Source organism: Streptomyces sp. NPDC031379 (assembly GCF_055569615.1).
Map to the genome: position 1 here is coordinate 1 of NZ_JBVIIT010000034.1, position 57,523 is coordinate 57,523.

Sequence of the window (57,523 nt, forward strand, 5' to 3'; positions counted from 1 at the left end):
CCCCCCCCCCCCCCCCCCACCCCCCCCCCCCCCCCCCCCCCCCCCCCCCCCCCCCCCCCCCCCCCCCCCCCCCCCCCCCCCCCCCCCCCCCCCCCGGGCCCGGTACCCGGGCCCGGAGCGGCCACGAGAACCAGTCCAGCGCGGCACCGAGAACCACGAGGGCGTCGCACACCGGCGACCGCATCACCTCGTCGCGGGTCAGTGCTCGCGCGGAGCGGGAACCACGCGCTCCACCTCGGGGTGGACGGTGAGCAGCTGACGCATGGCCGTCTCCGCCGCCGCGCCGTCCCCGGTACCGAGGGCGTCGACGATCCGCGCGTGCTGCGCAAGGGACGCCTCGTTCGGCCGGTCACATCCGGTGACCGGACCGCCCGACACCTGGAGGGCCGCCGAGACGATCCCGGAGAGGTGCTCCAGCATGCGGTTGCCGGCGATCTGGATGAGCAGGGCGTGGAACTCGTTGTCGGCCCGCGAATAGGTCAGGGCGTCGCCCTGCGCCATGGCGTGGCTCATGATCTCGACCATGTCGCACAGGCGCTGCTGCACCTCCTCGCGCCCGTGCCCGGCGGCGAGGCGGGCGGCGAGCGGCTCGATCGTCCAGCGCAGCTCGCTCAGCTCACGGCGCTGGTCGTCGCGCTGGGGCCCGAAGGCCCGCCACTCGATGATGTCCGGGTCGAGGAGGTTCCAGTCGCTGACGGGACGTACGCGCGTGCCGACGTTCGGGCGGGCGCTGACCAGGCCCTTGGCCTCGAGGACGCGGAGCGACTCGCGGACGACGGTGCGGGAGACCTCGAAGCGCTGGCCGATCTCCTCGGGCACCAGCGGGCGGTCCGCGCCCAGGTCGCCGGAGACGATCATCTGTCCCAGCTGTTGAACGAGTTGGCCGTGCAGCCCGCGTCCGCGGCTGCCGGCGGCACGTCGGCCGACACGGCCCAGCTCCGGGTCCGCGCCCTCCCAGGAGGGCGCTCCGACGCGGTCGGCCACGGGGGCCTCGGCGTAGGGATAGCGGTCGAGATCGCCCGGGCCGGTCAGACCAGAGTCTGAGTTGCGGGCGGCGGTCATCATGGTGTGCGCAAGGGTACTCACGGATCCTTTGTCGGCGTCGTCTCCAACTCCCTTGAGGGCTTTGGTGAAAAGCACACGAAAGGGTGATCGCTCACCCCGTCGCAATTGACGCCTTATCGGAAAGAAATGGCCTTTCTGCGGGGAGTTGTGCGCACAGCGGGACCGGAAGTGCTCGGACAGGTGTCATCGGGCCCTGGCGCGCAGAGTCGTGAACAGATACGCGCAGAGCAGTCCCGCCAGGGACAACACCATTGCCCCGCCTACGGGTTGACCGAGAACCCGCACCGTCGCGAGCAGATATCGCTCCCCTCCGAAGGGCCATTGCAGCAGGAACACCTCCCGCAACCGCACCGGCAAGTCGGCCGCCATCCGCATACCGGAATCCTGCAGCGCCTCCTGCACGAGCGGTACGACGACGACGGGTACGGCGAGGACGGCGGCCAGGCCGGCCGTGGTGGACCGGAACACCCCGGCCGCCAGCACACCGGCCCAGGCGCAGCCGACGACGAGCCCGAACCAACTCGCGGTCAGTGGGAGCCAGTCCGCGGGAACTTGTGTCAGCTCCCGTCCGTAGACGAGGTAGAGCACTTCGGCGTCGCAGCCCATGGTGAGGAAGGCCAGCATCAGCGCGGTGGCTCCGGAGACGATCAATTTCGCGGTCAGCAGCCCCAGCCGGCGGGGCACGGTGCCGCGGTCCGCCGCCAGGGCGGGGTGGCGGAACTCGTCCCCGAAGGCCAGCGCTCCGAGCAGCCCCGCCGCGAACGCCGCGGGCGGCAGCGGCAGCTCCCTCGGCCACGCCGCGAACAGCCGCGCCTGCGGGGTATGGCCGATCCGGGCCAGCACCACGGTCGTGAGCGCGGACACGACCAGCACGGCTCCGCAGGTCAGAAATCCGGTGCCGACTCCGGTGGCGCGCCGGATCTCGTAACGGAGTGGGCGGAGGGGGGTGGGGGCGGGGCGGACGGAGATGGGGGGTGGGAGGGGGGAGAGGGCATCGACCGTGCGTACCCCGTCGGGACGTACGGCTCGGCTGGGCTGCGGCTTGCCGGCGCCGGGGTTCCGGGCGCCGGGCAGGAGGGTGCGGGTGGTGGTGATGCCCGCCGAGGCGCTGCTCGTGCCGCCGGCCTGAGAAGCCGAGGGCGCCGAGATCCGGGCCTGGCCGGTTTTCGACGCCGCCGTCTCGGCGGACCGGCTGCCGTCGGCTGCTGCCACCTTGGCCGAAGCTCCCCCACCACGGACTCCAACGGCATCGTGAGCTGCTTTTTCTCCGGTTCCGGACAGCGCCGCGGCCGAAGAGACACCGTGCGCCGGGGCGGCGGTCTCCGTGTGCTCCGGCGCGGACGCGTGGCCGGGGTCTTCCCCGAGCGATGACCGCTCGCCGTGGCCGGTCCGCGTGCGTTCCGTCGCCGAGGACCCGGATACGGTCCGCCCTTCGTGGGCCGAGGTGGTCCACGCTTCGGCGCAGAGGCCGGACACGACGCGCTCCGGCGCCGCGAGGCCCTCTGCGCCGCGCCCAGGCTGCTTCGACGTCGAGACGCCCGGCACCGCGGTGTCCTGCTCCCTCGGCGCGCCGCCCGGCGACGGCGTCCCCGGCTCCGGCTCCGGCCGTGACTCGTCGATCGCCGAGGGGGCCGGCTCCGTCGCCGCTGAGCCACCCTCGGTGCTGCCCGGCTCCGTCACCGACGAGCCGTAGTCCGCGTTGCGGGGTTCCGTCTCCGACAGGCCTAGCCGTGCGCCCTCCTGGTCCGCCGTGGGCAAGGCGGACTGCGCGCGTTCCCGCTCCGCCGACGGCGCGTCCGCGGCTACGCGACTCTGCTTCGCGGGCGAGAGGCCCGGCGCGGCACGGGCCGACTCCGACGCCGAAGAGCCGGACGCGGCTTGCCCGTGGCCCACCGGCGACTCGTCCGCCGCGACCTGTTCCCGCTCCTCCTCAGAGAGTGCGGGGGCCGCGGTGTCCCGCTCCATCGGGCAGGCGTCCGAGGCGGTGCGCTCCCGGGGGGCCGCAGGTGCGTCCGGTACGGCCGACTGGCGCTGAGCGGGCCGGGTGCCCTCGGCTTCCGTCTCGCCGCCGGGCCCGGCACCGGGCCCCATGTCCCCCATCTCGTCGGCAAGTTGATGGACGAGGATGCCGTGGCGAAACGCTGTCTCCCCGACGTCGGCGGTCGTGCTGCCGTACACCGAGAGGCGGTTACCGCCCTCCCGTACGACCTCGACGGACCGGCGGGCGGTGCGGGCCTCCTTGGTGAGCAGGGTCGCGAGGCGTGCCGCGTGGGGGCTGCGGACGGCCACGCGCGGGCGCAGCCGGGTACGGGCGAACTCCTTGGCCTCCTGGTCGGCGACGAGCCTGCCGCCCTCGAGGGTGATGACCCGGTCGGTCGTGCGCGCGGCTTCCTTCGTGTCGGCCGTGCTGAAGAGCACGGTGCCGCCGTGGTGGGCGTGGGCGCGCAGCATGCTGTGCAGCCACTGCGCCTCCCGGGTGGAGAGGCCGTCGGTGGGTTCGTCCAGGACGAGCGTGTGCGGGTCGGGCAGGAGAGCACAGGCCAGGCCCAGTCTGCGGTCCATGCCGCGCGAGAGCGTGCCGAGGCGCTCCTCGCGGAGGCTGACGAGGCCGACCACTTCGAGGACCTCGTCGGCGCGCCGGGCGGGGACTCCCGACGACGCGCACAGCATCCGCAGATGGCCGCGGACCGAGCGCGCCGGATGCCCCGGCACATCACCGAGGAGCACGCCGACTTCCCGCGCGGGATGCGGGATCTGGTGGAGGGGCCGCCCTCGGAAGTATGTGATGCCGCGGCCCGGCTGCAGCTCGAGCATCAGTCTGATCGCCGTCGTCTTGCCCGCCCCGGCGCCGCCTAGGAGCGCGGTGACCTGCCCGGCGCGCGCCTCGAAGGAGACGTCGTCGACGGCGGGCAGGTGCGCCTTGCGGGGGTTGCTGGTCAATCCGACGGCCTGGATCACCTGCAGCAAGATAGCGCGCTATGTCCGAATTTTTGGTGTATAGCGCGTCCTGTCGGCGAGTGCCACACGGACCACCCCCTCCGTGTCCGCCGTTCGACGGAGCGGGAACTCGTTCACATCGTCGGCTCGTGTGCCGTCCCGGCGGCCGTCCGTGCCGCGCCTCAGACCTCGGGGCGGAGCATCGGAGGGTTGAGCAGGGTGGCGCCGCCCGCCCGGAAGAGCTGGGCCGGCCGGCCGCCCTGGCGGGTGGTCGTGCCTCCGGTGGGGACGAGGAATCCGGGGGTTCCGGTGACCTTGCGGTGGAAGTTGCGCGGGTCGAGGGCCACACCCCACACCGCCTCGTACACCCGGCGCAGCTCTCCCACCGTGAACTCGGGCGGACAGAACGCCGTGGCAAGCGACGAGTACTCGATCTTGGACCGAGCCCTCTCCACTCCGTCGGCGAGGATCTGGGCATGATCGAACGCGAGAGGCGCGAGGGGCTCGCCGTCGCGTCCGTAGCCGCCCTGCTGGAGGAGTTCCTCCACCGGTGCCCAGCGCGCATTGCTGGCGTCGCCTCCCGCCCGTGGTGCGGGCAGGTCGGGGGCGAGCGCCAAGTGCGCGACGCTGACCACCCGCATGCGCGGATCCCGCTTGGGGTCGCCGTAGGTGGCCAGCTGCTCGAGGTGGGCACCGTTGTCCTGGGCCGGGGCCGAGGGGTCGTGTGCGCGCAGCCCGGTCTCCTCGGCCAGCTCACGCGCCGCCGCCTGAGTCAGGTCCTCGTCTTCCCGTACGAAGCCGCCTGGCAATGCCCAGCGCCCCTGGAAAGGGGGCTCGCCGCGGCGGACCGCCAGCGCGCACAGGGCATGGCGGCGCACGGTCAGCACGACCAGGTCCACAGTGACGGCGAAAGGCGGAAAGGCTGACGGGTCGTAGGGCATGCGGCGATCATAGTCGTCTGCCTGACGATAAACACTCCCTTCGTCGGCCGCACAGATTCGTGGTTCCGCTTCGTTCCGGTATGAGGCACGGGGCCGTCTCCTGTGCGTCGTGACGGCCGCGTCGTACGAGGTCACACTCCCTGTTGCCGGGGGTCACACGCCCAGTTGCAGACCGTCCGCGGCCTCCTCGACCATGGCGAGTCCCAGTCGGCTGATGCGTACGGCGAAGGGTGCACCGGCGACGCGCAGCCCTGTCAGGCCGAGTTCGCCGAGCGGGGCGCTGCGCACCGGACGCAGGGTGACCGTGCCTGCGGGGGCGTCGGGGCGGATGCCGGCGAGAGCGGTGAGCATCAGGATCACGGAGGCCGCGGCGGTCGCCGCAGGGCGGCAGGCCGCCGGGTGCGGGAGAGGTGCGCTGCCGACGGAGCGCTGTTCGCCGGCGAACATCTCGGGCAGCCGGTGACCGAAGTGCCCCGCTGCTTCCAGCAGCCCTCTCAGCAAACCCTCGGCCTCCTTCTCGCAGCCGGCGGCGGCCAGTCCGGCGACGGCGAGCGCGCTCTCGTGGACCCGCACCGCTCCGGTCCGGTGCCCGAAGGGGTTGTGTCCCGCCTCCGTGGTGCCAAGGCCGCGCAGCCCCCAGCCCGCGTCCAGGGCGGGGCCGCCGAGCAGCCTTGCGAGGTACTCGGTCCGCCTCTGGTCCAGCAGGCCCGGAGCGAGCCGGCCGGAGCCGAGCAGCCCGGTGTCCAGCAGGTGGACCGCGGTGGAGCCCAGATGCGGCACGGGGCGGCCGTCCGGCGCCAGGGCCGCTGCGGGACGGCCGCCGCCGCGGTCCTCGATCCAGAAGTCGGTCCGGAAGGCGGACCGCAGGGTCTCCGCCCACTGCCGTAACTCCGTGGCGCCCGGTCTTGCGCAGGCGTCGAGGAGGTCGGCACCGAGCAGCGCCGCGCGATGCGCGTGGGCCTGCGTCTCGCAGCGGGCGGGCCCTGCGGGCTGCGGGTCGGAGAGGTAGGTTCCGTCGCTGACGGTGGCACGCAGCCAGGTCAGGCAGCGTTCGGCCGCGGGCAGCAGTTCCTGCGTCTCCTGCTCGGGAAGTCCCCAACGGCGGGCCTCGGCGAGCAGGACGGGGAAGAGCAGTGTGGCCTCGGTTCCCGTGCAGCCCGGTGGGAGGAGCGGACCGGCGTCGCGTCGCGGCCCCGGGATCATGCCGGCCTTGGGGCCTGGGCCCGGGAGCTGGGTCCGGGCCAGGGTGCGCAAGGTGCCGGCGGCGAGGCGGGTGCCCAGGGGCAGGGTCATGCGGGCGGCGGCGAGGGCCTCGCCGGGTGCCATTCCGCAGCGCCACGGCGCCCCGGCCGCGAGGTAGGTGTCGCAGGGGTGCGCGGGGTCGCGCAGGAGCAACGCCTGGAGGTCGGCGACGGCCGCGTGCAGCAGGGGAGCCACCCGGGGATCGTCGCCGGCCGCGCGGGCACGCGCGAATGGGCTGGTCGCGGCATGTCCCGCGGTCCGCAGCGGACCCGCTCCGTCGGGTCGCACCCTCAGTTCCAGCACCGCCGTCCCGCTCGGTGGCAGGTCCAGTTCCCAGCGCAGCAGTCCGGCGGACGCCAGGGCGTCCGAGGGTGGCGGGTCGGCGGTGACGCAGGCGGCGGCGCCGTCCGTGGCCCAGCGCAGGCCCGAGTCGTGGACGGTGGCCCGGAGTTCGGGGCCCGCCCTGCCGGAGGCGATGGTGCCGAGTTCCGCGAGGTCGGTGCCGAGGGCGACCTCGACGGGCAGGCGCAGGTGCCGTAGGCCGGCGTTGCGCAGGGTGATCCGTTCGGTTCCGTCGGCGTGGCGCGTCCGCTCGACGACCACCTCCGGATCAGGTCCCGGCGCCTGGGAATCGCGCAGCGTCCCCACGAAGCGGGCGCTGTCGGCTCCGGTCATCCTGGCCTGCACCGCCAGCGGTTCGCGGCCGGCCACGCGGACCTGGCACCGCGAGAGCAGGCGCCTGCCGCCTCGATAGAAGCCGTCCAGTCCGCGGCCGGACAACTGTCCCACTTCGCCGGAGATGGCGAGGCCGGGCAGGGCGACACAGATCAGGGCGGTGTGCGTGGGCGGCAGCTCGGACGCCGTGCGGGCGCTTGGAACGGTGCGTGCCGGAGGGGTCGCTGCTGGTCGACGCGATCCGCCGGGGGCCCGGAGCGGGGGATTGCCCTGGGTGGCCGGGGGCTTGGAGTGTCGGCCCGGAGGAGGCGAGGGAGGAACGCCGGTGGTCTTAGGTGCGGAAGGGCCGGCAGCGTTGGTCGGAAGCGGCTCGCGCCGGTCCCAGGGCGGACGTCGGTCGTCGGCGGCGTGCGGAGTCGGCTGCTGGTGCATGGGGTCGCTTCTTCTGCGCTCGGTGCGCCTCGGACGTGCTGGGCGGCCGTGGGAGCACCCCGGCGGACAAGGGTCGTGCGGCGGCAGGGCCCGTCCAGGCGTTCCGCCACTCAGGTGAACGGAAGGGGACTCGTCTGGGTCACGGCTCGCTTCCGGGAAGCCGACCGAATGGCCGCGTGGCGGTTCGGCGGCGATCTCCCCCCACACGCTCCCGAGCCGCTGACACCGACGGACCTGGGACGGCCCCACCTGTGCTTCCGGCCCGCTCCCCCTCGCCCGGCGACGAGTCCCTGCCGGCTCACCGCCTCTCCTCCCGGCGGGAACATGCCCGTCCAGGTGGCGGCTCGTGCTCGCCCCTGCGGTGGTCATCCGTCCCCCTCTTGCTCCCGGTGACCGTTGCCCATCGGGGCCCCGCTGGTCGTGTCGTCGGGCTCGTCCGCCGCACGTGTGCGTGTGCCGCTCGAGTCCCGGGCGCCGGGCCGCGAGGCTTCGGCGGCCGACGGCCGGAGACGGGAGCGGGTGGGCCGCCGCCGGCCGTCGGCCGGCCGAGTGGCGCGAAGAGCGTCACCGCCGTCCGCGGACCGTGCTCGGCGCCGCCGACGGGGACGTGTCCTCGAGCTTGGTCCGGCACCCAGGTCGTCCGTCGTCGACGCATCGGGTCCGGGCGTCACGCACGACGCTCCGGCCGTGTCGGGCAGAGCCGGCTCCGTCGCCGGACCCGCGTCCTCCGTGGCCGCCGCCGGCGCCCGCCCGGAGCGTTCGGTACGCAGGCAACGGCGGATCGACTCCGGGTCGAGGCCCTCGTTGCAGGCCTGATGCAGCAGGCGAGCGAAGAGGTAGTCAGGGTCCGCGCCGAGCGCCATGGCCAGTGCCTCACGGGCCTCCAGTTCGTCGCCCGTCGACCAGGCCACCCAGCCGGCCAGGGTCAGCGGGGCGGCGGCGTGCTCACCGTAGGGGCCGACGCAGCGGCGGGCCAGGGCGCGCCAGAGCCGTAGGGCCGGGCCCGCCTCCTCTCCCTCCATCCATGCGGCCGCACGGTCCCGGGTCGTGCGGTCCTGCAGTCCGAGAACGAGTGTCGCCGCCTCGTCGTGGCCGAGCAGGTCGTCGTCGCGCAGGTCGGCCGGATGCGTGCCGGACACCGGCGCCGCGGCGGCGAAACGACGGATGACCCGCTCGGCGAGGGCGAGAGTCTCTTCTGCGACGTCCGCGCGAGTCGCCTCGTCCAGGATCCGGGGCACCAGAGCCATACCGGCCGTGTCCAGGGCGATCTCCTGCTCCAGAGCCGCGGTCGTCTCCCAGGGTTGCAGCCTGGCCCGCAGCTCCCTGAGCGTGCCGCGGACCTGGATGCCGGCGTAGGTGGCCGCCGCGGCCAGCACGGAGGTGCCGGGAAGGCCCATCGGCGAGCCGTCCTCGGGGCAGCAGCTCTCGGTCGGGCAGCAGTAGCTCCAATAACGTCCGTCCGAGATGCACAGGGCCTCGATGACCGGCACGTCGAGGTTGCCGCACGCGACGCGCAGCACATGGGCGAGCTTCTCGAGTCGGCGCTTGACGTCGCGGCCCGACTCGCCGCGGGACGGTTCCTGGCAGACGTAGGCCACCATCTGTTCCGGCCGGGCGCCGCGCCGTTCGCTGCCGGTCACCAGTCCGTGGGCCAGCTGTCGTGCTGCCGCCTCCCAGTCCTCCTCGGTCGCGGGAATGCCGAGCCTGGCCCGGCCTCCGAACCTGCCCTTGCCTTCGCGGTCGTGGAGGGCGACCAGCACCATGCTGTCCTCCGGTCGGTAGCCGAGCAGGTAGGGCAGGGCGTCGGCCAGCTCGGCGGGGGTGCGCAGGGTGACCTGGGTGTCGTGTGCGGTCGGTGTCGTCGACGGCTCCCGTCCCGAGATGTCACTGTTTTCGGAGGGTCCGGTCGTTTCGCTGTGATTCGCCATGCGCAGACGATCTCGCGGATCTCAGGACTCCGCTTGAGCCTGTGGATAAGTCGAATCAGGGACACGACAAGGCCGGTGCGGTTGTCCACAGCCGTGGCCCGCGGACACCCGCTTGTCGGTCCCGTCCTGTTGTATGGACCGCATGGAGCACACGAGCAACGCGGACCTCCGGGCACAGGCGGACGCCGTCCTCGCCCGGCTCGTCGGGGATGCCACGGGCGCGGCACGGCTGCGCGAGGACCAGTGGCGGGCGATCGAGGCGCTGGTCGCCGACCGGCGCCGGGCCCTGGTCGTGCAGCGCACGGGATGGGGCAAGTCCGCGGTGTACTTCGTGGCGACGTCGCTGCTGCGGGCCAGAGGCAGCGGGCCCACGGTGATCGTCTCGCCGCTGCTCGCGCTCATGCGCAACCAGGTGGAGGCCGCGGCCCGGGCCGGTATCCACGCCCGGACCATCAACTCCGCGAACACCGAGGAGTGGGAAGCCGTCCAGGGCGAGATCGCGGCCGGCGAGGTGGACGTCCTGCTGGTCAGCCCGGAGCGCCTGAACAACCCCGACTTCCGCGATCAGGTCCTGCCCAAGCTGTCCGCGGCGACCGGTCTGCTGGTCGTGGACGAGGCCCACTGCATCTCCGACTGGGGACACGACTTCCGTCCGGACTACCGCCGGCTGCGCACCATGCTCGGCGACCTCCCGCCGGACGTCCCCGTGCTGGCCACCACCGCCACGGCCAACGCGCGGGTCACCGCCGACGTCGCCGAGCAACTGGGCACCGGCGGCACGTCGGACGCCCTGGTGCTGCGCGGACCGCTGGACCGGGAGAGCCTGAGCCTCGGCGTGCTGCGTCTGCCGGACGCCGCGCACCGGATGGCCTGGCTCGCCGACCATCTGGACGACCTGCCGGGATCCGGCATCATCTACACGCTCACCGTCGCCGCCGCCGAGGAGGTCACCGCCTTCCTGCGGCAGCGCGGGCACGTCGTCGCCTCCTACACGGGCAAGACGGAGAACGCCGAACGGCAACAGGCCGAGGAGGATCTGCTCGCCAACCGGGTGAAGGCCCTGGTCGCCACCTCCGCGCTCGGTATGGGTTTCGACAAGCCCGATCTGGGTTTCGTCGTGCACCTCGGCTCTCCCTCCTCCCCCATCGCCTACTACCAGCAGGTGGGCCGGGCCGGGCGTGGCGTCGAACACGCCGAGGTACTGCTGCTGCCGGGCAAGGAGGACGAGGCGATCTGGGAGTACTTCGCCTCGCTGGCCTTCCCCTCCGAGGAACTGGTCCGGCGCACCCTGGACGTCCTGGCCCGGGCGGACAGGTCCATGTCGCTGCCCGCGCTGGAGCCCCTTGTCGAGCTGCGTCGCTCGCGGCTGGAAACCATGCTGAAGGTTCTCGACGTGGACGGAGCGGTACGGCGGGTCAAAGGCGGCTGGATCGCGACCGGGCAGCCGTGGTCGTACGACGCCGAGCGCTACGACTGGGTCGCCCGGCAGCGCGCGGCCGAGCAGCAGGCAATGCGCGCGTATGCGTCCACCACCGAGTGCCGCATGGAATTCCTGCAGCGCCAGCTGGACGACGAGGGCGCCAAACCGTGTGGCCGTTGCGACAACTGTGCGGGACCCCGCTTCACCGCGGACATGTCCACGGCGGCACTGGACGCCGCACGGAGCGACCTGGGCCGTGCGGGAGTCGAGGTGGAGCCCCGCCGCATGTGGCCGACCGGCCTGCCGGCCGTCGGCATCGATCTCAAGGGCCGCATCCCAGCCGGTGAACAGGCGTCGCAGGGACGGGCTCTGGGGCGACTGTCGGACATCGGCTGGGGCAATCGGCTGCGCCCCCTGTTCGCACCCCGGACACCGGACGCTCCCGTCCCGGACGATGTGGCGCGAGCCGCCGTCGGCGTGCTGGCCGACTGGGCCAGGGGCCCCGGCGGCTGGGCCTCCGGAGCGTCCGACGCCCAGGCCCGGCCGGTGGGTGTGGTCACCATCGCCTCGCGCACCCGGCCCCGGTTGATCGAGTCCCTGGGCGCCCGGATCGCCGAGATCGGCCGGCTGCCCCTGCTCGGCTCCGTGGAGTACGCCGAGGAGGTGCCCCGGATGTCGCGCAGTAACAGTGCGCAGCGACTGAAGGCCCTCGACGGTGCGTTGACGGTGCCGCCCGCCCTCGCGTCGGCGCTCGCGGAGGCCCCCGGGCCCGTCCTGCTGGTCGACGACTTCACGGAGACGGGCTGGACCCTCGCGGTCGCGGCACGCCTGCTCATGAGGTCAGGCGCGCGGGGGGTGTTGCCGCTGGTCCTCGCCGTCCAGGGATGACTCCCGGGACCGCCGACGGTAACCGAACGTGACCTGACCCGGTGCCCCAGGCGTCATCGGGCCGCCCGGTGGGTAGGGATATAAACCCCGCACCAGCAGATAACCGGCGGTGGCGCCAATTGCTCGTTGCCGCAACCTAGTTCGGCAGGAAGAATTGAGATCCGCTCCCCGCACGGCTCGCCCCTGAACCGGTTGGGCTTCGCTGTGGTGCGCGCTCCCCCGAATTCCGACCTCGCCCGCAGTATGGGCGCGTAGCCGAAGGGAGGAACGTGACCTTCGGATTCGCCTCGTCCTCGGCGGCCTCGTTGTCGACGTCCGCGTCCGCCGCCTCCGCCAGTCGCCTGCTCGAGCCGGCGGAGTGGGCTGCCGCCGGAATCCCCCTGCTGGGCAACCCCCGTGAGGTCGTCAGCGGGCTGCACGCCCGCCACCACCCGCGGCCGTCCATGGCGATCGTGGCCGTCCTCGATCCGGACGAGCGGCTGCGTGCCAGTGCCTCGTTCATCCGCCGTCCCGCCCCTGCCGACGGCTGGATGTTCCGCAATGCGCTGCTGGACCAGCTACGCCGGGTCATTCCGCACGATTTGCGGCGCCGAACCCCGGTGCGCACGGCCGTACTGCTCTACTGCCGTGAGGGCGATGGTCGATGGACGGAGGAGGACGGGGCGTGGATGTGGGGGCTGCGCGACGCCTGCACGCTGCACGGCCTGCGGTGCGGCGCGTACATCACGCTGACGAACGAGGGCTGGCAGGTGCTCGGCGAGGGACGCGGCGGACGACGGCCCGACGCTCACTCCGCGCCGGAGTCCTTCGCCATGTCGCAGGTCCCGCCACTCACCCCCCGCACCGGCGGCCCGGTCTCCGAGGTTCTGCGCCGCGCGGCGGCTCGCTGAAGAACGCCGTACCCGCACAGGACAGCCGCACGGCCTTCAGAGCCGCCCACCGCCCCGCACCGAAGGGGGAGTCGTCGCCGGCCGCCACACCACGAGGCATGCCTGATCAGGGCACCGAGCAGCACAGGACCGGCTCCTCGAGTACCCCGCGGTCGTACGAGACCCACCCTCGGGTGCCCTGCGTACAGCCGGCCGGGGGCGGCTCGGGGCCGGCCCCGGCGGGCGCTGATGCGACGACCTGGCGCCGGTTCTGCGGCCCCTACGACCTGGGCCGGCTCTCGGAGACCACCGCGCCCCGCCGGGCGACCGGACCGCCCGAGAGTTGCCCGACGAGCCGGGCAGCCGTCGGCCGCCCGAGCACACCAAGACGTCCGGGCACGCCGAAAGCCGCACCTTGCGGATCCCGTCGGCGCGGCTCCTACGTCACCCCGGTACCCCGAGGTGCCGTACGCGGCTCAGACGCCGGTGCCCAGCACCGAGTTGATCTGCTGCGGGTCGCCGCAGACGATCAGCAGCGCACCGGCCCGGGAATGGGCCAGCGGGAGGGCGTCGGCAGCGGCGGAGGCGGGGCCTCCGTTGACGGCCACGACGACCACGGGGCGGGACGCGGCACGCGCGGCGACGGTGGCGTCCGCGTAGAAGACGTCGTCACCGGCGTCGTGCTGCGCCCAGTAGGAGTCTTCTCCGAAGGACAGCTCATGCTCGGCCCACGGGTGCTGGGCACCAGTGGTGAACACGAGCACCTCGCCGGGGGCGCGGCCCGAGTCCAGGAGCAGGTCCAACGCCTCTTCCGCGGCGTCGAGCGCACCCTCGGCCGAGGCCGGGATCAGTTGGATCTGGGGACCCGCCGTCGGTGCGGCGGGAGCGGCCGGGCCGGACGGGCCTGGCTTGGCCGGAGTCACGTCACGCGGCGCGCGCTGCACCGGCGGCGTCGGCCGCGGGGGGCCGGGACGACCGGGGCGGGACGGAGCCGCGGGGCGGGGGCCGGGTACGGGGCGGGGGGTCGGCGCGGTGCGGCCGCTGGCCGGAGTGGCGCGGGGACCCTGGGCACTCTCGTGAATCTGAGGCTCCTCGGGAATGAGAGGCATGAGCTGATATTTATCAAACGTTGGTGCGGCGCGGATGACCGGGGGGCACATCAGTGCGAGCGGAACCGTCAGAAATCGAAGCCGAGCTGACCCTCGATTTCCGGAACGTTTCCCTCCACCCAGCTGCGGACCTTCTTGAGGTGCCGCCACTGAGGCAACGCATCAAGATACGCCCACGACAACCGGTGATGCGGGGTGGGCCCCCGCACCTCCAGTGCGGCCTTGTGCACGGGGGACGGATACCCGGCGTTGTCCGCAAATCCGAAGTCTGCATGGTCGATACCCAGTTCGGCCATCATTTTGTCGCGCTGAACCTTGGCGATCACCGACGCCGCCGCGACGGCCACGCACGAGCGGTCACCCTTGATCACCGTGCGCACCTGCCAGGGGGCACCGAGATAGTTGTGCTTCCCGTCGAGGATGACGGCCTCGGGGCGGACCGGCAGAGCGTCCAGGGCGCGAACTGCGGCGAGCCGCAACGCGGCCGTCATCCCCAGGTCGTCGATCTCCTCGGGGGAAGCATGCCCCAGTGCGTAGGCCGTCACCCATGTCCGCAGGATCTCGGCCAGTTCCGTACGGCGCCTGACCGTCAGCAGCTTGGAGTCGGTGAGGCCCTCGGGCGGTCGGCGCAGACCGGTGATCGCCGCGCAGACGGTGACGGGCCCGGCCCAGGCGCCGCGTCCCACCTCGTCGACCCCGGCAATGACCTTCGCTCCGGTCGTGGCGCGCAGGGAGCGCTCGACGGTGTGAGTAGGCGGTTCGTACGGCATGGCGCACTTAGGGTACGCCGCCGGGATCGTCACGCGACACCCCGGCCTCCCTGCCATCGCCGACGGTGTCGGCCCGGGCGGTCAGCCCCCGCCGGGACGCAGCAGCGGGAGCATCAGCTGGTCGATCATCCCCTCGAGTTCCCCATCGCTCCATTCGCTGGCGCACACCTTTGAGCGGTACATCATCATGGCCGGGATGGCATCGAAAACATAGCCGTTCGCCGCGTCCGGCCGAACCTCGCCTCGCTCTATCCCCCGGGTGATGACGTCGCGAAGCAACCTGACAGTCGGCTCCACCACCCCTCCGACGATCACACCCTGGAAGCGTTCAGCTTGCAGGTGATCGCATTCGTGAATGACTGCGCGCAACGCGACACCGGGGGCCGAGTACAAGATCTGCCGCACCTGCCGGCACAGGGTGAGGAGGTCCTCTCGTACGCTTCCGAGGTCGGGGGCCGTCTCGACCCGAGGAAGTCCGGCCTCCAGCGCGTCCACCACGAGATCCTCCTTGGAGGGCCATCGGCGGTAGACGGCGGCCTTTCCCGTCTGGGCGCCGGCCGCGACACCCTCCATGGTCAGACCCTTCCAGCCGACCTCACCGAGTTGTTCCAGAGCGGCGTTCAGGATCGCGCGTTCCAGCACCGCACCGCGCCGGCGAGGGGGGGCCGTCCGGACGGGGGCGGCCGTCCAGTGCGAGGTAGCCATCTGTGTTTCTCCAGCATGCATGGGAAGCGGGGGTTCCGGGGCAACAGCGCGCCGCGCAGCAGCAACAGGGGGACGCAATGCGGGGCGCGCGATTAAGTGAACGCTTGCGTTCACTGTTAGGGACTCACTACCGTGAACGCGACAGTGAACGCGAGCGTTCACTAACGCTCTTATGGGGGACCCATAGTGACGACCTCTCAGCTGCTCAAAGACCAGAAACCGGGCGTGGCCCGCCGGGACGGGCAGCCCGGCATCGCACTCACCGTCATCGCGGCTTGCCAACTCATGGTGGTACTCGACGCGACGATTGTGAACATCGCGCTCCCGCACATTCAAGACGCTCTCAAGTTCAGCACCACCGACCTCACGTGGGTGGTCAGCGCCTACACGCTCACCTTCGGCGGACTGCTGCTGCTCGGTGCGCGAGCCGGTGACATCCTCGGCCGCCGCCGGGTGTTCATGACCGGAATCCTGCTGTTCACCTTCGCCTCGCTGCTCGGCGGCCTCGCACAGGAACCCTGGCAACTGCTGGCGGCACGCGCCCTGCAGGGCATCGGAGGCGCGATCGCGTCGCCGACCTCGCTCGCACTGATCACCACGACCTTCCCCGAAGGCCCCGAACGCAACCGGGCCTTCGGCGTGTTCGCTGCCGTCTCCGCAGGCGGTGGGGCCATCGGACTGCTCGCGGGCGGCATGCTCACCGACTGGCTCGACTGGCGGTGGGTGCTGTTCGTCAACGTGCCCATCGGCATACTGATCGCGGCGCTCACGCCGCTGTACATCAATGAGTCCCAGCGGCATCCCGGACGCTTCGACATCACGGGTGCGGTGACCTCGACGGCAGGTATGGCCCTGCTGGTCTACGGATTCATCCGTGCCGCGGAGGAGGGCTGGCGGAACGACCTCACCGTCGGCTCGTTCGGAGCGGCCGTGGTGCTGCTGCTGGCCTTCGTCTTCACCGAGCAGCGGGCGAAGGAGCCGATCACCCCGCTCAGGATGTTCACCGACCGCAATCGGTGGGGCACCTACGTGATCATGCTGTGCCTGTCCGCGGCGATGTTCGGCATGTTCTTCTACATAGTGCTGTTCGTGCAGAACGTCCTCGGCTACAGCGCCATCAAGGCCGGCTTGGCCTTCCTCCCGGTGACGGTCGCGATCGCGGTCGGCGCGGGCGTGTCCCAGCGCCTCCTGCCCACGTTCGGCCCCAAGCCGTTCATGGTGGTCGGCTCGGCGCTGGTGGTGATCGGGCTGGTGTGGCAGACCTTCATCCAGCCCGACAGCTCCTACCTCGGCGGAGTCCTCGGACCGATGCTGACGTTCGGTCTCGGCATGGGCCTGAACTTCGTGACGGCCACCGTCACCGCTGTCACCGGTGTCGCGCAGCACGAGGCGGGCGCGGCCTCCGGCTTGCTCAACGCCACGCAGCAGGTGGGCGGTTCGCTCGGGTTGTCCATCCTCACGACCGTCTTCGGCTCGGCGGGGAAGGACGAGGCGGAGAAGCAGTTGCCCAAGTTCCTCGCCGAGGGTTCGCCCGAGCAGAAGGCGCAGTTCGCCAAGACGCACCAGCTGCCCGCGCCCTGGGGGAACGAGGTCCTCGCGCACGGCATCTCCGTCGCCTTCGTGACCGCCGCCGCGATGGCCGCTCTGGCGTTCCTCACCGCCTGGCTGGTGATCAGGGTCCGCAAGAGCGATCTCGACTCCCTCGCCGGCGTAGCGGGCCCGGGCATCGGCTGATCCACCCCGAGCCGCGCGGAGCCGCGGCCGGCCGGACCGCTGCCCGGTTACAGAGGGCACCTGCGGCGCTCCGGCCGGCCGCACCACGACCGCCCGCGACCACAACGAGACCAGAGCTGGGACCAGCATCAGGCCCCACCACCCCAAAGCCATCTCGCACCCCCTCAGACCCGCAGCGCCCGCCTCTGCGCCGGCCCTGGCACCAAAGACCTGCAGCGGATACACGAAGAACGGGCATCGGTCACAGAGAGTTCCCGTCGAGCACGGAGAGTCCACGCACCGGTCGATCGCGGCCGGACAGCCGAAGGTCGAGGAGTCGGACCAGGACAGGCCGAGGAGTCAGGAGACCGGCTCGCGTACGGAACCGCCCTCCGGACACGGAACAGTCCGACCGCGTACGGAACCGTCCTCGCCGTACGAAACAGCCGTCCGGTTACCGATGCGCCCCTCGGCGTACCGCGCCGTCAGAGGCCCGTGGGCACCCATTCCGGCAGGGCCTCGGTCCGCTCGACCCATCCCGTGGGTGGCGTCCCCACCTTCCCGGAGGCGAGCACGCCGCCCACGATGGCGCAGGTCGTGTCGACGTCCCCACCCACCTGGGCGGTCGTCCAGAAGGCCGTCTCGAAGTCGCCGAGGCTCCGCGCGGCGGACCACAGGGCGAAGGGGACGGTGTCGTGGGCCGTCGTACGCCGCCCGCACCCCAGAACGGCCGCGACGGTGGCCGCATCGCCGTAGTCGAGCATGTCACGGGCGCGGCGCAGGCCCTGGCCGACCGCGCTCTTCGGCACCAGGGCGATGACGCCGTCCAATAGCGCTTCGGGGGTGGGCGGCCCGCCCGGCGAACCGGCCAGCGCGGCGGCCGCGGCGACGGCCATGGCACCCACCACGGCCTCCCGGTGCTGATGCGTGGGATAGGCCGAGATCTCGGCCTGATGGGTGGCCTGCTCCGGATCGTCCGCGTACCAGGCGCCCAGAGGAGCGATCCGCATCGCCGCACCGTTGCCCCAGGACCCCTGCCCGCCGAAGAGCCCGGCGGCCAGCTCCCGCCAGTCCTCGCCCTCCCGGACAAGGCGCAGCAGCCGGTTGACCGCGGGGCCGTAACCCCGGTCGAAGTCGTGGTGCTCGGCGAAGGAGCGGGCCAGCGCGTCCTGGTCGACGCGCTGGTGGGCGGCGAGGACGGCGACCACGGAGGAAGCCATCTCGGTGTCGTCCGTCCACTGCCAGGGACCTGCGGGCAGCTCGCGTCGCTTCAGCAGGGGGTAGTTCGCCGGCACGAAGTACTGGGAGCCCAGGGCGTCCCCCACGGCCAGTCCGCGCAGGCTCGACAGGGCGCGCTCCAGGCGCCCGGGAGAAGAGGAGTCAGCGGTCATCGCTCTGCCACTCTATCCGTTGACCCAGTACGGCACAGGCTTACGCCAGCGATCGAAGGGCCGGTCGAGCGTGTACTTGCCGTCCTCCCCCAGGACGAGCATCCGCATCTCGGCGTTCCCGGGATTCGACAGCGACTCGAATTCCGCGACCGTCCAGTGGAACCAGCGCATGCAGAACAGCCGCATCGCAAGACCATGCGTCACCAGCAGGACGTTCGGCGGATGGTCCGGGGCCTCGAAGCTGCGGAAGAGGCTCTCCAGGAAGCCGCCCACCCGGTCGTACACGTCGGCACCGGACTCTCCCTGCGGGAACCGGAAGAAGAAGTGACCGTAGGCGTCGCGGTAGGTCTTCTGCAGGCGCACGTCGTCGCGGTCCTGCCAGTTGCCCCAGTCCTGCTCCCGCAGCCTGGGCTCCTCGCGGACGCGTATGAGGTCGGGGTCGAGATGGAAGGCGTGGAGCGTCTCGAGCGTACGACGGTACGGGGACACGTACACGCTGACGCGCTCCTGGCCGAAGAGTCTCCGGACTCTCTCGCCGGTCTCCTCGGCCTGCCGCCGACCGCGCTCGGTCAGCGCGAGAGCGTGGTCGGGCTCGCGTTCGTACACGGAGTCGTCAATGTTCCCGGTTGACTCGCCGTGCCGGACAAGGACGATGCGCCGTGGTCGTGCCATGCCGAAACCCTAGATCGAACGAGGGGGAGTCGAGCACTCGTACGGGCCTCATACGGCATAGGTCACACGAATCCAGCGTCCCGGGGCCTTGGCGAGCCACCCGTGAGGCGCACAGCAGTGGTGCATTTGGTTTTCAAACCGTGCCTGTGCCGGGCTCAGACCGTCCAGACCGGCTCCAGCTCCACGATGTCTCCCGAGAGCGCAGCGACGTCCGCCTCCGTCTGGGCGCGCAGCGCAAGGCGTTCCACCCGCTCAGTGCGGTATTTGCCGTGTTCGGCGGCCGACCGCCACATCGAGAGGACCAGGAACTCCTGCTCGGGCGCCTCGGCGAACATGCCGCGGATCATGCCCGGCGAACCGGCCATCGCGGGGTTCCAGACCTTCTCCTGCATGAGCGTGAAGTGCTCCACGCGTTCTTCATGCACCTGGCAGAGGGCTACCCGGATCAGGTCGGCGTCGGTGAACCGCGGCTCGAAGCCCGTCTTCACATCGAAGCGGTACTCGAAGAGTTTGATCTGGGTGTCCTTGAACGTGCCGGCCTGGGCGGCCGCCAGGCGGTCGTGGGAGCGGGCCATGAAGGAGTCGTAGAAGGCACGGCTCTCCCAGAAGGCGAAGATGTGCGCCACTCCCTGCCGCTGCCGGCTCCAGCCTCCGCCCTGTCCCCGAAAACCCGGCTCCCCCAGAAGCCCCGCCCATTTCCGCTGCCCCCGCTCGAACCCGCGGCTGTCCACCACGGTGCAGCGAATCCACTTGACCAGCACCGCGCCATCGTAGGCCAGCGGGCGTGGCGTCGGTCACGCTCCGGCGGAGATCGCCCGCGCGTGCGCCCCCACACGCATGGCACGATGGGCAAAAAGGCCCGGCTCCGCGGGAGTTGGGGATGACGGATCTTCAGGGGGGAAGGGAAAACCTGGTGACCGGCTTCAGCAAGGGAATCCGCAAGGTCGAGGTCTCGCTCAAGTGGGATCCCAGTCCGGCGGGTCAGCCGCCCACCGATCTCGACGTCGTCGCAGCGACCTTCTTGTCCACAGACCCGTACGGGGCTCCGGCCTACGTGGTGCATTTCGACAGCCGCTCGCCGGATGGCACGATCTTCCTGAACCGGGACAGCACGGACGGCAAGGGCTTCGGCTGGGACGAGGTCATGATGATCGAGCTGGACCGTCTCGACGGCCGCTACACGCGCGTGGTGGCAGGTGTCGTCATCCAACAGCGACTCGGCTACAGGACGTTCGCCCACGTGCTCAATCCGGCCATGCGCATCCGGGAGGGCTACACCGTGCTCGCCGAGGACGACTTCGGTTCGGTCCTCGGGGCGACGGCCGCGACGATCGCCGAGTTCGTGCGCGACGACTCCGGCGACTGGACCCTCCGTCCCGGTGTGCGCGGGTTCGACGAGGACCCCGCGACGTTCACCCGGATCATGGGCAGGGAGCACCGTTCCTGAACGCCCCGGCCTGCTACGGGTAAGGGGCGCCGGCCATGGCCGGCGCCCCTTACCTCAGGAACCGCGTGTCATCAGCTGCAGCCGCTGGTCGAGCCGCAGCCCTCGCAGATGTAGCAGGAACCGGCTCGCTGCATCTTCGTACCGCAGGAGAAGCACAGCGGGGCGTCGGCCTGGATGCCCAGCTGCATCTCCACCAGCTCGGCACTGGTGTGGGCCTGCTTCGGGGCGGGCTTGGCCACCTCGGCCTCGACCTTCGGCGCGGCGACGGCCTTCAGCTCCTGGGCGCGCGGCGCCGACTGGGCCAGGCCCTCGACGTCGACCTCGTCCTCGGCCGGCTCGTAGGAACCGGTCTCCAGGTGGCGCTGGCGCTCCTCGGCGGAGTGGATGCCGAGCGCGGAGCGCGTCTCGAAGGGCAGGAAGTCCAGCGCCAGGCGACGGAAGATGTAGTCGACGATCGACTGCGCCATCCGCACGTCCGGGTCGTCCGTCATGCCGGCCGGCTCGAAGCGCATGTTGGTGAACTTCGAGACGTACGTCTCCAGCGGAACGCCGTACTGCAGACCCACGGACACGGCGATGGAGAAGGCGTCCATCATGCCCGCGAGGGTCGAGCCCTGCTTCGACATCTTCAGGAAGACCTCGCCGAGACCGTCGTCCGGGTAGGAGTTGGCCGTCATGTAGCCCTCGGCGCCGCCGACCGTGAAGGACGTGGTGATGCCGGGACGACCCTTCGGGAGGCGCTTGCGGACCGGGCGGTACTCGACCACCTTCTCGACCGCGGTACGGATCGTCTCCTCGGCCTTCTCGGTGATCTCAGCCTTCTCGTCCTCCTTCTTCTTGGCGGAGAGAGGCTGGCCGACCTTGCAGTTGTCGCGGTAGATCGCGAGCGCCTTGACGCCGAGCTTCCAGGCCTCGTAGTAGATCTCCTCGACCTCCTCGACGGTCGCCGTCTCCGGCATGTTGACCGTCTTGGAGATGGCACCCGAGATCCAGGGCTGGATCGCGGCCATCATGCGGACGTGGCCCATCGGGGAGATGGCGCGCTCGCCCATGGCGCAGTCGAAGACCTCGTAGTGCTCGTGCTTGAGACCGGGGGCGTCGATCACATTGCCGTGCTCGGCGATGTGGGCGACGATCGCCTCGATCTGCTCCTCCTGGTAGCCCAGGCGGCGCAGGGCCTGCGGGACGGTGCCGTTGACGATCTGCATCGAGCCGCCGCCGACGAGCTTCTTGAACTTCACCAGCGCCAGGTCCGGCTCGACACCGGTGGTGTCGCAGGACATGGCGAGACCGATGGTGCCGGTCGGGGCGAGCACGGACGCCTGGGAGTTACGGAAACCGTTCTTCTCGCCGAGACGCACCACGTCCTGCCAGGCCTCCGTGGCGGCGGCCCACACCGGGCTGTCCAGGTCGTCCATGCGGACGGCCGTGCCGTTGGCGTCGGCGTGCTGCTTCATGACGCGGTTGTGGGCGTCGGCGTTGCGGGCGTAGCCGTCGTAGGTGCCGACGACAGCGGCCAGCTCGGCGGAGCGGCGGTAGGCCGTGCCCGTCATCAGGGAGGTGATGGCGCCGGCCAGGGCGCGGCCGCCGTCGGAGTCGTAGGCGTGGCCGGTGGCCATCAGCAGGGCGCCGAGGTTGGCGTAGCCGATGCCGAGCTGGCGGAACGCGCGCGTGTTCTCACCGATCTTCTGCGTCGGGAAGTCCGCGAAGCAGATCGAGATGTCCATCGCGGTGATGACCAGCTCGACGACCTTCTGGAAGCGCTCGGTCTCGAAGGACTGGTTGCCCTTGCCGTCGTCCTTCAGGAACTTCATCAGGTTCAGCGAGGCGAGGTTGCAGGACGTGTTGTCCAGGTGCATGTACTCGCTGCACGGGTTCGACGCGGTGATCCGGCCGGACTCGGGGCAGGTGTGCCAGTTGTTGATGGTGTCGTCGTACTGGATGCCCGGGTCGGCACAGGCCCACGCGGCCTCGGCGATCTTACGGAAGAGCGCCTTGGCGTCGACCTCCTCGATGACCTCACCGGTCATGCGGGCGCGCAGGCCGAACTTGCCGCCGTCCTGGACCGCCGTCATGAACTCGTCGTTCACGCGGACGGAGTTGTTGGCGTTCTGGTACTGGACGGACGTGATGTCGTCGCCGCCCAGGTCCATGTCGAAGCCCGCGTCGCGCAGGACGCGGATCTTCTCCTCCTCGCTGACCTTCGTCTGGATGAAGTCCTCGATGTCGGGGTGGTCGACGTCGAGCACGACCATCTTGGCGGCACGGCGAGTGGCGCCACCGGACTTGATGGTGCCGGCGGAGGCGTCGGCGCCACGCATGAAGGAGACGGGGCCGGAGGCGTTGCCGCCCGAGGAGAGCAGCTCCTTGGAGGAGCGGATGCGGGAGAGGTTCAGGCCGGCGCCGGAGCCGCCCTTGAAGATCATGCCCTCTTCCTTGTACCAGTCGAGGATCGACTCCATGGAGTCGTCGACGGACAGGATGAAGCAGGCGGAGACCTGCTGGGGCTGCGGGGTGCCGACGTTGAACCAGACCGGGCTGTTGAAGCTGAAGATCTGGTGCAGGAGGGCGTAGGCCAGCTCGTGCTCGAAGATCTCGGCGTCCGCGGGCGAGGCGAAGTACTTGTAGTCCTCGCCGGCCTTGCGATACGTCTTGACGATGCGGTCGATCAGCTGCTTGAGGCTGACCTCCCGCTGCGGGGTGCCGACAGCACCCCTGAAGTACTTGCTGGTGACGATGTTGACCGCGTTCACCGACCAGAAGTCGGGGAACTCGACGCCACGCTGCTCGAAGTTGACCGAGCCGTCGCGCCAGTTGGTCATGACGACGTCACGGCGCTCCCACGACACCTCGTCGTACGGGTGTACGCCGGGGGTGGTGTGGATGCGCTCGATACGCAGTCCCTTGGTGGCCTTGGTGCCCTTGGCTCGGGAACCTCGTGCCGGACCGCTCGCCGTCTCTGTCATGCCGCCTCCCTGTACGGGCGAAAACGCCCTGAAGTGCCCCGCTTGTTCCCGTGGCACGTGTTCTGTCTTGTATTGCGGGCACCCTCAGCTGCCGCCCGCAACAGGTCTTGGTTCGCCGCCTCACGGCCGGAACCCGGGTCTCCTCCAGGCTTCCGGCCCGCCGGTCAGTCGGCGGCGTGGACGGGCACGGGAACCTGGTCGGTCCCGCCGGGCCCGCGTTCGTCTTCCTGGCTCCCCGCTCCCGCGTCTTCCTCGTCCGCGGCGGGGCCTCGCGTCGCCTCCCGCAGTTCCGCGATGGCCGCCTCGAAGTCGTCGAGCGAATCGAACGCCCGGTAGACGGAGGCGAATCGCAGATACGCGACGAGGTCGAGTTCCTGCAACGGGCCGAGTATGGCCAGACCCACGTCATGGGTGGTCAGCTCGGCGCTTCCGGTGGCCCGCACCGCCTCCTCGACCCGCTGGCCGAGCTGGGCGAGTGCGTCCTCGGTGACAGGCCGCCCCTGGCATGCCTTGCGCACGCCGTTGATGACCTTGGTACGGCTGAATGGCTCGGTGACTCCGGACCGCTTGACCACCATGAGCGAGCACGTCTCCACGGTCGTGAAACGACGGGAGCAGTCAGGGCACTGGCGGCGCCTGCGGATCGACGTGCCGTCGTCGGTCGTACGACTGTCGACCACGCGGCTGTCGGGGTGCCTGCAGAAGGGGCAGTGCATGATCTCCAACCCTCCTCACAGCAGACTCAACAGCCTCGCCTGACCCCATGGGCCCCGCGAAGCAGCCCTAAGCATAGGCGATCGCGGAGGCATCTCAGACCCGGGGGACCACAACTTGTGGGCTGCTGTAGCCATCCAACCACTAGATGTGGGGATTGGCTCATACACAGAGGCGGACACGCGTGTCGCGACAGAACCGCCCGCCCCGGCCGCCAGGGGGCGAATCACCCGAACACGCGGACGCACAGTCGTACCGCTGTGAGGCATACGGAGATACCGTGGGCGCCGCACGGAGGACGCGTGGGACTCCGGCACAGAAGGGGCCCGGTTCCCGGCAGACCGGGTTCCGGATGGCAGACTGGGACACGGCCCACGAGGCCGGCAGCCCCGGCGGTGAAGAGTACAACAATGGGCACTTTTGTCCGTCAGGTGCCACGTTAGCCATACACCCAGACACATGATCGCGTCAGGTGAATCGCACTTTTTCACTCGAACGTGTGTTTGGCGCAACCTTTCGAAAGCAACTACCGTTGTCCAGCAGGGAGACCATCGAGAGGGGCCGACGTGACCACCACCGCAGACAGTGCCACCATCACTGCCCAGGACCGCTCCCAGGGCCGAGTCGAGCCGGTACACGCGATGAACGAAGCCACGAATCCCGAGGGACACAAGCGCTCTCTGCCTGGCCGACCTCCAGGCATCCGGGCGGACAGTTCCGGGCTCACCGACCGGCAGCGACGGGTGATCGAGGTCATCAGGGACTCCGTACAGCGGCGGGGTTACCCGCCGTCGATGCGCGAGATCGGCCAGGCCGTCGGCCTCTCCAGCACGTCTTCGGTCGCGCACCAGCTGATGGCGCTGGAGCGCAAGGGCTTCCTGCGCCGCGACCCGCACCGCCCGCGCGCGTACGAGGTGCGCGGCTCCGACCAGGCCGTGACCGTGCAGCCCACGGACACCGCGGGCAAGCCCGCCGCGTCGTACGTCCCGCTCGTCGGCCGTATCGCCGCCGGTGGCCCGATCCTCGCGGAGGAGTCCGTCGAGGACGTCTTCCCCCTCCCCCGCCAGCTCGTCGGTGACGGCGAACTGTTCGTCCTCAAGGTCGTCGGCGACTCCATGATCGAAGCCGCGATCTGCGACGGTGACTGGGTCACCGTCCGCCGCCAGCCGGTCGCCGAGAACGGCGACATCGTCGCCGCCATGCTCGACGGCGAAGCCACCGTCAAGCGCTTCAAGCGCGAGGACGGCCATGTCTGGCTCCTCCCGCACAACTCGGCCTACGAGCCGATCCCCGGCGACGACGCGACCATCCTCGGCAAGGTCGTCGCCGTGCTGCGACGCGTGTGACGCGCTGCGGCAGGCGGGTCGGCCGACCCGCTCCCTGACCGGGCCCCGGGACCCCTGCGCCGGTTCCGGGGCCCTGCGTACGTCCTCCGGGCGTACGCACCTGTGGAAGATCCGGGCCCCTCCCGGACGATTGCGCATCGGGGGGGGGGGGGGGGGGGGGGGGGGGGGGGTGGCGCCCCCCCCCCCCCCCCCCCCCGCGATCACGTCCGCGCCGCCTGCTCCGCCTCCGCCTGCTTCGCCGTCGCGTCGATCGCCGCGAGCGACTTGCGGACCTGGTTACGGTCCGTCGTGTACCAGAAGTCGGGCAGTGACGCCTTGAGGTAGCCGCCGTACCGCGCCGTGGCCAGCCGCTGATCCAGTACGGCGACCACGCCCCGGTCTCCGGACGCGCGTACGAGGCGACCGGCACCCTGGGCCATCAGCAGCGCCGCATGGGTGGCGGCCACCGCCATGAAGCCGTTGCCGCCCGCGTCCTCGACCGCCTTCTGGCGTGCGCTCATCAGGGGATCGTCGGGGCGCGGGAACGGGATCTTGTCCATGACGACCAGCTGACAGCTGGGCCCCGGGACGTCGACGCCCTGCCACAGCGACAGGGTGCCGAAGAGACAGGTCTTCGGGTCGGCCGCGAAGTTCTTGATCAGCTCGCCGAGTGTCTCCTCGCCCTGGAGCAGGATCGGGAACTCGGGAATGCGGGAGCGCAGCTCCTCCGCGGCGAGCTGGGCGGCCCGCATGGACGAGAACAGCCCGAGAGTGCGGCCGCCGGCCGCCTGGATCAGCTCCGTCAGCTCATCGAGCATGTCGGCGCGCTCACCGTCACGCGCGGGGCGCGCCAGGTGCTTGGCGACATACAGGATGCCCTGCTTGCGGTAGTCGAAGGGCGAGCCGACATCGACGCCCTTCCACTCCGGCATGTCCTCGCCCTCCACTCCCTCGGGGCCGAGCCCCACGGAGGCGCCGACGCCGTTGAAGTCCCCGCCGAGCTTGAGGGTCGCGGAGGTGAGGACGACGCTGCGGTCCGCGAACAGCTTCTCCCTGAGCAGCCCCGAGACGGACATGGGAGCGACCCGCAGGGAGGCGCCGAAGCGGTCGTGCCGCTCGTACCAGACGACGTCCCACTCCGAGCCGTTCACCACGCGCTCCGCCACGTCGTGCACCGTCTCGACGGAGGCCAACGCCTGCTTGCGGACCGCGTCCTCGTCCTGGACCGACTTGTCACGCGTCGCGCCGATCGCGGAGATGACCGTGCGCGCGGCGTCCCGCAACGCCATCAGGGCATAGCCGAGATCTTCCGGGATCTCCTCGAGACGGCCCGGCAGCGCCAGCTCCATCAGCCGCTCGAAGCCCTCGGCGGCGGTCTGGAGCTGATCGGCCGCCTTCTCGTCGACGAGCTTGGCGGCACGGCGCACGGCACGGTTGACCTGGCCGGGCGTGAGTTCGCCCGTGGCGACGCCGGTGACCCGGGAGACGAGTTCGTGTGCCTCGTCCACGATCAGCACCTCGTGCTGGGGCAGCACCGGAGCGCCCTCGATGGAGTCGATGGCCAGCAGGGCATGGTTGGTGACCACGACCTCGGCGAGCTTGGCTCGCTCGCGGGCCGTCTCCGCGAAGCACTCGGCTCCGTACGCGCACTTCGACGCGCCCAGGCACTCACGCGACGACACCGACACCTGCGCCCAGGCGCGGTCGGAGACGCCCGGGGTGAGGTCGTCCCGGTCGCCGCTCTCGGTCTCGTCCGCCCAGTCCCGCAGCCGCAGGAGGTCCTGGCCCAGCTTGCTGGTGGGTGCGGCGGCCTCGAACTGGTCGAACAGACCCTCCTCCTCGTCCTGCGGCACGCCCTCGTGCAGGCGGTGCAGACAGAGGTAGTTCGACCGGCCCTTGAGCATCGCGAACTCCGGGCGGCGGCGCAGCAGGGGGTGCAGGGCGTCGACCGTGCGGGGCAGGTCGCGCTCCACGAGCTGGCGCTGCAGTGCGAGCGTGGCCGTCGCGACGATCACCCGTTCTCCGTGCGCGAGCGCGGGCACGAGGTAGCCCAGCGACTTGCCGGTGCCGGTGCCGGCCTGGACCAGCAGGTGGGATCCGTCGTCGATCGCCTCGGCGACCGCTTCGGCCATGGTCACCTGGCCGGGGCGCTCCGTGCCGCCGACGGCAGTGACAGCGGCATGCAGGAGTTCGGAGAGTGAGGGCTTCGTCATAGCCCGACCACCCTACGGCCCGGCACTGACAAACGGGCGATCACGGCGGGGAGAGGGGGCGGGATCACGGCCGGGCTCCTGGTGCGGTGGTGAGGGGAGGCGGGTGGGTGGCGGGACAGATCTTTCGACGACCGTCAGGAAGTGGGAACCGAGCCGCGCCGAGCGGTGTACCACAGGTGAAGGCGTCGTCACTCGTCGCTACAGCACATGGCGCAGGCTTCGGTCCCGGATCACGAGGGCGGCCCGCTTGTCGGGCAGGTCGACCTCGGCGGCGTACCGGAAGCCGGCGCTCAGGAACGCGGCGACGGAGGGGGTGTTGCGAAGATCGGGTTCCGCTACGACACGTGCGCACGCGGGGCGCCGGTCGAGGATGAGGTCGGCCACGGCTCTGAGGAGGGCGGATCCCAGGCCCCGTCCCCGGTCCGCGGCGCCACCGACGAGGAGGTGGATTCCGGTGTCATGCGGACGGGCCGGATAGTGCCGGGCCAGGGGGTCCAGGTCTGCCCGGTAGATCTCCCAGTAACTCATCGGGGTGCCGTCCAGCACCCCCAGGCACGGCACGCTGCGCCCGTCTCCGTCGAGCTGCGCCCGCAGGTGGCCTTCCGTCCGGTTCTGGGGCCCGACCAGTTCCCAGAATTCCGCTACGGCGGGGTCGTTCATCCAGCCGTGGATCAACGGCAGGTCACGCTCGACGCGTACGGGCACCAGGTGGAAGGAGCCGACGGGGGTGGCCAGCGGCCCCCACGTATGGGGTCGGTCCAGGAGGCCGGGCGTCCCCATGGTGAAGAGAGCGATGTACTCGGAGGGGAGGTGCAGGTCCAGCGTGTCCTCGCTGTCCGCGTCGTCGTCCTCGACGGTGAACTCGCTGAACACGGCGTTCCGGTTGCCGGCGAGATCCACTCGGGGGCCTGTGCGGCCCGGGCGGGAAGGGGCGGGCCCAGGGGCGGCGTTCGCGTCGGTGGGAGGCATGGTGCGCTCCTCTCAGGAGATGGAGTGGGTCATGGTCCTCGGCGGTACGGGAAGACGGACGGGTCGCTCGTGACCCGGCTCGACTGGCTCGACTGGCTCGACAAGTTCAGGAGTGAAGGGGGTTGGTGATGGTGGCGTAGACGGACTGGGTGTCGACCGGGCCGACGAGTTCGTCGAGGCCGCGCAGCCGGGTCAGCAGGTTGGCCTTGCAGCGCAGGACGGGTGAGTCGACCAGGAGGCCGGGCAAGGAGGTGCGCAGGGCGCCGGGGCCCGAGACGAGGTCGGTGAGGAAGCGACGGAAGGCCGCGAGGAGCAGTCGCTCGTCGGCCAGGCGCTGGGAGCCGAAGGCGCCGATCAGTCCGAGCACGTTGTTGATGGCGAGGTAGTAGGCGAAGCGTTCGTCGGTGACCTCGTCGCTGACGAAGGTGTCGCTCCGCTCGCCGATCCCGGGCAGCCGGGCATCCAGCTCGGCGCGCCGGGACTCGCGGAAGTAGTACCCCTGGTTGTCGCGGTAGCGGCCGCCGGCGGGCCAGCCGTCGCCGTCCAGCAGGACCAGGGTGTTCTGCTGGTGTGCCTCGAGGGCGATGCCGACCTCGCTGTCCAGCCAGAGCACGGGACGGACGACCTGTTCGAGGTACCGCAGGAACCACTCCGCGGCGACGGCTCCCAGGGGTCGGCCGGTGTGTGCGGCCAGTCGCGCCGCGAGCCGGCTCATCCGGGACCACGTGGCCCAGGCATCCGGCTGAAGCGAGGCGTCGGGGTCCTGCTCGGCGAGGGGCCGGGGAGAGAGGAGTCCGGCGACGCAATTGACATCGTCCGTCGGGGCGAACGGGTTGTGCCTGACCATCACGTCCAGGCCGGGCACCGGAAGCCCGTCCGGGTCGTCGACGGCGAGCCAGGCCGGGTCGCGGACGATGCCGAAGCCGGGGTGCACGGCCTGCCACTGCTTGAACAGGCCGCTGCGCAGCAGCCGGTGCACCTCGACTCCGCGGTGGAGTTCCTTGCGCAGGTTCTCGCGGCGGGAGTTGGTGATGCGCAGGCCCAGTGACAGCTTGAGCATCGCGGGTGCCCCGGACCGGTGGACGGTGCGCACGGAGGAGGTGGGGTGCCAGGGCGTGCCGGCGGGGCCGAGATCGCGCAGGAGCCCGGAGTCGAGGAGGGCGGCGACGGGTCGGCGGTGCCGCACTTCGCGTGCCTGCCATGGGTGTAGCGGCAGGGCGGCGTAACCGTCGGGCAGGGGCAGTGCGGTTCCGGCGAGGCGCTGGGTGAGGTGGCCGGCGGGGACGGGACGGCCGCGCTCGGTCCAGGCCGAGTCGGTGGCGAGCAGAGAGGGGGCGACAGCCATCCAGTGCAAGGGGAAGGAGCCGCGCAGCTCCGGTGAGTACAGGCGGGCTTCGGCCTCCGTAAGGCCTTCGCGGCTCTTGGGGGTCGGGTGCAGGGGGTGTCCGAGGAGGAGGGCCTGCTCGGCGCTGAGGAAGAGGTCGGGGGCGTCGGCGGGGTGTGCGCGCCGGTCGTGGATGAAGGTCGAGGTGCGCCGAAGGGAGTCGGCCACCCTGGCCACGAGGTCACCGCCGTCGCCGTATCCGACGGCAGTGGGGCCGGCGGCGGGGGATCCGGCGGCGGTGGCGTCAGAGGTGCGGGGCGTACGGCTCGAGGCGGCGGCGGTTTCCCTGGAGAGCGGCGCCGGGAGGGTGATGACGTCGAGAGGAGAGACGTCCTTCGGCGCGGTCTCTCTGGTGAGGAGAGCCGCGAGGGTGACGGCGTCGACGGGCGGGGCGTCCTCGGGAGCACCGGTGAAGCGCGGTGGTCCGAAACGATGCCAGCCCGTCAGGGACCAGTAGCGGACCGGGACGGTCAGGGAGGTGCAGCTGGCGGGCAGCGGAATGTGGAGGGTGCCGGACGCGGGAGCGGCGAGGTCGGTCTCGCGCACCCAGCAGCGCAGCAGGTTCTCCACGGCGGCCGCCTGGGCGGCGGTGCCGGGGTCGGGATCGTCCAGCGGGTCGGCGCCCGGATCCGTCGATCGCGTGAGTGACATGCTCCGCCGCTTCTGCTGGGGAAACGAGTCGGCGAGCGGGACGGGAGCGTTCGAGGCGCCGGAATCTCCCTGTTCGTCGGGAGCACCGGAGCGGCCGTCCGGAGTGGGCGTGTCGTTCATGACGGCTCCTGGGGCTGGGGCTGGGGCGGTGCGAGCCGTTCCTGTCGTCCGCAGCGGTCGCGGTTCCCTCGTGATCGGCGGATGCCGGAGCGAGGTCGAGGGCCGCGGCGGCGGCGAGGACGGGCGTGTACGAGACGGCTGTGGGGTTGTCAGGGGAGTGCGGCGTCGGGCCGGACGTCCTTGGTGGGAGGCGTGGTGCCATGGGATTCGGGCATGGCCGCTGGGGCGGTGCCGGTTGCGACAGAGGCCGGGCGTGTGTGCGGTGTTCAGCCCGCGCGCTGGGCAGGGCCGTGGTGTCGTCGGTGCTGCGTGCGGTGGTCCAGGTGGTCGCGGGCTACCGCTGCCACCGCGTCCGTCAGGCGGTCGAGGACGGCTGCCGCCTGTTCGTCACTGAGCGTCAGAGGAGGCAGCAGCCGGACCACCGCCGCGTGGCGGCCGCCGAGTTCGACGATCAGCCCGCGCTGGAGGCACTCCTGCTGAACGGCCGCTGCGAGTTCGGGCGCGGCCGGGCGCGGCACACGGACGGATTCGGGGTCGTCCGGCGCCGGAGGGTGGTGACGGGTGGCGGGCGTCCGGCCGGGGGGCGTTCTGGCACCGGGCGTCCCGCCCGGGGGTGGTCCGTCCGTCTCCGGGTCCACCAGTTCGACGCCGATCATCAGCCCACGCCCTCGTACCTCCCCCACGCACGGGAACCCGCCGATGCACTCCCGGAGCTGGGTCAGCATCCGGGAGCCGAGGTCGGCGGCTCGAGCGGCGAGGCCGTTCTCGCGGACGTAGGTGAGGGTGGCGGTGCCGGCGGCCATGGCGAGCTGGTTGCCGCGGAAGGTCCCCGCGTGGGCGCCGGGTTGCCAGACGTCGAGATCGTCGCGGTAGACGATCACGGCCAGGGGCAGGCTGCCGCCGATGGCCTTGGACAGGACCATGACGTCGGGGGTGATGCCACTGTGGTCGACGGCCCAGAAGGTACCGGTCCGGCCCACTCCGGTCTGGATCTCGTCGGCGATCAGCGGGATGGACCGGTCCGCCGTGACCTGTCGCATGCGGCGCAGCCAGTCGTCCGGGGCGGGGATCACTCCGCCCTCGCCCTGGACGGGTTCGAGGATCATCCCGGCGGGCAGCGGTACACCCGACTTGGGGTCGTCGAGAAGGGACTCGGTCCAGTGGGCGGCGAGTTCGGCGCCGCGCGGGCCGCCGGAGCCGAAGGGGCAGCGGTAGTCCTGCGGGTAGGGCAGGCGGGTGACCTGGACGTCGCGGGCGCCGCCGGAAGCGGCCAGCGCACCGGCGGTCATGCCGTGGTAGGCGCCGGTGAAGGCGAGGATGCCGGTGCGTCCGGTCGCGGCTCGCACCAGTTTCAGGGCGGCCTCGACGGCGTCGGTGCCGGCCGGCCCGCAGAACTGGACCCGGGCACGGTCGACGAGGCCGGACGGCAGCGTGCGGAACAGCTCGGTGATGAAGGCGTCCTTGACGGGGGTCGCGAGGTCGAGGACGGAGAGGGGGGCACCGGAGTCGAGGACCTTGCGGATGGCTTCCAGCACGACCGGGTGGTTGTGGCCGAGGGCGAGAGTGCCGGCGCCGGAGAGGCAGTCGAGGTAGCGGCGGCCGTCGGCGCCTTCGATGGTGAGCCCACGCGCCCGGACCGGCACGATGGGCAGGGCCCGGGCGTAGGTGCGCGCCGAGGATTCGCGCGCCGACTGGCGTCTGAGAATCCCCTCGTGCACGGCACGCGTTTCCCCGTGCATCCCTCCAGCCATCGACTCCGTAACGGCCACGGCTCGCTGTCCTCCCCGCTCTTCAGAGGCGAGTTGATCACGGGGACCGGACACAGGCAGCAGGCCCCCCACCGCTACAACCGTGGACCGGTCCGGGGGTTACGGCTTGCCTCGAGATCATTGCCATGTCGCGACCATTGCGCGGTTGCGCCAGTAGCGCAGGGCCGAGCAGTCGCCGCCTCCGACGAGCAGCTCGCCCGGTTCCCAGGTGCGACTTACCGGTGCGCCACGGTTCGCCGCCGAGCTGCGTGAACGGAGCAGGGACGCTGCGTACGAGGTCAGGCCGCAGCCCGTAGCGAAACCGTTGCCGTTCGGGCAGAACTCCCGCACAGCGAGCGCATAGTGTGTGGTCCCGTTCCCAGAGAGCCGCGAGACCGGCGTGAACTCGCCCTGAGTTCAGCGCCGGTGCCGGCCCGAAGCGCCGAGTTCCTTCACCACAGGGGGAGTCAAGAGCATGCGATCCATACGGCCGTCGTTCACCGTTCGGCGAAGGAGGGGCAGCCGCCGCACCTCCCCCGCGCTGGCGGCGGTCGCCCTCGTCTCGGCGCTGGCGCTGACCGCCACCGCCTGCAACGGCGACGACAACGCCGACGCCCAGCCGACCGCCACCGCGGCGGGCTCCGGCGACGGCAAGATCCGGATCCCGGACGACCTCAAGGAGAGGCTCAAGGAGCACGGGATCGACGTCGACAAATGGAAGAAAGGCGCCTGGAAGAACTGGAACAAGCAGGACTGGCTGCGCGAGGCCAACGACTTCATCAACCCGGTCATCAAGGGTCTGTGGGACCCGGACCGGATGCGGGACGCCGACGACCCGGACAAGGGTGTCGACGACAACGACATCTCCGGTGACCAGGGCGTCACGGACCCGACGCCGCAGCCGGTGAAGGCACAGGTGGTCGCTCCGCCTTACCACACCAACGCGGCCACCTCGGGCAAGGTCTTCTTCGACTCGCCCGAGGGCACCATGGTCTGCTCGGCGACGGTCGTGCAGGACCCGGCGCACCCGGGCAAGTCCAACATGCTCTGGACGGCGGGTCACTGTGTGCACGCCGGCAAGAGCGGTGGCTGGTACCGCAACATCGCCTTCGTGCCGTCGTACAACAACGCCGGCAAGTCGGCCGCGCAGCTGCGGGGCGCCAGCAGGTCGGAGGTCGCTCCGTACGGCGTCTGGTGGGCCGACGCCGCGCTGACCTCCCAGCAGTGGATCGACCAGGGCGGCTCCACCGGCGGCAACGGCGCCTCGTACGACTTCGCGGTCATCCATGTGACGCCCGAGCAGGGCAGCGGCGGCAAGTCGCTGGAGGAGACGGTCGGCGGGGCGCTGCCGGTGAACTTCGACGCGCCGGCCGTGCCGAAGGTGAAGAGCATCACGGCGTCCGGGTACCCGGCGGCAGCTCCGTACGACGGTCAGCTGCTGTACCAGTGCCAGGACGAGCCGGGCCGGCTGTCCATCGACAAGGCGGACCCGACGATGTACCGGATCGGCTGCACGATGACCGGTGGTTCCTCCGGCGGCGGCTGGGTGGAGACGGGCGCGGACGGCAAGCCGGCGCTGGTGTCCAACACGTCCATCGGCCCGGTGAGCGCGGGCTGGCTGGCCGGCCCCCGGCTGGGTGACGTGGCCAAGGGCGTGTACGACTCGGTCAGCAAGAAGTTCGCCGGGCGGTAAACCGGCGCGCACAGGCATGGCGAAGGCCCGCCGCCCCGAGGGGGTGGCGGGCCTTCGTGGTGTCGTGGCTCAGGCCGCGGAGACGGCCGTGTAGGGCGCCAGGTCCGCCGCCAGCTCCTCGTGCACCCGGACCTTGAGCAGGGTGCCCTCCGCGGTGTGCTCCTCGGAGATCACCTCGCCCTCGGTGTGGGCGCGGGCGACGAGCTTGCCGTGGGTGTACGGCACGAGCGCCTCGACCTCGACCGAGGGGCGGGGCAGCTCGTTGTCGATCAGGCCGAGCAGTTCCTCGATGCCCTGGCCGGTGCGGGCCGAGACGGCGAGGGAGCGCTTCTCGACCCTGAGCAGCCGCTGGAGGACCAGCGGGTCGGCCGCGTCCGCCTTGTTGATCACGACGATCTCGGGCACGTCGGTGGCGCCGACGTCCCGGATCACCTCGCGCACGGCGGCCAGCTGCTCCTCCGGGGCGGGGTGCGAGCCGTCCACCACGTGCAGGATCAGGTCGGAGTCGCCGACCTCCTCCATGGTGGAGCGGAACGCCTCGACCAGGTGGTGCGGCAGGTGCCGGACGAAGCCGACGGTGTCCGCCAGCGTGTACAGGCGGCCGCTCGGGGTCTCCGCGCGGCGGACGGTCGGGTCCAGGGTCGCGAACAGGGCGTTCTCGACCAGGACACCGGCGCCCGTGAGGCGGTTGAGCAGGGAGGACTTGCCGGCGTTGGTGTAGCCCGCGATGGCGACGGACGGCACCTTGTTGCGTCGGCGCTCCTGGCGCTTGACCTCGCGGCCGGTCTTCATCTCCGCGATCTCCCGGCGCATCTTGGCCATCTTCTCGCGGATCCGTCGCCGGTCCGTCTCGATCTTGGTCTCACCGGGGCCACGCGTGGCGAGGCCGCCGCGGCCACCACCCATCTGCCGGGACAGCGACTGACCCCAGCCGCGCAGTCGCGGCAGCATGTACTGCATCTGCGCGAGGGCGACCTGCGCCTTGCCCTCTCGGGACTTGGCGTGCTGGGCGAAGATGTCCAGGATCAGGGCCGTACGGTCGATGACCTTGACCTTGACCACGTCCTCCAGCTGGATCAGCTGGCCCGGGCTCAGCTCACCGTCGCAGATCACGGTGTCCGCGCCCGTTTCGAGGACGACGTCCCGAAGCTCGGCGGCCTTGCCGGAGCCGATGTAGGTCGCCGCGTCCGGCTTGTCGCGGCGCTGGATGACGCCGTCGAGCACGTGCGCGCCCGCGGTTTCCGCAAGGGCGGCCAGCTCCGCGAGGGAGTTGTCGGCGTCCTGCGCGGTTCCGGTGGTCCACACCCCGACGAGCACGACCCGCTCCAGGCGGAGCTGGCGGTACTCGACCTCGGTGACGTCCTCCAGCTCGGTGGAGAGGCCCGCGACGCGGCGCAGGGCCGCGCGCTCGGAGCGGTCGAACTGCTCGCCGTCCCGCTCGCCGTCGATCTCGTGGCTCCAGGCGACGTCCTCTTCCATCAGGGCATCGGCCCGAAGACCCTCGGGATAGGCGTGCGCGAGGCGCTTGGTGTCCTGGGAAGGGGAAGAAGAGGAGGTCATTGGATCCTTTACGTCGATGGGAATGCCGTCACGGCGACGATGGGCGGTCACGAGGACCGCTCGTGATGTAGAACGCACGAGTACCCCGGGAGATTCCCGTGTCCCGTGCCGCGCCGTCCCGAAGATGGTCGCACGGGACGGCACGTCTCGTCACGGGGTTATCGGTGGGTGTGCGCCTTGGTGGGCTGGGCCTGCGCCACGGGCTTCCAGTCCGGGTGGCCGGGCATCGGAGGGGTCTTCTCGCCGTACAGCCAGGCCTGGAAGAAGCCGCTCAGGTCGCGGGCGGCGACCGCGGAGGCCAGCCGGACGAAGTCGGCGGTGGTGGCGGTGGAGTCCCGGTGTTCCTGGACCCAGAGCCGTTCCAGCCGCTCGAAGGCCGGCCGGCCGATCTCCTGCCGCAGGGCGTAGAGCACGAGCGCGGCGCCGTCGTAGATGTTCGGCCGGAAGATGCCGATCTTCTGTCCGGGGGCGGGCGGCTTGGGCCGGGCGGGCGGGCCGCCGTCCGCGCGCCAGCGGTCGGAGGCGCCGTAGGCGGCCTTCATGCGCTCCTTCATGGACCGGTGCGCCGTCTCCTCGGAGTACAGCGCCTCGTACCAGGTGGCGTGCCCCTCGTTCAGCCAGACGTCGGACCAGGCGCGGGGGCTGACGCTGTCGCCGAACCACTGGTGGGACAGCTCGTGCACCATGACCGACTCGACGTACCACTTGGGATAGGCGGGCTCGGTGAACAGTTGCTTCTCGAAGAGCGAGAGGGTCTGCGTCTCCAGTTCGAAGCCGGTGGACGCCTGCGCCATGAGCACGCCATAGGTCTCGAACGGGTACCGGCCGACCTTGCTCTCCAGCCAGGTGATCTGGCCGGGTGTCTTGGCGAGCCACGGCTCGAGGGCCTTGCGGTCGGCGCTGGGCACGACGTCGCGGACCGGCAGGCCGTGCGGGCCCTTGCGGCGCACGACCGTGGAACGGCCGATGGACACCTGGGCCAGTTCGGTGGCCATGGGGTGCTGGGTGCGGTAGGTCCAGGTGGTGGTGCGCCCGACCCGCTCCGCTCCGGCGGGCAGGCCGTTGGCGACGGCGGTGTAGCCGTTCGGCGCGGTGATCCGGAAGGTGAACATCGCCTTGTCGGAGGGGTGGTCGTTGCACGGGAAGACCAGGTGGGCGGCGTCGGCCTGGTTCGCCATGGCGAGGCCGTCGGCGGTGCGCACCCAGCCGCCCTCCTGGTCCTTGCCGGGGGCGGGGTCACTGGTGTGCCGCACGGTGATCCTGGTCCAGATGCCCTTGTGCAGGGAGTGCGCCGGGGTGACGACCAGGTCCTCGCCGGCGCCGGCGAAGTCCGCGGGGCGCCCGTCGACCTCGACCGACTGGACGGTTCCGTGCGCGAAGTCCAGGTTCACGCGGTCCAGGTCGGCGGTCGTCCAGGCGTCGATGGTGGTGACGGCCTGCAGCGGTTTGTCGTTGGTACCGGCGTAGGTGAGGGACAGGTCGTACGAGGCCACGTCGTAGCCGGGATTGCCCAGGTGCGGGTAGAGCCGGTCGCCGACGCCGAGGGGCTCGGCCGGGGCCGCGGCGGCGAGGAGGCAGACGGAGACGGCGGAGGCGAGCAGGGCCGCCTTCCGGTGCCGGGGAAGCCGGGGATGGGCCCGGCGGCGTGGGGTGAGCAGCATGGACCACCGCTACCAGGGCGGCTCCGTGCCGCGGTGGCGACGCGCGCCCGGCCCACTCGAACGGGTTGGTGCCCGAGGGCCTTCTGCTCGCCTCCGCGGGCCGCCCGGCCGTCTCCCGGCTCTCCTCCTCCTGCGGCGGTCAGAGGGCCGGTGTCTGGTGCTGGGCCCGGCTCACGTCGTACACCCCGGGCACGTCCCGCATGGCGCGCATCAGGACCGGAAGGTGGGCCGCGTCGGGGAGCTGGAGGGTGTACGTGTGGCGCACCCGCTGCTGGCTGGGCGGTTCGACGGTCGCGGAGACGATCTCGGCGCCCTCCAGGGCGATCGCCTCGGTGAGGTCGGCGAGGAGATGGGGGCGGCCGAACGATTCAGCGACCAGCGTGACCCGGCACTCGGCGGTGTCCCCCCAGCGCACGCCGATCTCCGCGCGTCCCCGGCTCTTCATGTGCGCCACCGCGGCGCACTCCACGCGGTGCACGGTCACCACTCCCCCGCGCACCGTGAAGCCGGTGATCTCGTCCGGGGGTACGGGCGTACAGCACCCCGCGAGCCGTACGGGCGCCCCGGGCCGGTCCGCGAGCACGTCGGCGCCGCGCGGGGCCGCGGCCGGGGCGCTCTCGGCGGCGCTGTCCGCGGGGCGCCCGAGGGCGGTGTCCGCGGCGGGTCCGGGGCGGGTGCCGCTCGTCTCCTCGGTTCCGGCGCCGCCGCCGGGATGGGTCGCCAGCCAGCGCTGGATCGCGATGCGGGCCGCCGGGGTGTGGGCGTGCTCCAGCCACTCGCGCGAGGGTTCGGAGGCGGGGTCCTGGCCCATCAGGAGCTGAACGCTGTCGCCGTCCTTGAGGACCGTGCTGAGGGTGGCGAGCCGGCCGTTGACGCGGGCGCCGATGCAGGCGTGCGCGTCCTCGCCGTACTGGGCGTAGGCGGCGTCCACACAGGTGGCGCCCTCGGGCAGACCGAGGGTGCCGCCGTCGGGGCGGAAGACGGTGATCTCGCGGTCCTGGGCGAGGTCCTCGCGCAGTGTGGACCAGAAGGTGTCGGGGTCGGGGGCTGCCTGCTGCCAGTCGAGGAGGCGGGAGAGCCAGCCGGGGCGGGTGGGGTCCGCGCGCTCGCCGTCGGCCGGATCGTCGGCCCCGGGGGCGTACGGGTTGCCGAGAGCGACGACTCCGGCCTCGGCGACCTTGTGCATCTGGTGGGTGCGGATAAGGACTTCGACGACCTGGCCGTCCGGGCGGGCCACGGCGGTGTGCAGCGACTGGTACAGGTTGAATTTCGGTACGGCGATGAAGTCCTTGAACTCCGAGACGACCGGTGTCATACAGGTGTGCAGTTCGCCGAGGACGCCGTAGCAGTCGGCGTCCTCGTTCACCAGCACCAGCAGGCGGCCGAAGTCGCTGCCGCGCAACTGTCCGCGCTTGCGGGCCACGCGGTGGACGGAGACGAAGTGCCGGGGGCGGATGAGAACTTCGGCCTGGATGTCGGCCTCGCGCAGCACGGCGCGCATCTCGTCGGCGACCTCGGCGAGGGAATCGCCCTGCCGGGCGGCGTTCTCGGCGATGAGTTCCCTGGTGTGTTCGTACTCCTCGGGGTGGAGGATGGCGAAGACCAGGTCCTCCAGTTCGGTCTTGAGGGCCTGCACGCCGAGGCGTTCGGCGAGCGGGATGAGGACGTCACGGGTGACCTTGGCGATCCGCGCCTGTTTCTCGGGGCGCATCACGCCGAGCGTGCGCATGTTGTGGAGGCGGTCGGCGAGCTTGATCGACATCACGCGCACGTCGCTGCCGGTGGCGACGAGCATCTTGCGGAAGGTCTCGGGTTCGGCGGCGGCCCCGTAGTCGACCTTCTCGAGTTTCGTGACACCGTCGACGAGATAACGAACCTCTTCGCCGAACTGTTCCCGCACCTGTTCCAGCGTCACATCGGTGTCCTCGACGGTGTCGTGGAGCAGCGAGGCGGTCAAGGTCGTGGTCTCGGCGCCGAGTTCGGCGAGGATCAGGGTCACGGCGAGCGGGTGCGTGATGTACGGCTCGCCGCTCTTGCGCATCTGGCCGCGGTGTGATGACTCCGCGAGGACGTAGGCGCGGCGCAGGGGTTCGAGGTCCGCGTCGGGATGGTGGGCGCGGTGCGCCTCCACGACGTGGCTGATGGCGTCGGGCAGTCTGCCGCGGACGGCGGGGCCGAGCAGCGCGGCCCGGCCGAGCCTGCGCAGGTCGATCCGGGGCCGGGACTTCCTGCGGGCCGCCGCGGGTGCCACCGACGCTGTGAGCGCCTGTGGCGCTGTGGGCACCACCGGGCCAGGGGTCGCAGGGTTCGTGGCCTCCGCACTCATGGGCACCTCCGGCTCGTGGACCGGTGGACGGGGCCCCAGGGCGTACGCGGCTCAGGGATTGGCGACGTTCCCCCGTCCGTGCCGGTGCTTGATGCTATCGAGCCCACCACGCGCGACCGACCGCCTCTCGCCGAGCGTGAAACGGATCACCCATTCGAGCGACGAGAAGGAGGTTTAGGGTTTGCGCCACCTGCGCTGGACTCGGCCGCGGTTTCGAACGGCCCCTGCCACGGGAACACGCTGTTCCGGCTGGGCGGGGCCGTCGTTCGCCTGCTTCCCCAGTCAGCGGAGGGCGTTTTCCAGCCACTCGGCGTCGATCTCGCCCTCGGCGACGATCACGGCGGGCCCGGTCATCTCGATCTCGCCGTCGGGCCGCTCGGTGATGACCAGGCGCCCGCCGAGCACGTCGACGGTGTACGTCGCCGGGGTGCCGGTGACGGCCGGGTCGGCGCCGTCGCGCCGGGCGGCGGCCACGGCGACGGCACACGCGCCGGTGCCGCAGGAGCGGGTCTCGCCGGAGCCGCGCTCGTGTACGCGCATGGCGACGTGGCGGGGGCCACGGTCGACGACGAACTCGACGTTCACCCCGTCCGGGTAGGCGTCCGCCGGGCCGACCGGCGGCGGGTCGAGCAGGCGGCCCGCGTGCGCGAGGTCGGTCACGAAGGCGACCGCGTGCGGGTTGCCCATGTTCACGTTCCGCGCGGACCAGCTGTGCTCGCCGACGCTCACCGTGACCTCACCCTCGGGGAGGCGGGCGCTGCCCATGCCGACGGTGACGTCACCGTCCTTCGCGAGGTGGACGGTCCGCACGCCCGCGCGCGTGGCGATCGCGAGATCCCCTTCGGCCACGTGCCCGGCGTGCTGGAGGTAGCGCGCGAACACGCGGACGCCGTTGCCGCACATCTCGGCGATCGAGCCGTCGCCGTTGCGGTAGTCCATGAACCACTCCGCCTCGGCGGCCATCCCCGCGGCCTCCGGGTGGGCGGCGGACCGCACGACGTGCAGCACGCCGTCACCGCCGATGCCGGCCCGGCGGTCGCACAGGGCGGCGACGGCGGCCGGGGTGAGGTCGAGGGCGTTCTCCGGGTCCGGGACGATCACGAAGTCGTTCTCGGTGCCGTGCCCCTTGAGGAAGGCGATCCGCGTGCTCATTCCTCGATCGTACGGGAGCGCTCCGCGGGAAGGACCGAGGGAGGTGAGGGGCCGGGGGACGCGGGGGCCGAGGAAGGTGAGGGGCCGAGGGACGTGGGCGGCGGTGCAGGTGGTGGGGGTGGTGGGGCGGTACGGATGGTCGGGCGGTGCGGGCCGTCAGTGGCCGGTCGCGCAGTTCCCCGCGCCCCTGAGGGGGACGCTTCAGCGGAGCCTTGCCACGCGCCACACGGCGAGGACCACCACCACGGCCACCAGCAGCACGTATCCGAGCACGACCCGCCAGTCCGGGCGGCGGCCGGAGCCGCGCGGGGGCAGGCCCGGCCAGGTGTAGCCCACCCGGCGGGCGGCCATCATGCCCCAGCCCGCGGCGCAGGAGCAGATCAGCAGGCCGAGCATGGCGATGACGGCGCCGCTGTCCCCGAAGTCGAAGGCGAGCGGGAAGGCGAACATCAGGGAGCCGACGGCGGAGAGTCCCACGATGGGCGCGAGCTGCCAGATGCGCAGTCGGCGCTGCGGGCGCAGCTCGACCTCGACCTCCGGTCCGACCGGGTACATCTCCTCCGGCGCCGGTCCGTCGGCGGTCACCACGCCCGGCGTCTCGTCGGGTCCGTCGTCGGTCAGACGGTCCTCGACCTGCTCCGGTCCGTCACCGTCGGTGGTGACGTGCTCGGCACTTTGTGCGGTGTCACGAGGGCCGGCCTCCATCGCCACGCGCCCTCCCAACTAGGCTCCACTTGGTCGATCGAAGCTCGATGATGGCACGGCACCGAAGGCCACGATGACCGGCGACGCATCCCGATGCCATCACGTGATCAGGCTGTGACCGGTCGTTCGACCAACGCCAGGGCCAGGTGCGGAAGTTCCCGGCGGTCCGCCGAGGCCCCGCTCAACCAGTGCACCCGGGGATCCCGCCTGAACCACGAATCCTGGCGGCGCGCGAAGCGCTTGGTGGCGCGCACGGTCTCGGCCCGCGCTTCCGTTTCGGTGCACTCACCGGCGAGCGCCGCGAGCACCTGCTGGTAACCCAGCGCGCGCGCCGCCGTGCGCCCCTCGCGCAGCCCCTGCGCCTCCAGGGCGCGCACCTCCTCCACGAGGCCCGCGTCCCACATCCGGTCGACCCGGCGCGCGATGCGGTCGTCCAGTTCCGGACGGGCCACGTCGACCCCGATCTGGACGGTGTCGTAGACGGAGTCGTGACCGGGCAGGTTCGCGGTGAAGGGCTGTCCGGTGATCTCGATCACTTCCAGGGCGCGGACGATACGGCGGCCGTTGCTGGGGAGGATCGCGCGGGCGGCCTCGGGGTCGGCGGCGGCCAGGCGGGCGTGCAGCGCACCGGAGCCGCGCAGCGCCAGCTCCTCCTCCAGGCGGGCCCGGACCTCGGGGTCGGTGCCGGGGAACTCCAGGTTGTCGACCGCACCGCGGACGTACAGGCCGGAGCCGCCGACCAGGATCGGCCAGCGGCCCTCCGCGAGCAGCGCGTCGATCCGCGCGCGGGCGAGTTTCTGGTACTCGGCGACCGAGGCGGTGACCGTCACGTCCCAGATGTCCAGCAGGTGGTGCGGAACGCCGCCGCGTTCCTCGGGCGTCAGCTTGGCGGTGCCGATGTCCATCCCCCGGTACAGCTGCATGGAGTCGGCGTTGACGACCTCGCCGCCGAGCTGCTGGGCCAGGAAGACACCGAGATCGGACTTTCCGGCCGCGGTGGGACCGACTACGGCGATGACGCGGGGGGCGAGGGGTGCACTGCTCACCGCCATAGTCTCGCAAACCTGCGGACGCGGTCTCGAACGAGTTACGTGACGGCGCGGAACCCGGGTCGTTGCCCGAGGCGAAGCCCCGCCTGCCGGAGTACCGGAGGCGGTGCCCCGGGCGGCGCAACCTGACGCACGGGGCGACGCGGGAATTCGCCCGCACGAGTACCGTATGGAGTGGATATGGGCGTGTTTGCACGACTCCTCGGCAGGTCGAAGGCGACTCAGGAGGCGTCGGCCGCCGAGGCACAGGCCGACCCGGAGCCGGAGGGCGCCGAGCCGGCGGCAGCGGAGCCGGCCGAGACGAGGTCGGCGGAGGTGAAGCCGGCGGAGGTGAAGGGAGCCGAGCCGGCGGAGGCGAGGGATTCGGCGGAGGACGGGCGCGAGGACGTGTCGGCAGGGACAGGGGCCGGTACGGACGACGACGGGTCCGCGGGCGCCGACATTCCCAAGCAGCAGTCCGCCGAGGAGGCCGCCGACAACGAGGCCGGCGACGGCGCCCGCAGGTAACTGTTCCCCTCGGGAAGGTGGACCATGGGTCTGTTGGACAACATGAAGAGCAAGCTCGCGCCGGCCAAGGAGAAGGTGTCGGACCTCGCGCGGCAGCACGGGGACAAAGTCCAGCACGGCATCGACAAGGCCGCGAAGGCCGTGGACGAGCGGACCAAGGGCAAGTACAGCGACAAGATCCAGGCGGGCACGGGCAAGGCCAGGCACGCAATGGACCGCCTCGCACACAAGGAGGGCCCGGGGACGTCTCCCGGCGACCCGACGGTCCCCACCCGGCCGGAGGGCCCACCGCCGACCTCCTGACGGCAACGCCCTGCGGTTACCGGATTCCTCCGAACGGCAAGGTGGCCGTCTCGACGGCGCGGTGAGCCACGACGGGCACAGTGATCGCCCCAGGGGCACGGTGACCGGCGCACGGTGATGAGCGGACGGTGATGAGCGGACGGTGGGCGGCCGCGGAGCGGAACGGCTCCCGGCCGTCCGCCGTTTCCGTGCGCGGCAGAGCGCCGGACACGCGACCGCGGACGGGCCGCCCGCGATCAGGTGTCCGCTGTCCTAGGACCAGGTGGCGACCAGGTATCCGACGCCGTAGGGCGCGTCCTCGTACAGCAGGGTGCCGCTGAGGTCCGCGCCCTCGGCGGCTCCGGCCAGAACCTGCCAGGGGGCACGGCCCGAAGCCTTCAGCTCGTACGCCAGCTCGGCGTCCAGCGCCTGGACGGCCGCCAGGTCCGCCGCGCCCAGTGCTCGCGCGACCTGCGCGTCGAAGGGCGCCGCCCGCTCGTCCAGGTAACCGGGCGCCTTGACCGTGCGGCACGCGCTGGCGTCTCCCATCACCAGCAGCGCCACCCGCGCGGCGCGGGCGCCGATCTCCCTTCCGGCTTCGATACACCGCTCGGGCGCGAGCGGTTCCCCGATGCCGAGTCCCTCGATCGGGGCATCCGCCCACCCGGTCCGCTCCAGCAGCCAGGCACCGACGGCCAGCGAGGGCGGCAGTTCACGCTCGTGGGCGGTGTCCGTGGCGCGGCCCAGGCGTACGTCCAGGTCGACCCCGAATCCACCGAAGGAGCCCGGGGTGCCCTGCGGAAACGGTCCGCGCCCGCTCTCCCCGGCGGGCCCGAGGACCACCAGCAGGTCCGGGCGGGAGGCGGCGAGCACGCCGAGGGCGTCCGCGCACGCCGCCCGCGCGGCGTCCAGTTCGGGTGCCGCACCCGCGGCGACCTCGGGCACGAGCAGGGGAGGGCAGGGGCAGACTGCGGCGGCGACAAGCATGATCGGCAGGGTACGCCGTCAGCGCCGGCTGTCGGGGCCGGCCGGCGAGCCGCGGCCGCGGACCGGCCCTGTCGGGTCAGTCGCAGCCGCAGCCGCTGCCCGTGGCGACCGGCAGCGGCGCCGGTACGCCGATCTTCGGCAGACCGAGCATGACACCCGCCGGCTTGGCGGCCTCCGCGGCGTTGCGCTTCTCCCAGGCGTCCCCCGCGCGCGTGCGGCGCACGTCGAGGACGGGGCCTTCGGCGAGGAGGTGGTGCGGGGCGGCGTAGGTCACCTCGACGGTGACCACGTCACCGGGGCGCACCTCCTGCTCCGGCTTGGTGAAGTGGACCAGGCGGTTGTCGGCGGCGCGGCCGGAGAGACGGTGGGTGGCGCCGTCCTTGCGGCCCTCGCCCTCGGCGACCATGAGGTCGAGCTTGCGGCCGACCTGCTTCTTGTTCTCCTCCCAGGAGATCTCCTCCTGGAGGGCGACGAGCCGCTCGTAGCGCGCCTGGACGACCTCCTTGGGGATCTGGTCCTCCATGGTCGCGGCCGGGGTGCCGGGGCGCTTGGAGTACTGGAAGGTGAAGGCCTGCGCGAACCGCGCCTCGCGGACGACGTGCAGCGTCTGCTCGAAGTCCTCCTCGGTCTCGCCGGGGAAGCCGACGATGATGTCGGTGGTGATCGCGGCGTGCGGGATGGCGGCGCGGACCTTCTCGATGATCCCGAGGTACCGCTCCTGCCGGTAGGAGCGGCGCATCGCCTTCAGCACGGTGTCCGAGCCGGACTGGAGCGGCATGTGCAGCTGCGGCATCACGTTCGGTGTCTCGGCCATCGCGGCGATGACGTCGTCGGTGAAGTCGCGCGGGTGCGGCGAGGTGAAGCGGACGCGCTCCAGGCCCTCGACCTTCCCGCAGGCGCGCAGCAGCTTGCTGAAGGCCTCGCGGTCGCCGATGTCGGAGCCGTAGGCGTTGACGTTCTGCCCGAGGAGCGTGATCTCGGAGACGCCCTCGGCGACCAGCGCCTCGATCTCGGCGAGGATGTCGCCGGTACGGCGGTCCTTCTCCTTGCCGCGCAGGGCCGGGACGATACAGAAGGTGCAGGTGTTGTTGCAGCCGACGGAGATCGACACCCAGGCCGCGTAGGCGCTCTCGCGCCGGGTCGGCAGGGTGGACGGGAAGGCCTCCAGCGACTCGGCGATCTCGACCTGCGCCTCCTCCTGCACGCGCGCGCGTTCCAGCAGCACCGGCAGCTTGCCGATGTTGTGCGTGCCGAAGACGACATCCACCCAGGGCGCCTTCTTCACGATGGTGTCGCGGTCCTTCTGCGCGAGGCAGCCGCCGACCGCGATCTGCATGCCGGGCCGGGAGGCCTTCCTCGGCGCGAGCCGGCCGAGGTTGCCGTACAGCCGGTTGTCGGCGTTCTCCCGCACGGCGCACGTGTTGAAGACGACGACGTCGGCGTCCCCGTCCGAGCCCTCGGGTGCCCGCACGTACCCGGCCTCTTCGAGCAGCCCGGACAATCGCTCGGAATCGTGGACGTTCATCTGGCACCCGTAGGTGCGGATCTCGTAGCTCTTGGGTGCTTGAACGTCCACTGCCGGGCTCCGGTCGCTGCTGCTGGTCATGCCCTCAAGGGTAGGCGCTTCCGGAGGGCCCTCCGCTTGACGCCGTTGTGGCCGATTTGCCGCTTACGCTCCGCCGTGGGGGCGGCTTCGGGCCATACATACAAGGCCGGTACGCGGCCGGCGGCGCCGGAAACCCGGTGGAGGTCCCGACCCCGGCGTGCCTATGGTCGCCGAATGAGTACCCGGACCTTCCGAATCACCGTGCGCGGCGTCTTCGACGGCCTCACCGACGCCCAGCGGGCCGCGCTCCTTGCCGACGCCGCCACGCACGACGTGCTGCGCGCCGCGTTCACCCCCGAGGGGAACCTCACCTACGACATCGCCGCCCGGCCTGCCTTCGTCTTCCGCTTCTCCGACACCGGGGAGGAAGAGGAGGACATCCTGGAGGCGACCGAGCGGGCCGAAGAGGCGGCGAAGACCTGGCTGGCCGAGCGCGGCTACGGCTTCAAGAACCTCCGGTCCACCGCCGAGGACCTCTCCCAGGCACCCCTGGGCAAGCGTCAGCGCCGCGCCGCGCGATCACTCGGGGCATAAACTTGAGTAGTCAAGGAGATGGCAATCAGTATGGGGAACAGTGACCCATGAGTGAGGCTCTGGACGCGACGTTGCGGCTGGTGAGAGCGCAGGCGGCGCTCGTACGGCGCTTCGACGCCCGGCTGAGCGGGCTGCACGGCATCAGCCTCGCCGACTTCACCCTGCTGCTGCGCCTGGAGCAGGCACCCGGCGGCCGGATGCGCCGGGTCGACCTCGCCGACGCGCTGGGACTGACGGCCTCCGGCGTCACGCGCGGACTGGCTCCGCTGGAGCGGATCGGGCTGGTGACCCGCGAACCGGACGCCCGGGACGCGCGCGTCGCCTACGCCTCGCTGACCACGACGGGCCGGCGGCGGTTGCGGGAGATGCTGGCCACGGCCGAAGAGACCGCCACCGAGATCTTCGCCGGGCCGGCCTGGGCCGAGGAGGACATCGCACTGCTCTCGGGCCTCCTGACCCGGCTCGGCGGCACCGGACTCTCCGGCCGCTGAGGACCTGGGAAGGGCGCGGGCCGCCGGCTCCTCCCGGACGGCGTCCCGCGCCTCGGCCTTCGTCGCCGCCACCGGACGCGCCGCCTTCGCTGACGGACCCTCAGCGTGGCCCACGTCACGGCGAGTTGTGGCTGGTTTGTGAGGGGCCAGTGCGCGCGGTCATGGCATGCTCATGGCCGTCACCGAGTTACCCGCCGGTTCTACCCATAAGTAGCCCGCCCCGGTACCTCTCTGCCACCCCCCACTTCACTCAGGACCGACCTTGCGCAGACGCATGAGGCACAGGCGTGCCCTGCTGCCCGCCTTCGCCGTGACCGCTCTCTTCCTCGCCTCGGCCTGCTCGGCGCCCGCACCGCGCGCCGAGCAGCCGGCGGCCGGCGATCCCGCACAGCAGATCAAAACCGACGACCGTCCCGCCGACGGCACGGACCATTCACTCACCGTAGCCCCGGCTCCCACCGCCACCGCGACCGCCACGGCGAGTCCGGGCCGTGGGCAGCGAGCGCACAGGACCACGCTCGCCGTCAGCTCGTACGACAGCCGCACCCGTCGTGCCGTCATCTCCGACCACCCCAGGAAGAGCGGGAGTTCACCGAGCGCTCCCGCTCCTTCCACCGGCTCCTCCGCTTCCCCCGGCTCCTCCGCCGCACCGCACGAGGCCGCCGTGGGCGACGTGATCGCCAGTGCGCCCGCGCCCGGGGCGCCCCACGGGCTGCTCGCCAAGGTCACCGAGGTGATCGGCGAGACGGAGCGCGGCACCGAGGTGCGGACGGAACCGGCCACGCTCAACGCGTTGCTGGGCGACGACACGGCGAAGGGCGACGTGCCCGTCGACCCGTCGTCGTTCACCGTCGACAAGCTGCTGCCCGATGTGCGGGTGTCCTGGTCGAAGGCTGGTGACGTGCACGTCGGCCCCAAGGGCGCGAAGGTCCCGCTCGGCAGTCTGCGGCTCGACGTGAGCGCCGAGGTGCCGACCGCCCAGGACGCCCCGGTCTCCGCCACCGCCTCGGTGAAGGGCTTCGTCCAGGTCGCTCCGCAGGTCGACTTCGCCTACGGCGGCACCGGCGTCGACGCGGCGCCCGGTTCCGCCTACCTCGGTGTGTCCGGTGACTGGACCTCCGGGTGGGCGGTCCGGGGCCGCGCCGCCGCCGCCACCGGAACCCCGCTGCGCATCCCGTTCGCCAAGCTGCACGCCGACCCCGTCCTTCAGGTCGGCCCCGTCCCCGTCGTCGTCAACCTGGACCTGACCTGCTATCTGCAGATCAGCGGCGACGGGCACGTCACCGTCGACGTCGAGCAGAGCCTCAAGGGCGACTTCAAGGCCGGGGGCACCTTCGGCCCGGCCAAGGGGTGGACGCCGGTCAGCTCCGCGGACATCACCAGCACCCCGGTGCGCGCCTCCGTCACCACCGCCGGGGACCTGAAGACGGCACTCGGCGCCGAGGCCTCGGTCGGCCTGTACGGCACCGTCGGCGTCACCGCCGACCTGGCCCCGTACCTGCGCGGCGAAGCCTCCGGGAAGGTCACCGCCTCCACCGACGGAAGCGAACCGAGGGCGGAAGGCGCCTGGGCGCTCTACGGCGGGGTCGACCTGTCCGGGGCCCTCCGACTGCAGCTGTCCATATTCGGCACGCCGGTCATCCAGCGGAGCGTCCCGCTGGGCGCCCTGCACCGCGAGTGGAAGCTGGCGGGCGGCTCCCTGAAGTCGTAGACGCCAGGGCGGGAGCGGACCATCCCGCCACCCCGACCGGCGCGGGGGCCTCGAGCCGCGGCCCCCGCGCGCAGACGCCGCACTCACCGCCGCGACGGACACCGGCGCGGCCCCGGACGACGCCGACGCGACCGACCCGGGCGATGCCCCCGGACTTCGCCGAGGCGACCGAGACCGGCGCAGGTGTCAGGCTGCGCCGCCCGGTATCCAGCCCTGGCGGCGCAGCACCGCCGACACGTCCGGTGCCCGGTAGTGCTCCCCCTTGAGGACCTTTCCGTCGGCCCGGCGGACGACCTGCCCGTCCGGGCCGAGCTTGCTCATGTTGGCGCGGTGGATCTCGGTGAGCACCTCGTCGAGGTCGATACCGTGGACCAGAGCCGTGCCGTACGCCACGTAGACCACGTCCGCCAGCTCGTGCGCGAGCCGGTCCAGCGGGCCCTCGACCGCGACCTCGGCGACCTCCGCGGCCTCCTCGGCGAGCAGTTCCCCCCGATGGGCGGCGAGCGCGGAGGACACCTCCCTCGGCGTACTGCGGGCGTCGAGGCCGAAGGCGAGGTGGAACTCACGGACGAGATCGGCGGGCGAAGTGCTCATACCGGGACTCTAACGGCCACCGCTGACAGCGCCCCCGGGCCGCGGCCGGATCCCGGAGTGACCTCGGCCCTGGTCAGCGGCGCGCGTCGCCTGGCAGGATCGCCGCATGTCCAAGATGTTCCCCCTGATCAGCAGGCGCCGGGCGCTGCAGAGCGCGGCCGCCGGTGTCGTGGCCCTCGGGCTGCTGCTGTGGTGGCTGCTGCCCTTGGGTGAGACGCCGCCGAGCGGGACGATCGTCTTCAGCACCGGTACGTCCCGGGGCGTCTACCAGGAGTACGGCGAGCGGCTGCGCACCGAGCTGGCCAGGGACATGCCGGGGCTGGAGGTGAAGCTGCTCAACAGCGCCGGTTCGCAGGAGAACGTCCAGCGGGTGGCGACCGGGAAGGCCGACTTCACCATCGCGGCGGCCGACGCGGTGGAGACGTACGAGCTGCGGCACGGCGGCAGTGCGGGGCGGCTTCGCGGTGTGGCCCGGCTCTACGACGACTACGTGCACCTCGTCGTGCCCCGCGGCTCGGACATCCGTACCGTCGCGGATCTGCGGCACAAGCGGGTGGCGACCGGGCTGCCCGACTCCGGCGTGCGGCTGATCGCCGACCGGGTGCTGAGGGCGGCCGGCATCGACCCCCGGAAGGACATCACCCCGGTCGCGGACGGCATAGACACCGGGCCCGGCCGGCTGCAGCAGGGGAAGATCGACGCCTTCTTCTGGTCGGGCGGGCTGCCCACGAAGGGGCTGTTGACCCTCGCGAAGAAGTCCGCCTTCACGTTCGTGCCGATCGACGGTGACCTCATCACCCAGCTGCACAGCCAGGGGCAGGGGGCGCGCTACTACCGGGCCGCCAACATCCCCGAGTCCGCCTACCCGGCCGTGCAGCAGGGCACGCAGGTGCCGACGATCGCCGTGTCCAACCTCCTGATGACCCGCAAGGACATGGACCCCCGGCTGACCGAGTGGGTGACGCGTACGGTGATCAAGAGCCGTGACGACATCGGCGCCCACGTCCACTCCGCGCAGCTGGTCGACCTGCGCACCGCCATCTACACCGACCCGCTGCCCCTGCAGGAGGGCGCCCGGCGGTACTACCGGTCGATGAAGCCCTAGCCGGTCCGCCGTCGAAAGGGCAGCCCTGTCGAGAGGGCAGCCCTGGAGCCTGTCGCCCTAGGACTCCTGCCGGCTGTCCGTGTTCCGTGGCACCGAGACCGTCACCCGCAGTCCCCGCGGCTCGTGGTGGGCGTACTCGATCGCGCCGCCGCCGGCCGCCAGCAGGGCGCGAGTGATGGACAGGCCCAGGCCTGAGCCCTTGACGTTCTGGTGGCGTCCGCTGCGCCAGAAACGGTCGCCCACGCGCGCGAGTTCCTCGTCGGTGAGGCCGGGGCCGGTGTCCGTGACGACCACCGTCGAGGTGTCGCCGTCGGCGGAGACGGTGACCTCGACCGTGCCGCCGTCGGGGGTGAACTTGACGGCGTTGTCGATCACCGCGTCCAGCGCGCTGGACAGGGCGATCGGATCGGCCCAGGCGGTGGTGGGCGGGCAGTCGCCGGTGAGCCGGACGCCCTTGGCCTGGGCGGCCGGTGACCAGGCGGCGACCCGCTCCTCGGCCATGGCGCCGATGTCGGTCAACTGGAGATCGGCCGCGGCATGCTCGGCCAGCGCCAGGTCGAGCAGGTCGTCCAGGACCTGCGCGAGGCGCTTGCCCTCGGTGCGGACCGAGGCGATCTCCTCGTTGTCCTCGGGAAGTTCGAGGGCGAGCAGTTCGATGCGCAGCAGCAGCGCCGAGAGCGGGTTGCGCAGCTGGTGCGAGGCGTCGGCGACGAAGGCGCGCTGCTGCTCCAGCACGTCCTCGACGTGGTCCGCCATCTCGTTGAACGAGCGGGCCAGCCGTCTGAGTTCCGGCGGCCCCCCGGCGGCCGCGACCCGGGACTTGAGGCGTCCGGTGGCGATGTCGTGGGTGGTGGCGTCCAGGACCCGTACCGGTCTGAGCACCCAGCCGGTCAGGCGCAGTGCCGCGCCGACCGCGAGCAGCATCGCCGCGATCTCGCCGGCTCCGATGAACAGCCAGCCGCGCAGGATCCGCGACCGCATCTGCCCCGTGGGCGAGTCGGTGACCACGACCGCCACGACGTCCCCGTCGCGGATCACCGGCGAGGCGACGATCAGCCGGTTGCGCTGCCAGGGCCACACCTGCCGCGGGTCGTGGCTGCGCCGGCTGAGCAGCGCCTCGTCGAACGCCGCCCGCATCTCCCCCGTGCGCGGTACGAACCAGTCGCCGGGTGCGTTGGCCATCGCCGAACCGTTGCGGTAGAAGACCCCGGCACGGATGCCGTAGACGCCGTAGTAGCTCTCCAGTTCGCTGCGCAGGGTCTCCCCGCGCTCGTCCCCGGTGGTGCGTCGGGAGCCCCCGGGCGCGTCGGTGACGAACTGGGCGAGCGCGGCGAAGCGTGCCGTGTCGTCGATCCGGTCGACGACGACCCGCTGCTGCTGGCCGGCGGCCACGCTGATGGCGAGCGGGACGCCGAGCGCGAGCAGGACGGCCGCCAGCAGGACGATGAGCAGCGGGAGGAGCCGTGTGCGCACCCGTCCCCGCTAGGCGGCCGGGGCGACGAGCCGGTAGCCGACGCCGCGTACGGTCTCGATCAGCGCGGGCATGCGCAGTTTGGCCCGCAAGGAGGCGACGTGCACCTCCAGGGTGCGGCCGGTGCCCTCCCAGCTGGTGCGCCAGACCTCGCTGATGATCTGCTCCCGCCGGAAGACCACCCCGGGCCGCTGGGCGAGCAGCGCGAGCAGGTCGAACTCCTTGCGGGTGAGTTGGACGACCGAACCGTCCACGCTGACCTGGCGGGTGGGCAGTTCGATGCGCACCGGACCGAGGTGCAGGGCGCTCTCGCCGCCGGTGGCCGGGTCCTCGTGGGCGGTGCGCCGGCTGACGGCGTGGATGCGGGCGAGCAGTTCGCCGGTGTCGTACGGCTTCACCACGTAGTCGTCGGCGCCCAGGTTGAGCCCGTGGATGCGGGAGCGGACGTCGGAGCGCGCGGTGACCATGATCACCGGTGTGCTGGTGCGCATGCGGATCTTGCCGCAGACCTCGTAGCCGTCCTGGTCGGGCAGGCCCAGGTCGAGCAGGACCACGCCGAATCCGGCGCTCTCGGGGACGAGGGCCTGCAGGGCCTCCTCGCCGCTGCGCGCGTGGGTGACGTCGAAACCGTGCCGCGCGAGGACGGCGGACAGGGCCGCGGCGACGTGGTTGTCGTCCTCGACGAGGAGCAGTCTCATCCCGGCCCCCTCCGGTTCAGCGGTCGTACGGTCTCGGTTCTCGGTCTTGTGATCACGTGCACGTGCGCGTGCACCATGGCAGTGACGCTGATGGACAAGGACGGCGTCAAGAGCGTTCCGGTTGCCCGCCCCTTCCGTTATCCGGCCGATACGCACGCAGGCGACAAGTGCTACGACACGTGTCCGATTGCTATCGGATCGTGATGCTCAGATCTCCCTCAGATGTGATGACGCAGGTCAAAGCCACTCACTACTGTCCACGGAAACCCGAGGAGGACGGAGCCTGAGAGCGATGACCAATGTATCGGTGGCCAAGGAAGACGTGGCCACGTCAGACGAACTGGTCGTCCTGAGGAGCGTCAACAAGCACTTCGGCGCGTTGCACGTGCTCCAGGACATCGACCTGACGATCGCCCGCGGCGAGGTCGTCGTGGTCATCGGGCCCTCCGGGTCCGGAAAGTCGACGCTGTGCCGCACCATCAACCGCCTCGAGACGATCGATTCGGGCGCCATCACGATCGACGGCAAGCCCTTGCCGCACGAGGGCCGGGAACTGGCACGGCTGCGGGCGGACGTCGGGATGGTCTTCCAGTCGTTCAACCTCTTCGCGCACAAGACCGTGCTCGAGAACGTGATGCTGGGCCAGCTCAAGGTCCGCAAGGCGGACAAGAAGCAGGCCGAGGAGAAGGCGCGGGCTCTGCTGGACCGGGTCGGTGTGGGCACGCAGGCCGACAAGTACCCCGCCCAGCTGTCCGGCGGCCAGCAGCAGCGTGTCGCCATCGCGCGGGCGCTGGCGATGGGCCCGAAGGTCATGCTCTTCGACGAGCCGACCTCCGCCCTCGACCCCGAGATGATCAACGAGGTCCTCGAGGTCATGCAGCAGCTCGCCCGCGAGGGCATGACGATGATCGTCGTCACCCACGAGATGGGCTTCGCACGTTCGGCTGCAAACCGTGTGGTCTTCATGGCGGACGGCCGGATCGTCGAACAGGCTGCGCCCGACCAGTTCTTCAGCAACCCGCGCAGCGACCGGGCCAAGGACTTCCTGTCCAAGATCCTGCACCACTGACGGTGCGGGCCCCGGCACCCGCACTTTCCGGGCCGCTTCCCGCAGACGGACCTCGTTCCTCACCACTCAAAGGATGTTCAGCATGAAGCTCCGCAAGGTCACCGCCGCCTCGGCCGTCCTCGTCGCCCTCTCCGTCGCCGCCACCGCGTGCGGCGGCGACAACAAGGACGACGACAGCTCCTCCGGTGGCGGCAAGAAGATCACCGTCGGCATCAAGTTCGACCAGCCGGGCATCGGCCAGAAGACCCCGCAGGGCTACTCGGGCTTCGACGTCGACGTGGCCACCTATGTCGCCAAGAAGCTCGGTTACGGCGCCGACCAGATCGAGTGGAAGGAGTCGAAGAGCGCGGACCGCGAGACGATGCTCCAGCGCGGTGACGTCCAGTTCATCGCCGCCTCCTACTCCATCACCCCGGAGCGCCAGCAGAAGGTCGACTTCGCCGGCCCCTACCTGCTGGCCCACCAGGACGTGCTTCTCCGCGCGGACGAGACGAAGATCAAGTCGCCGGCGGACCTCAACAACAAGAACCTGTGTTCCGTGGCCGGTTCGACCTCGGCGCAGAACGTCAAGAAGACGCTGGCCCCGAAGGCGAACCTGCAGACGTACCCGACGTACTCCGCGTGCCTGTCCGGTCTGCAGAGCGGCGCCATCGACGCCCTCACCACGGACGACTCGATCCTCGCCGGCTACGCCTCCCAGTCCCAGTTCAAGGGCAAGTTCAAGCTGGGTGGCTTCAAGATGACCAACGAGAACTACGGCATCGGCGTCAAGAAGGGCAGCGACCTCAAGGCCAAGATCAACAAGGCCCTCGAGGAGATGGTCTCCGACGGTTCGTGGGAGGCGGCCGTGAAGAAGAACTTCGGCCCGGCCAACTACAAGAACGAGCCCGCCCCGAAGATCGGCGACATCAAGAGCTGAGGCAACGCCCCACCGGCGCGCCGCCGTTCCTGACGGCGGCGGCGCGCCTGGGCATCCCTACACGCGGAAGCGCGGGAGATCGTGTTCGACTTTCTTGACAAGTACGACGTGCTGGGAGCCTTCTGGACGACGGTGCAGCTGACCCTGCTGTCCGCCGTGGGCTCCCTGGTCTGGGGCACCTTGCTGGCCGCCATGCGGGTCGGCCCGGTGCCGCTGATGCGTGGTTTCGGCACCGCGTACGTGAACATCGTGCGGAACATCCCGCTGACGGTGATCATCCTGTTCTCCTCGCTCGGCCTCAGCCAGACTCTGGGCATCACCCTCGGTGCACAGGACTTCAAGGTCCAGGGCTTCCGGCTGGCCGTGCTCGGTCTGATCGTCTACACCTCGGCCTTCGTGTGTGAGGCGATCCGCGCCGGCATCAACACCGTGCCGGTCGGCCAGGCGGAAGCCGCGCGGGCCATCGGCCTCAACTTCACGCAGGTGCTGGGGCTGATCGTGCTGCCGCAGGCGTTCCGCGCGGCCATCGGCCCGCTGACCAACGTGCTGATCGCGTTGACCAAGAACACGACGGTGGCTGCCGCGATCGGCGTGGCGGAGGCGGCATTCCTGATGAAGGAGATGATCGAGAACGAGGCGCAGCTGCTGTTGATCTCCGCGATCATCGCCTTCGGGTTCGTGTGTCTGACCCTGCCGACCGGGCTGCTCCTCGGGTGGGTCGGCAAGAAGATGGCGGTGAAGCGATGAATTCCGTCCTGTACGACGCGCAGGGTCCCCGCGCCAAGCGGCGCAACATCCTCTACACGGCCCTCTTCGTGCTGGCCCTCGTGGCCGTCGTGTGGTGGGTCTACAAGGCCCTCGACGACAAGGGCCAGCTGGCCTGGGCCCTGTGGAAGCCCTTCTTCAGCGGCACGGAGGCGTACTCGACGTACATCTGGCCCGGCCTGGAGAACACCCTGAAGGCAGCGGCGCTGGCGATGGTCATCGCGCTTCCCCTCGGGGCCGTCCTCGGCATAGCCCGGCTCTCGGACCACGCGTGGGTGCGCGTCCCGGCCGCGGTCGTGGTCGAGTTCTTCCGCGCGATCCCCGTCCTGGTTCTGATGATCTTCGGGCTCGCGCTCTTCGCCCAGTACACCAACGTGAGTTCGGACGACCGTCCGTTCTACGCGGTGGTGACCGGTCTGGTGCTGTACAACGCGTCGGTGCTCGCCGAGATCGTCCGCGCGGGCATCCTCGCCCTGCCGAAGGGCCAGTCCGAGGCGGCCATGGCGATCGGCCTGCGCAAGGGTCAGGTGATGCGGCTCATCCTGCTGCCGCAGGCGGTCACCACGATGCTCCCGGCGCTCGTCAGCCAGCTGGTGGTCATCGTGAAGGACACCGCCCTCGGCGGTGCGGTGCTCACCTTCCCCGAGCTGCTGGCCTCGGCCAACACGATGGCCGGTTACTACGGCAACATCATCGCCTCCCTGACCGTCGTGGCAGTGATCTTCGTGGTCATCAACTTCTCCCTGACCTCGTTCGCGAGCTGGCTGGAGAGCCGGCTGCGGCGCGGCAAGAAGTCGACCGGGGCTGTGCTCAGCGTCGACGACACCGCGGGCATCGCCGGAGCCGCGGGGACGGGAACCGCGGCCTGACACCCGATCAGACCCGAATGCACCACCCGGAGGCAGTGGCATGATCGCCACTGCCTCCGTTCGCTTGACGCAAACTCTGCCAATGGGTTGCATACGTTCTGTGATCGTGCACCCCGCTCCACCTTCCTGTTCACTTGTCTCCGTCAGGGCATCGTCACGGGCAGGGGGCGCCGCGTCATGGACCCGGTGATCATCGTCGGAGCGGGGCCCGTCGGGCTCACGCTGGCCCTGGCCCTGGCCCGGCAGGAGGTGCCGACCGTCGTCCTGGACGAGGGCCCCGGCAAGGACGAACCCCGCCCGGCGCGCACCGTCGTCCTGCGCGAGGACACCACCGCCCTGCTGGAGCGGCTGACCGGGGTCGCACTCGGTGAACACGGCGTGCGCTGGGCCGGATGGCGGTCTCTGCGGCGCAAGCAGGTGATGAGCGAGGTCGCTTTCGACGAGGCCGACCCCGCCGCCCCGCTGCACATCGCCCAGCACGTCCTCACGCACGCCCTGCGCAGCGCCGTCGCCGACGAGCCGCTGGTGAAGACGGTGGTGGACAGCCGCCTGGACTCGATAGAGCAGGAGCGTTCCGGCGTCACCGCGCACACCCGCGGCCCCAGGGCCACCTGGTGGCGCGGCAGCTATCTGGTCGGGTGCGACGGCACACGCTCGACGGTGCGCAAACTCCAGGACATCCGCTTCCCGGGCCGTACGGCGGTGGAACGGCACGCGGTCGCCGCGCTGCGCACGGAACTTCCGTGGGAGGGTCAGGCGTTGCTCCATCGGATGCCGCCGTGGCGGCAGTCCGGGCCCTCGGCCGGGGAGGTGACCGCCCGCCCCCTCCCGGACGGCGTGTGGCGCCTGGACTGGCTGCTGCCGCCGGGCAAGGACCTGGTCACGCCCGAGGTTCTGGTGGCCCGGATCCGCGAGACCCTCGCGGGCTGGACCGGCGGTTCCACACCGGCGTACGACCTGCTCGACACCGGTGTCCACACCGTGCACCACCGGCTGGCCCGCCGGTGGCGCGCCGGTCGCGTCTTCCTCGCCGGGGACGCGGCGCATCTGCTCGGCGCTTTCGGCACCCAGGGGCTCGACGAGGGCCTGCGGGACGCCGACAACCTCTCCTGGAAGCTGGCCGTCGCCTGGCACCGCGGCCCGCACGAGGCGCTGCTGGACAGCTACCAGGCCGAGCGGCGCGCGGTGGTCGCCGCCCGGCTGCGCGCCGCCGACCAGGCGCTGCCGGTGCTGCGCGGCGGGGGCGGGCTGCGCCACATCGTGCCGGGCGCGGCCAGGGGCCACGACGGGTTGCTCACGGACGCTCACCTCGGGCGCGGGCCGCTCGGCACGTCGGGGGTGTACGCCGACTCGCCGCTCGCGCCCCGGCACCTGGAGGCGGAGATCCCGGTCGACACCCCGCCCGGCGCACCGGTCACGGACGTGCGGGTCACGGCGGAGGACGGTTCCTTCGTCCAACTGCGCGACCGGCTCGG

General features: G+C 71.3%; 45 protein-coding genes (1 of these 45 cut by a window edge). 17 read left to right on the forward strand and 28 right to left on the reverse strand.

What is annotated here, in order from left to right:
- Positions 1 to 198 precede the first annotated feature (198 nt).
- From ACZ5CW_RS36450 to ACZ5CW_RS36470, 5 genes are all read right to left on the reverse strand, one after another.
- Positions 199 to 1,086, reverse strand: coding sequence for a FadR/GntR family transcriptional regulator (locus ACZ5CW_RS36450; protein WP_468609233.1), 888 nt, complete (start codon positions 1,084 to 1,086; stop codon positions 199 to 201).
- 162 nt (positions 1,087 to 1,248) lie between these two features.
- A complete protein-coding gene (locus ACZ5CW_RS36455) occupies positions 1,249 to 4,023 on the reverse strand; it encodes an ABC transporter ATP-binding protein (protein WP_468609235.1) in 2,775 nt (924 codons plus the stop codon).
- A 161-nt stretch (positions 4,024 to 4,184) separates the two neighbouring features.
- Positions 4,185 to 4,943 (reverse strand): NUDIX hydrolase, encoded by a 759-nt coding sequence (locus ACZ5CW_RS36460; protein ID WP_468609237.1) that lies wholly within the window; start codon positions 4,941 to 4,943, stop codon positions 4,185 to 4,187.
- 153 nt (positions 4,944 to 5,096) lie between these two features.
- Complete coding sequence (locus tag ACZ5CW_RS36465; protein WP_468609239.1) at positions 5,097 to 7,292, reverse strand: glycogen debranching N-terminal domain-containing protein; 2,196 nt, start codon at positions 7,290 to 7,292, stop codon at positions 5,097 to 5,099.
- Positions 7,293 to 7,657: 365 nt separating this feature from the next.
- The gene (locus ACZ5CW_RS36470; protein WP_468609241.1) at positions 7,658 to 9,220 is read right to left on the reverse strand and encodes a DUF4192 domain-containing protein; all 1,563 of its coding nucleotides are present in this window, start codon (positions 9,218 to 9,220) and stop codon (positions 7,658 to 7,660) included.
- A gap of 142 nt (positions 9,221 to 9,362) precedes the next feature.
- On the opposite strand from ACZ5CW_RS36470, the gene ACZ5CW_RS36475 reads away from it, so the two are divergent.
- Entirely contained in the window at positions 9,363 to 11,528 is a 2,166-nt protein-coding gene (locus ACZ5CW_RS36475; protein WP_468609243.1) for a RecQ family ATP-dependent DNA helicase, read from the forward strand.
- Between the two features lie 269 nt (positions 11,529 to 11,797).
- Positions 11,798 to 12,418: a hypothetical protein gene (locus ACZ5CW_RS36480; RefSeq protein ID WP_468609245.1), complete on the forward strand. Its 621-nt coding sequence runs from the start codon at positions 11,798 to 11,800 to the stop codon at positions 12,416 to 12,418.
- A 455-nt stretch (positions 12,419 to 12,873) separates the two neighbouring features.
- On the opposite strand, the gene ACZ5CW_RS36485 is transcribed toward ACZ5CW_RS36480, so the two are convergent.
- The 3 genes from ACZ5CW_RS36485 to ACZ5CW_RS36495 all read right to left on the reverse strand — a co-directional run bounded on the left by ACZ5CW_RS36485 (position 12,874) and on the right by ACZ5CW_RS36495 (position 14,981).
- Positions 12,874 to 13,506, reverse strand: coding sequence for a hypothetical protein (locus ACZ5CW_RS36485; protein WP_468609247.1), 633 nt, complete (start codon positions 13,504 to 13,506; stop codon positions 12,874 to 12,876).
- A gap of 68 nt (positions 13,507 to 13,574) precedes the next feature.
- Entirely contained in the window at positions 13,575 to 14,276 is a 702-nt protein-coding gene (locus ACZ5CW_RS36490; RefSeq protein WP_468609359.1) for a ribonuclease HII, read from the reverse strand.
- 81 nt (positions 14,277 to 14,357) lie between these two features.
- Positions 14,358 to 14,981, reverse strand: coding sequence for a TetR/AcrR family transcriptional regulator (locus ACZ5CW_RS36495; protein WP_468609249.1), 624 nt, complete (start codon positions 14,979 to 14,981; stop codon positions 14,358 to 14,360).
- A 186-nt stretch (positions 14,982 to 15,167) separates the two neighbouring features.
- Here ACZ5CW_RS36495 and ACZ5CW_RS36500 point away from each other — a divergent pair, with 186 nt between their 5' ends.
- Positions 15,168 to 16,715 (forward strand): MFS transporter, encoded by a 1,548-nt coding sequence (locus ACZ5CW_RS36500; RefSeq protein ID WP_468609251.1) that lies wholly within the window; start codon positions 15,168 to 15,170, stop codon positions 16,713 to 16,715.
- Between the two features lie 464 nt (positions 16,716 to 17,179).
- Here the strand turns inward: ACZ5CW_RS36500 and ACZ5CW_RS36505 are convergent, their stop codons facing one another.
- The 3 genes from ACZ5CW_RS36505 to ACZ5CW_RS36515 form a co-directional block, all read right to left on the reverse strand.
- On the reverse strand, positions 17,180 to 18,085 hold the full coding sequence (locus tag ACZ5CW_RS36505; protein WP_468609253.1) for an ADP-ribosylglycohydrolase family protein: 906 nt from the start codon (positions 18,083 to 18,085) through the stop codon (positions 17,180 to 17,182).
- Between the two features lie 12 nt (positions 18,086 to 18,097).
- Positions 18,098 to 18,757, reverse strand: a complete 660-nt coding sequence (locus ACZ5CW_RS36510) for a histidine phosphatase family protein (RefSeq protein WP_468609255.1) — start codon at positions 18,755 to 18,757, stop codon at positions 18,098 to 18,100.
- A gap of 155 nt (positions 18,758 to 18,912) precedes the next feature.
- Complete coding sequence (locus ACZ5CW_RS36515) at positions 18,913 to 19,518, reverse strand: YdbC family protein (RefSeq protein WP_468609257.1); 606 nt, start codon at positions 19,516 to 19,518, stop codon at positions 18,913 to 18,915.
- Between the two features lie 119 nt (positions 19,519 to 19,637).
- On the opposite strand from ACZ5CW_RS36515, the gene ACZ5CW_RS36520 reads away from it, so the two are divergent.
- Positions 19,638 to 20,204, forward strand: a complete 567-nt coding sequence (locus tag ACZ5CW_RS36520; RefSeq protein WP_468609259.1) for a TerD family protein — start codon at positions 19,638 to 19,640, stop codon at positions 20,202 to 20,204.
- Positions 20,205 to 20,275: 71 nt separating this feature from the next.
- On the opposite strand, the gene ACZ5CW_RS36525 is transcribed toward ACZ5CW_RS36520, so the two are convergent.
- Positions 20,276 to 23,170, reverse strand: coding sequence for a vitamin B12-dependent ribonucleotide reductase (locus ACZ5CW_RS36525; protein ID WP_468609261.1), 2,895 nt, complete (start codon positions 23,168 to 23,170; stop codon positions 20,276 to 20,278).
- 164 nt (positions 23,171 to 23,334) lie between these two features.
- Positions 23,335 to 23,886: a transcriptional regulator NrdR gene (gene nrdR, locus ACZ5CW_RS36530; RefSeq protein WP_468609263.1), complete on the reverse strand. Its 552-nt coding sequence runs from the start codon at positions 23,884 to 23,886 to the stop codon at positions 23,335 to 23,337.
- 564 nt (positions 23,887 to 24,450) lie between these two features.
- Between nrdR and lexA the strand changes: the two genes are divergently transcribed.
- Positions 24,451 to 25,230, forward strand: coding sequence for a transcriptional repressor LexA (gene lexA, locus ACZ5CW_RS36535; RefSeq protein ID WP_333772146.1), 780 nt, complete (start codon positions 24,451 to 24,453; stop codon positions 25,228 to 25,230).
- 200 nt (positions 25,231 to 25,430) lie between these two features.
- On the opposite strand, the gene ACZ5CW_RS36540 is transcribed toward lexA, so the two are convergent.
- The 4 genes from ACZ5CW_RS36540 to ACZ5CW_RS36555 form a co-directional block, all read right to left on the reverse strand.
- The gene (locus tag ACZ5CW_RS36540; protein WP_468609266.1) at positions 25,431 to 27,422 is read right to left on the reverse strand and encodes an ATP-dependent DNA helicase; all 1,992 of its coding nucleotides are present in this window, start codon (positions 27,420 to 27,422) and stop codon (positions 25,431 to 25,433) included.
- Positions 27,423 to 27,620: 198 nt separating this feature from the next.
- Positions 27,621 to 28,391 carry a GNAT family N-acetyltransferase gene (locus tag ACZ5CW_RS36545; protein WP_468609268.1) on the reverse strand — a complete coding sequence of 257 codons (771 nt, stop codon included), beginning with the start codon at positions 28,389 to 28,391 and terminating at the stop codon, positions 27,621 to 27,623.
- A gap of 106 nt (positions 28,392 to 28,497) precedes the next feature.
- Positions 28,498 to 30,546 carry an IucA/IucC family protein gene (locus tag ACZ5CW_RS36550; protein WP_468609270.1) on the reverse strand — a complete coding sequence of 683 codons (2,049 nt, stop codon included), beginning with the start codon at positions 30,544 to 30,546 and terminating at the stop codon, positions 28,498 to 28,500.
- Between the two features lie 266 nt (positions 30,547 to 30,812).
- The gene (locus ACZ5CW_RS36555; RefSeq protein WP_468609272.1) at positions 30,813 to 32,297 is read right to left on the reverse strand and encodes a diaminobutyrate--2-oxoglutarate transaminase family protein; all 1,485 of its coding nucleotides are present in this window, start codon (positions 32,295 to 32,297) and stop codon (positions 30,813 to 30,815) included.
- Between the two features lie 472 nt (positions 32,298 to 32,769).
- Between ACZ5CW_RS36555 and ACZ5CW_RS36560 the strand changes: the two genes are divergently transcribed.
- On the forward strand, positions 32,770 to 33,987 hold the full coding sequence (locus tag ACZ5CW_RS36560) for a trypsin-like serine peptidase (protein ID WP_468609274.1): 1,218 nt from the start codon (positions 32,770 to 32,772) through the stop codon (positions 33,985 to 33,987).
- Positions 33,988 to 34,056: 69 nt separating this feature from the next.
- Here the strand turns inward: ACZ5CW_RS36560 and hflX are convergent, their stop codons facing one another.
- The 6 genes from hflX to miaA form a co-directional block, all read right to left on the reverse strand.
- Positions 34,057 to 35,547 (reverse strand): GTPase HflX, encoded by a 1,491-nt coding sequence (hflX, locus tag ACZ5CW_RS36565; RefSeq protein ID WP_468609276.1) that lies wholly within the window; start codon positions 35,545 to 35,547, stop codon positions 34,057 to 34,059.
- A gap of 158 nt (positions 35,548 to 35,705) precedes the next feature.
- Entirely contained in the window at positions 35,706 to 37,208 is a 1,503-nt protein-coding gene (locus ACZ5CW_RS36570; protein ID WP_468609278.1) for a M1 family metallopeptidase, read from the reverse strand.
- 139 nt (positions 37,209 to 37,347) lie between these two features.
- A complete protein-coding gene (locus ACZ5CW_RS36575; RefSeq protein WP_468609280.1) occupies positions 37,348 to 39,534 on the reverse strand; it encodes a RelA/SpoT family protein in 2,187 nt (728 codons plus the stop codon).
- Between the two features lie 282 nt (positions 39,535 to 39,816).
- Positions 39,817 to 40,686 carry a diaminopimelate epimerase gene (gene dapF, locus ACZ5CW_RS36580; RefSeq protein ID WP_468609282.1) on the reverse strand — a complete coding sequence of 290 codons (870 nt, stop codon included), beginning with the start codon at positions 40,684 to 40,686 and terminating at the stop codon, positions 39,817 to 39,819.
- Between the two features lie 201 nt (positions 40,687 to 40,887).
- Positions 40,888 to 41,391 carry a hypothetical protein gene (locus ACZ5CW_RS36585; protein ID WP_468609361.1) on the reverse strand — a complete coding sequence of 168 codons (504 nt, stop codon included), beginning with the start codon at positions 41,389 to 41,391 and terminating at the stop codon, positions 40,888 to 40,890.
- Positions 41,392 to 41,498: 107 nt separating this feature from the next.
- Entirely contained in the window at positions 41,499 to 42,437 is a 939-nt protein-coding gene (miaA, locus tag ACZ5CW_RS36590; RefSeq protein ID WP_468609284.1) for a tRNA (adenosine(37)-N6)-dimethylallyltransferase MiaA, read from the reverse strand.
- A gap of 183 nt (positions 42,438 to 42,620) precedes the next feature.
- Between miaA and ACZ5CW_RS36595 the strand changes: the two genes are divergently transcribed.
- The gene (locus ACZ5CW_RS36595) at positions 42,621 to 42,947 is read left to right on the forward strand and encodes a hypothetical protein (RefSeq protein WP_468609286.1); all 327 of its coding nucleotides are present in this window, start codon (positions 42,621 to 42,623) and stop codon (positions 42,945 to 42,947) included.
- A gap of 24 nt (positions 42,948 to 42,971) precedes the next feature.
- Positions 42,972 to 43,250: an antitoxin gene (locus tag ACZ5CW_RS36600; protein ID WP_468609288.1), complete on the forward strand. Its 279-nt coding sequence runs from the start codon at positions 42,972 to 42,974 to the stop codon at positions 43,248 to 43,250.
- A 252-nt stretch (positions 43,251 to 43,502) separates the two neighbouring features.
- On the opposite strand, the gene ACZ5CW_RS36605 is transcribed toward ACZ5CW_RS36600, so the two are convergent.
- Together ACZ5CW_RS36605 and miaB are read right to left on the reverse strand one after the other, a co-directional pair.
- A complete protein-coding gene (locus tag ACZ5CW_RS36605) occupies positions 43,503 to 44,216 on the reverse strand; it encodes a class III extradiol dioxygenase subunit B-like domain-containing protein (RefSeq protein WP_468609290.1) in 714 nt (237 codons plus the stop codon).
- 76 nt (positions 44,217 to 44,292) lie between these two features.
- Positions 44,293 to 45,822: a tRNA (N6-isopentenyl adenosine(37)-C2)-methylthiotransferase MiaB gene (gene miaB, locus ACZ5CW_RS36610; protein WP_468609292.1), complete on the reverse strand. Its 1,530-nt coding sequence runs from the start codon at positions 45,820 to 45,822 to the stop codon at positions 44,293 to 44,295.
- 174 nt (positions 45,823 to 45,996) lie between these two features.
- Here miaB and ACZ5CW_RS36615 point away from each other — a divergent pair, with 174 nt between their 5' ends.
- From ACZ5CW_RS36615 to ACZ5CW_RS36625, 3 genes are all read left to right on the forward strand, one after another.
- Positions 45,997 to 46,356 (forward strand): DUF6204 family protein, encoded by a 360-nt coding sequence (locus tag ACZ5CW_RS36615; protein ID WP_468609294.1) that lies wholly within the window; start codon positions 45,997 to 45,999, stop codon positions 46,354 to 46,356.
- Between the two features lie 47 nt (positions 46,357 to 46,403).
- A complete protein-coding gene (locus tag ACZ5CW_RS36620) occupies positions 46,404 to 46,847 on the forward strand; it encodes a MarR family winged helix-turn-helix transcriptional regulator (protein ID WP_468609296.1) in 444 nt (147 codons plus the stop codon).
- Between the two features lie 274 nt (positions 46,848 to 47,121).
- Positions 47,122 to 48,558 (forward strand): hypothetical protein, encoded by a 1,437-nt coding sequence (locus tag ACZ5CW_RS36625; RefSeq protein ID WP_468609298.1) that lies wholly within the window; start codon positions 47,122 to 47,124, stop codon positions 48,556 to 48,558.
- Positions 48,559 to 48,744: 186 nt separating this feature from the next.
- On the opposite strand, the gene ACZ5CW_RS36630 is transcribed toward ACZ5CW_RS36625, so the two are convergent.
- Positions 48,745 to 49,152, reverse strand: a complete 408-nt coding sequence (locus ACZ5CW_RS36630; protein ID WP_468609300.1) for a pyrophosphohydrolase domain-containing protein — start codon at positions 49,150 to 49,152, stop codon at positions 48,745 to 48,747.
- A 106-nt stretch (positions 49,153 to 49,258) separates the two neighbouring features.
- On the opposite strand from ACZ5CW_RS36630, the gene ACZ5CW_RS36635 reads away from it, so the two are divergent.
- Complete coding sequence (locus ACZ5CW_RS36635) at positions 49,259 to 50,257, forward strand: TAXI family TRAP transporter solute-binding subunit (RefSeq protein WP_468609302.1); 999 nt, start codon at positions 49,259 to 49,261, stop codon at positions 50,255 to 50,257.
- Positions 50,258 to 50,314: 57 nt separating this feature from the next.
- Here ACZ5CW_RS36635 and ACZ5CW_RS36640 read toward each other — a convergent pair whose 3' ends face one another.
- Positions 50,315 to 51,730, reverse strand: a complete 1,416-nt coding sequence (locus ACZ5CW_RS36640; RefSeq protein ID WP_468609304.1) for a sensor histidine kinase — start codon at positions 51,728 to 51,730, stop codon at positions 50,315 to 50,317.
- 9 nt (positions 51,731 to 51,739) lie between these two features.
- A complete protein-coding gene (locus ACZ5CW_RS36645; RefSeq protein WP_468609306.1) occupies positions 51,740 to 52,426 on the reverse strand; it encodes a response regulator transcription factor in 687 nt (228 codons plus the stop codon).
- Positions 52,427 to 52,718: 292 nt separating this feature from the next.
- On the opposite strand from ACZ5CW_RS36645, the gene ACZ5CW_RS36650 reads away from it, so the two are divergent.
- The 5 genes from ACZ5CW_RS36650 to ACZ5CW_RS36670 all read left to right on the forward strand — a co-directional run.
- On the forward strand, positions 52,719 to 53,495 hold the full coding sequence (locus ACZ5CW_RS36650) for an amino acid ABC transporter ATP-binding protein (RefSeq protein WP_468609308.1): 777 nt from the start codon (positions 52,719 to 52,721) through the stop codon (positions 53,493 to 53,495).
- A gap of 82 nt (positions 53,496 to 53,577) precedes the next feature.
- Complete coding sequence (locus ACZ5CW_RS36655; RefSeq protein ID WP_468609310.1) at positions 53,578 to 54,414, forward strand: glutamate ABC transporter substrate-binding protein; 837 nt, start codon at positions 53,578 to 53,580, stop codon at positions 54,412 to 54,414.
- Between the two features lie 81 nt (positions 54,415 to 54,495).
- On the forward strand, positions 54,496 to 55,161 hold the full coding sequence (locus tag ACZ5CW_RS36660; RefSeq protein ID WP_468609312.1) for an amino acid ABC transporter permease: 666 nt from the start codon (positions 54,496 to 54,498) through the stop codon (positions 55,159 to 55,161).
- Complete coding sequence (locus ACZ5CW_RS36665; protein WP_468609314.1) at positions 55,158 to 56,048, forward strand: amino acid ABC transporter permease; 891 nt, start codon at positions 55,158 to 55,160, stop codon at positions 56,046 to 56,048. The genes ACZ5CW_RS36660 and ACZ5CW_RS36665 overlap by 4 nt, the downstream gene beginning before the upstream one ends.
- 177 nt (positions 56,049 to 56,225) lie before the next feature.
- Positions 56,226 to 57,523 carry the 5' portion of an FAD-dependent monooxygenase gene (locus ACZ5CW_RS36670; RefSeq protein ID WP_468609316.1) on the forward strand. It continues 307 nt past the right edge of the window, so the window shows 1,298 of its 1,605 coding nt (coding positions 1-1,298); the start codon lies at positions 56,226 to 56,228; its stop codon lies off the right edge, out of view.

Bases quoted from the DNA above. Each gene is read 5' to 3' on its own strand.
- ACZ5CW_RS36655 (WP_468609310.1), top strand. From the start codon at position 53,578: ATGAAGCTCCGCAAGGTCACCGCCGCCTCGGCCGTCCTCGTCGCCCTC.
- ACZ5CW_RS36600 (WP_468609288.1), top strand. From the start codon at position 42,972: ATGGGTCTGTTGGACAACATGAAGAGCAAGCTCGCGCCGGCCAAGGAG.
- ACZ5CW_RS36545 (WP_468609268.1), bottom strand. From the start codon at position 28,391: ATGCCTCCCACCGACGCGAACGCCGCCCCTGGGCCCGCCCCTTCCCGC.
- ACZ5CW_RS36665 (WP_468609314.1), top strand. From the start codon at position 55,158: ATGAATTCCGTCCTGTACGACGCGCAGGGTCCCCGCGCCAAGCGGCGC.
- ACZ5CW_RS36620 (WP_468609296.1), top strand. From the start codon at position 46,404: ATGAGTGAGGCTCTGGACGCGACGTTGCGGCTGGTGAGAGCGCAGGCG.
- miaB (WP_468609292.1), bottom strand. From the start codon at position 45,822: ATGACCAGCAGCAGCGACCGGAGCCCGGCAGTGGACGTTCAAGCACCC.
- ACZ5CW_RS36510 (WP_468609255.1), bottom strand. From the start codon at position 18,757: ATGGCACGACCACGGCGCATCGTCCTTGTCCGGCACGGCGAGTCAACC.
- nrdR (WP_468609263.1), bottom strand. From the start codon at position 23,886: ATGCACTGCCCCTTCTGCAGGCACCCCGACAGCCGCGTGGTCGACAGT.
- ACZ5CW_RS36475 (WP_468609243.1), top strand. From the start codon at position 9,363: ATGGAGCACACGAGCAACGCGGACCTCCGGGCACAGGCGGACGCCGTC.
- ACZ5CW_RS36645 (WP_468609306.1), bottom strand. From the start codon at position 52,426: ATGAGACTGCTCCTCGTCGAGGACGACAACCACGTCGCCGCGGCCCTG.
- ACZ5CW_RS36555 (WP_468609272.1), bottom strand. From the start codon at position 32,297: ATGGCTGGAGGGATGCACGGGGAAACGCGTGCCGTGCACGAGGGGATT.
- ACZ5CW_RS36595 (WP_468609286.1), top strand. From the start codon at position 42,621: ATGGGCGTGTTTGCACGACTCCTCGGCAGGTCGAAGGCGACTCAGGAG.
- ACZ5CW_RS36465 (WP_468609239.1), bottom strand. From the start codon at position 7,292: ATGCACCAGCAGCCGACTCCGCACGCCGCCGACGACCGACGTCCGCCC.
- ACZ5CW_RS36470 (WP_468609241.1), bottom strand. From the start codon at position 9,220: ATGGCGAATCACAGCGAAACGACCGGACCCTCCGAAAACAGTGACATC.
- ACZ5CW_RS36485 (WP_468609247.1), bottom strand. From the start codon at position 13,506: ATGCCTCTCATTCCCGAGGAGCCTCAGATTCACGAGAGTGCCCAGGGT.
- hflX (WP_468609276.1), bottom strand. From the start codon at position 35,547: ATGACCTCCTCTTCTTCCCCTTCCCAGGACACCAAGCGCCTCGCGCAC.
- ACZ5CW_RS36540 (WP_468609266.1), bottom strand. From the start codon at position 27,422: ATGACGAAGCCCTCACTCTCCGAACTCCTGCATGCCGCTGTCACTGCC.
- ACZ5CW_RS36490 (WP_468609359.1), bottom strand. From the start codon at position 14,276: ATGCCGTACGAACCGCCTACTCACACCGTCGAGCGCTCCCTGCGCGCC.
- ACZ5CW_RS36605 (WP_468609290.1), bottom strand. From the start codon at position 44,216: ATGCTTGTCGCCGCCGCAGTCTGCCCCTGCCCTCCCCTGCTCGTGCCC.
- ACZ5CW_RS36575 (WP_468609280.1), bottom strand. From the start codon at position 39,534: ATGAGTGCGGAGGCCACGAACCCTGCGACCCCTGGCCCGGTGGTGCCC.
- ACZ5CW_RS36505 (WP_468609253.1), bottom strand. From the start codon at position 18,085: ATGACCGCTGACTCCTCTTCTCCCGGGCGCCTGGAGCGCGCCCTGTCG.
- ACZ5CW_RS36625 (WP_468609298.1), top strand. From the start codon at position 47,122: ATGAGGCACAGGCGTGCCCTGCTGCCCGCCTTCGCCGTGACCGCTCTC.
- ACZ5CW_RS36615 (WP_468609294.1), top strand. From the start codon at position 45,997: ATGAGTACCCGGACCTTCCGAATCACCGTGCGCGGCGTCTTCGACGGC.
- ACZ5CW_RS36460 (WP_468609237.1), bottom strand. From the start codon at position 4,943: ATGCCCTACGACCCGTCAGCCTTTCCGCCTTTCGCCGTCACTGTGGAC.
- ACZ5CW_RS36525 (WP_468609261.1), bottom strand. From the start codon at position 23,170: ATGACAGAGACGGCGAGCGGTCCGGCACGAGGTTCCCGAGCCAAGGGC.
- ACZ5CW_RS36560 (WP_468609274.1), top strand. From the start codon at position 32,770: ATGCGATCCATACGGCCGTCGTTCACCGTTCGGCGAAGGAGGGGCAGC.
- ACZ5CW_RS36550 (WP_468609270.1), bottom strand. From the start codon at position 30,546: ATGAACGACACGCCCACTCCGGACGGCCGCTCCGGTGCTCCCGACGAA.
- ACZ5CW_RS36630 (WP_468609300.1), bottom strand. From the start codon at position 49,152: ATGAGCACTTCGCCCGCCGATCTCGTCCGTGAGTTCCACCTCGCCTTC.
- ACZ5CW_RS36650 (WP_468609308.1), top strand. From the start codon at position 52,719: ATGACCAATGTATCGGTGGCCAAGGAAGACGTGGCCACGTCAGACGAA.
- ACZ5CW_RS36495 (WP_468609249.1), bottom strand. From the start codon at position 14,981: ATGGCTACCTCGCACTGGACGGCCGCCCCCGTCCGGACGGCCCCCCCT.
- ACZ5CW_RS36585 (WP_468609361.1), bottom strand. From the start codon at position 41,391: ATGGAGGCCGGCCCTCGTGACACCGCACAAAGTGCCGAGCACGTCACC.
- ACZ5CW_RS36520 (WP_468609259.1), top strand. From the start codon at position 19,638: ATGACGGATCTTCAGGGGGGAAGGGAAAACCTGGTGACCGGCTTCAGC.
- ACZ5CW_RS36635 (WP_468609302.1), top strand. From the start codon at position 49,259: ATGTCCAAGATGTTCCCCCTGATCAGCAGGCGCCGGGCGCTGCAGAGC.
- dapF (WP_468609282.1), bottom strand. From the start codon at position 40,686: ATGAGCACGCGGATCGCCTTCCTCAAGGGGCACGGCACCGAGAACGAC.
- ACZ5CW_RS36570 (WP_468609278.1), bottom strand. From the start codon at position 37,208: ATGCTGCTCACCCCACGCCGCCGGGCCCATCCCCGGCTTCCCCGGCAC.